The organism is Enterobacter sp. NFIX59, assembly GCF_900113755.1.
GTDB lineage: Bacteria > Pseudomonadota > Gammaproteobacteria > Enterobacterales > Enterobacteriaceae > Enterobacter > Enterobacter pseudoroggenkampii.
The window spans coordinates 1-57,671 of sequence record NZ_FOQN01000005.1; the positions used below are offsets into that span (position 1 = coordinate 1).

Genomic DNA, 57,671 nt, shown 5'->3' on the forward strand with positions numbered 1-57,671 from the left:
CTGTTTGTAGCACTTTAGTTGCGGTGTCATGGGGTGTCGGGGGTCGGAGGTTCAAATCCTCTCGTGCCGACCAAAAACACATTGAAAACCAGCCTTTTATGGCTGGTTTTTTTATTTCGCCTCGTCCGGCGTTTTGCGCAGGTACACCAGCGTAACCAGGCAAATCACCGCTCCGGCATAGAACGTATATTCTGCGCCAAACGTCTCCCAGATGGCTCCTGCCCCCAGGCTGGCGACTAACAATCCCACGCCGCTGACCAGACTAAAAATGCCGTAGGCGGTACCGCGCAGATCCGCAGGCGCGGTTTTCGCAATCATTGCCGCCAGCAGCCCCTGCGTCATCCCCATATGCACTCCCCAAAGCGCAACGCCCAGAAGCATTCCAGCCCAGTGGGTGCTCAGCGCCAGCACAACATCTGCCCCAATCAGCATCACCAGACCCCACTGAAGTAATCGGGTATGGCTCATCCCGTCCGATAACTTGCCAAACGGATAGGCAGAGAGGAAATAGAGCAGATTCATGGCCACCATCACCAGCGGGATCAGCGCCAGCGGCACCCCCGACTGCTGTGCGCGCAGCACAAGAAATGCTTCACTGAAACGTGCGAGCGTGAAGATGGCCCCCAGGCCAATGACCCACCAGCAGCCTTTCCCGAGACGCCTGAGGTTCTCTTTTTTGATGGGGTTCGTGCGTTTATGTTCGACGGGCGTTTTCGGCTCATGCAGGCCGAAGAAAAGCAGCGCCACGGCGAGCACGCCGGGGATCACCGCGATCCAGAAAATGGTACGAAAATCATCGTTCCACAGCAGCATTAAGCCTACGGCCAGCAACGGCCCGAGAAATGCGCCAATGGTGTCCATCGACTGACGCAAACCAAAGGCCGCGCCGCGGAGTTCCGGCGGCGTAACGTCAGCGACCAGCGCATCGCGCGGCGCTCCCCGGATCCCCTTCCCCACCCGGTCGATTAAGCGAGCCCCAAGGATCATGCCGGAGGAAGAGGCAATAGCGAACAGCGGTTTACTCAACGCGCCAAGACCGTAGCCCAGAACAGCCAGCCCTTTACGCTTGCCCAGATAGTCACTGATGGCGCCGGAAAACACCTTGATAAACAGCGCCGTGGCCTCAGCCAGGCCTTCAATCAAACCAATGAAAATCACGCTGGCTCCCAGCGTCGTAACCATAAACAACGGCAGCAGGCTATGAATGATCTCCGAAGAGATATCCATCAGCATACTGACGCCGCCCACAACCCAGACTCCTTTCGGGATCCGGCTGAGCGTTGCAAACCGGGATAACATTGCGCATCTCCTGCTTTATGTCGAACAGTCTTGTTCGAAACAGAATATCCTGGAAATGCGAATAAAAATCATCTGATATAAAAAAAGCCAGCCCGCAGGCTGGCTTCATTATCTGAGGTGAAGGCTTAGTGCTTCTCACGTCCGCCCAGGAAGAAAATGCCCAGCGGGATGGCCAGCAGAACGGTGAACACCAGACTGTAGACGAAGATCATCGCCGATTGCAGGACATACATGCTGGTTGTCCAGGCAGAGAGAGGAATGTTGTACTGTTCGATGACGCCAACAATGGTGGCCCGCCCCACGCATGCGGCAGCAATCATAAACACGACCAGCAGCGCCAGGAGGAACTTGCGGCCTTCAGGCGTTTTCAGTTTTGCTCGAACCATCTCTCTTCCCTTTTACAGATGAATAACATTATAGAGGATCTAAAATAACACAAACGCCTGCCGGACTCCACGCCAGTACAAACATCTACATAAATGGCAAATATGTGGTTTATTACGCTATTGATATTGAAAATGTAAGTAAATAACACCAATCATTCATAATTGATATGTTAACCTGTGCAGGATCGTTTTGACATAAAGGAATGACAATGAAAAACGCACCTAAATTTGCCATCGCACTCATCGCCGCCGCGTGTGTCAGCACCAGTGCTTTCGCCAGCGAAACACCTAAAGAGCAGCCGCTGGAAAAAGTCGCCCCGTATCCGAAAGCGGATAAAGGAATGAAGCGTCAGGTGATTCAGCTGCCGGCACAGCAGGATGAAGCGAATTTCAAAGTGGAGCTGTTAATTGGCAAGACGCTGGAAGTGGACTGCAACCAGCATCGCCTGGGTGGTCAGCTGGAAAGCAAAACGCTGGAAGGCTGGGGTTACGACTACTACGTCTTTGATAAAGTCACCTCGCCGGTCTCCACCATGATGGCCTGCCCGGATGGCAAGAAAGAGAAGAAATTTGTGACGGCGTATCTGGGCGACAATAGCCTGCTGCGCTACAACAGCAAGTTGCCGATCGTGGTCTATGCGCCTGAAAACGTGGAAGTGAAGTATCGCGTATGGAAGGGAGAAGAGACTGTCGGACAAGCGGTAGTACGTTAAAAGTCGGGTGGCGGCTTCGCCTAACCCGACCTACAAAACAACACCGAACATAGGCCGGGTAGGCGTCAGCGCCACCCGGCTTTTTTACCTTACAGCGCGATATCCGCAACCGGTTTGTTTTCCGGCTGAGGCTTCAGCTCCGCTTTTGGCGCAGCATCCGCAGCCTGCGGTTTGATGTACTGCAGCTGCAGTACGCGGCTGGTGTATTCCAGCTCCTGCTCCGTCGCGCTCACGTTGCCGTTCAGCTTCGTGCCATAGGATGGAATAATGGTTTTCAGCTTCGCCTGCCATTCCGGGCTGGCGATTTTATCTTTAAACACTTTTTCCATCAGGTGCAGCATGATTGGCGCAGCGGTAGACGCACCCGGTGACGCACCCAGCAGCGCGGCGATGGTGCCGTCCTTATCGCTCACCACTTCGGTGCCCAGACGCAGCACGCCACCCTCTTTCGGATCGCGCTTGATGATCTGTACGCGCTGACCCGCCTGCCACAGACGCCAGTCTTCTTTCTTCGCCTGCGGATAGTACTCTTTCAGCGCCTCGAAACGATCGTCGTCAGAGAGCATCACCTGGCTAATCAAGTATTTCACCAGGTCGAAGTTATCCAGACCCACGTCCATCATCGGCTTGACGTTAGAGGTGGTGGTTGCGCTGAGCAGGTCCCACAGGGAACCGTTTTTCAGGAACTTCGTGGAGAAGGTCGCGAACGGCCCAAACAGCACCACGCGTTTGCCGTCAAGCATACGGGTATCGATGTGCGGAACAGACATCGGCGGTGCGCCAACAGAGGCCTGACCGTACACTTTTGCCAGATGACGGTTCACCACTTCCGGGTTATCGGACACCAGGAACTGACCGCCCACCGGGAAGCCCGCGTAGTCGTCAGCTTCCGGAATACCGGACTCCTGCAGCAGCTTCAGCGCCGCGCCGCCCGCACCGATAAAGACAAACTTCGCCTTGATGACGTGCTCGGCTTCGTTGTTTTTCAGATCGGCAACGGTCACGCTCCAGCTGTTATCCGCGTTGCGCTTGAAACCACGCACTTCAGTGCTGAGCTGCAGGTTGAAGTTCTCTTTTTTCTTCAGAGACGTCACCAGCTGACGGGTAATTTCACCGTAGTTAACGTCGGTACCAATTTCGGTACGGGTCGCCGCCACTTTCTGATTCGGGTCACGACCTTCCATGACCAGCGGAGCCCACTCTTTAATCTGCGCGTGGTCTTCAGAATATTTCATCCCGCGGAACAGCGTGCTCTGCTGCAGAGCGGCGTAGCGCGCGCGCAGGAAGTTGACGTTCTGCTCACCCCACACAAAGCTCATGTGCGGTACGGTGTTGATGAAGGAGTGCGGGTCGTGCATCACGCCGCTGTTGACCTGATGAGACCAGAACTGGCGAGAAACCTGGAATGCTTCGTTGATCTCTACCGCCTTCTCGATACTAATGGAACCGTCCTTTTTCTGCGGCGTATAGTTCAGTTCCATGAGTGCCGAATGGCCGGTACCGGCGTTGTTCCAGCCGTTCGAACTCTCCTGCGCCACGCCATCAAGGCGCTCGACCATGGTCATTGACCAGTCCGGCTGCAGTTCTTGCAGATAGGTTCCCAGCGTGGCGCTCATGATACCGCCACCAATTAAAAGGACGTCCGTTTCCTGCTCTTTTGGTGCGTCAGCTTTCGCCGCCATGGAGACGGTGTTAAGCCCCACGGCCAGAGAAAAGAGCATGGCAGTCATTTTTTTCATAATTTATGCCTTAGTGTAAAAGTGCTTGATGCGTGGAAATTGCAGGTGAAAAAAGCTGCGGGGGCACGGTAACAACTTTTAAATATTGTTTAAAGGTTACGAAATTATTGTAATTGTGAAATTTAATGATGGATTGTTTGTGAGGAATTATCGATGCGTCTGGTAAAGCGCGGTTTTACTGGCTAGTATGTTGCGTTTTGTGATCGCGCGCACGGAAGCCTGCCCTAACCAGCGAACTGTTATGTCCTTACCCCATTCTGCCGTATCCCCCGAAGACCGCGTAGCCAACGTACTGCGTTCCCCTAAGCAGCTGATGCGTGAAACGCTGGCGGGCGTGATTACCGCCCTGGCGCTGATCCCCGAGGTCATCTCATTTTCGGTGGTGGCGGGCGTTGACCCGAAGGTCAGCCTGATCGCCTCCGTGGTGCTGTGTCTTGCCCTGTCCGTGCTGGGCGGTCGTCCGGCGATGGTCACGGCCGCGGCCGGTTCCGTGGCGCTGGTTATTGGGCCCATGGTGCATCAGCACGGCGTACAGTATATTCTTCCCGCCGTGCTGATGGCAGGCGTAATTCAGATTCTGTTTGGCGTGCTGGGCATGGCAAGGCTGATGCGCTTTATTCCCCAGTCGGTCATGACCGGGTTTGTTAACGCCCTGGGCATTTTGATCTTCTTCGCTCAGGTGCCGCATTTCTGGAGCCGAAGCCCGCTGATTGTGGGCCTGTTCGTGCTGACGCTGCTGATCGTGCTGTGGGTGCCGCGCTATCTCAAAAGCATCCCTTCCCCGCTGATTGCGATTGTTGTGCTTACCGTGTTCACCGTTTCAACCGGTCAAATCCTGCCGACCGTGGGCGATGAAGGCTCCATGAGCGGCGGTTTACCGGGTCTTACCGAACTTCTGGTCCCCCTCAATGTACAGACGCTGAGCATTATCTGGCCGTGCGCGTTGAGCATCGCCTTTGTCGGCCTGCTGGAATCCCTGCTGACGGCAAAGCTGGTGGATGAGCTGACCGCAACGCCGTCGAGCAAGCGCCGTGAGAGCATCGGGCTGGGCGTGGGTAATATTCTGGCCGGATTTTACGGTGGTATTGCGGGCTGCGCGATGATTGGGCAAACCATCGTTAACGTGGAGATGGGAAAAGGCCGAAGCCGCATTTCAACCCTTGCAGCGGGCATTGTGCTGCTGATCCTGGTCACGGCACTCAGCGACGTGATGGCCAACATCCCGATGGCGGTGCTGGCGGGCATTATGGCGATCGTCGCCGTCAAAACCTTCAGCTGGCACAGCCTTCAGCCCGCCACGCTGAAAACGGCCCCGATTGCAGAAACGGTCGTCATGCTGGTCACCGTTGCCGCCACGGTATCAACCGGCAATCTGGCGATTGGCGTGCTGGGCGGGATTATCGTTATGGCGCTACTCCCCGCCCGCATTAAGCGTCGGCTTAAAGAAGAAAAATCGTCGCCAGCCCAAGAAAAATAAAGAAACCGCCGGTATCGGTGATGGCGGTGATCATCACGCTCGACCCCACCGCGGGGTCGCGCCCCAGTTTGGTCATCGTCAGCGGGATAATGACCCCCATCATCGATGCCACCAGCAGATTTAGCACCATCGCCAGCATCATCACCCCACCCAGCGCCATATCGTTATACAGCCACCAGGTAATGCCGCCCATAATACCGCCCCATACCAGGCCGTTGATCAGCGCCACGCCCATCTCTCTGAAGATCAGAAAGGCGAAGTTACCGGGCTGAATATTTTCCAGCGCCAGCGCGCGGACGATCATGGTGATGGTCTGGTTTCCGGTGTTGCCGCCGATTCCGGCCACAATCGGCATCAGCGAGGCCAGCGCCACCAGCTGCGAAATGGTGTGTTCAAAACCGTCAATCACCCGGGAGGCGATAAAGGCGGTACACAGGTTAATGGCCAGCCACGCCCAGCGGGTTTTCACCGCCTTGCCGACGGAGGCATGGACGTCATCTTCGGCGCTGATCCCCCCGAGCGCACGCAGATCGTTGTCGGTTTCTTCGTAGACCACATCAACGATCTCATCGATGGTCAGACGCCCCATCAGTTTGCCGACGGAGTCCACAACGGCGGCACTCACCAGGTCATCACGTTCGAAGGTACGCGCCGCTTTCTCCGCATCGTCTTCCGGGGAGAAGACCATCGGCTCGTTTTCCATCACCTCGCTCACCTTCCGCTGGGTGCTGTTGAGCAGGATGGTTTTCAGCTCCAGTTCGCCGAGCAGGGTTTTATCCCGGGAGGTGACAAACAGTTTATCGGTGTTGTCCGGCATTTTTCCCAGGCGACGCAGGTAGCGCTGCACGGTACCCAGCGTCACGTCCGGGCGCACCGTGATAACGCCGAACTCCATGATCGCGCCGACGCTGTTTTTCTCGTAGTGCATCACCTGACGCACGCGCGCGCGTTCATCGGCAGGCAGTGATGCCAGCAGGCGACCGGTCAGGTTGCGCGGCAGGTGCTGAACGAGGTAAATCTGCTCGTCGATATCCAGGGTTTGCAGAGCGTCAAGAATATCCCGGTCGCTCATCTCGTCGATCAGGTCATCCCAGACGTTTTCAGAGGCCTCGAGCAGCACCTGCCCGCGCTCGTGATCCTGCACCAGACGCCACAGGGCGTGACGTTCTTCCGAGGGAAGCGCTTCCAGGGTATCCGCCAGATCCGGTGGGGGTAAATGAGCAACCAGCGCACCTACCTCAGCAATATCGTCGGCCAGGGTGCCGACATCATATTGCTCAGCCAGGGTCAGTTTGCCTAATAGCGTAGAGGTGACCGCTTTATCGGTCGTGAGAAGCCAGATGAGTCGCGCGCGCTCCTGGTCACGCTGTCTGGCGCTGTTTTTCTTTAATACCGACATCAATCATAAATCCATTAAATGAGTTGGGGTTAAGCATAGCGCGGGGATATGTAAATAAGAATAAACAACGGGGCGGGATGGAGAAAAAAGCGGCATTACGGCCACGATCTATCCCCTCTCCTACAGGGAGAGGGTTAGGGTGAGGGCTTCAGGCCGTACGCGCCACCGCGTCACGCGAGGCTGCATCGCGCTCTTCACCGGTCAGCTCGCTGAGCCTGCCGTCGCGCATCTCCAGCAGGCGGTCAGCATGAATGAAGTAGTGATCGTCATGGCTGATGGCGAAAATGGTTTTGCCCATCTCCTGCATCAGCGGCAGCAGCACCTGATAAAACTCGCGGCGGAAGTGCGGGTCCTGATCCGCCGCCCACTCATCCAGCAGAATGATGTCACGCTCTTCCGCCAGCGCCAGCAGCAGCGCCACGCGCTTTTTCTGCCCTTTGGAAAGCTTCAGATTGAGGATCTTCCCGTCCTGTAACTCCAGCTTGTGCGACATCTGCAGCTGCGCCAGCCATTTTTCCACCAGCGCAGGATTGGCCTGCTGCCCTTCCGGACCCAGCAGCCGATCGAACAGCCAGACGTCGGTGAACACCGCCGAGAAAAGCTTGCGGTAATCCTCGGGTTTCTCCGCGCTCAACGCTCTGCCATCCAGCAAAATCTCGCCCGACTGCGGCTGATAAAGCCCGGTAAGCAGCATCGCCAGCGTCGATTTACCGCTGCCGTTGCCGCCGATCAGGAACAGCAGCTCGCCGCGACGGATTGTCAGGTTGACTGGCCCCACGGAGAAGGCGCTGTCCTGATAGCGGAACGTGACGTTACGCAGCTCCAGCGTCTGCCAGTTCGGGAAGGCCTGCGGGCGCGGAAATTCGGCCTTAAACGGCGCGAGATCGAATTTTTTGAGCTTATTAAAGGCCACCTGCGCACTCAGCAAGGTGGGCAACGCGCCGACCGCCGAGAGCAGCGGCGTGCGCAAAAACAGCAGCGTCAGCGAGTAGGTTGCCGCGACGTTGGTGTCCGCCCAGCCCAGGCTGTTCGCCATCCAGAATACCAGGCCAATGGCACCCAGCATCATGATGTTTGACCAGTTCACCGCACTCAGGTGGAAGGTATCGGCGCGAATAATATGATGACGATATTCGCGCGCGTCCGGGATATAGAGATGGTTAAAGATATACTCGGCGCGCTCGCGGTTCAGGGTGAGCTCTTTGCGCCCTTCCAGTACCGTCTGGTAATCGTTATAGAGCTTATCTTCGGTTTCACGCAGCACCGCCATGTGTTTGTAGACGCGCGACACCAGCACAAAGCCGCCCCAGATGGTGATGGCAATCCACAGCGCGGTCACCGCCAGCATTTTGCTGGAGAGCCAGGCGAGATAAGCGGCCGATCCAAAGGTCAGAATGATCCCCTGCACCAGCTCCGGCAGACGAACGAACGCGATGGTAATGGCGCGCACGTCGCTGGTCAGCCCCGCCAGCAGGGAAGCGCTCCCGAGCTGCTCAACGCGCTCTATCTGGGTGTCCAGGATCCGCTTGATAAACTCACTGCGCAAACGGAAAACGAAATGGTGCCCAAGCGCGGTCAGCGCAAGCTGGGAACCGAGCGTAACCGCCATCAACAGGAGCAGCAGACCGAGAAACTCCGGCAATACGGAGAGCGAGGTGTCGACCATTTCAATCAACCGCACGTTAATGAACGCGATCAGGCCAATACCCAGCGCGGCGCTGGCAAGGCTTAACGCCATTACGGCAATGAAGGGCCAGCGATACTGACGCCAGACAAGGAGAAGTAGTTGCATGCAGGCAATCCGGACAATAAAAATCAGCCAGCAGTGTAAACTGCCAGGCGCGTACATCAAGAATAATTCTTATTTTTGTTTACGCATCCCCGCCTGACGGAAGGTCAGGTTATAACGGTACTCGCCCGTGAGGGGGTGGATCCCGGGTTTCAGCGGCTGAATGCCGTGATAATAAAGCCGAGATTCCCTGCCCCACACCACCACATCGCCATGTTCCAGCATGATGCGTTTGAGCGGATCGTTGCGGCGTAATCCCCCGAACTGGAAGACGGCGGGCAGACCTAACGATACAGAGACGATAGGCGCGCGCAGATCGGGCTCATCCTTGTCCTGATGCAGCGAGAGCTTCGCACCGACGGCGTAGCGGTTAATCAGACAGGCATCAGGGCGAAAGTCAGGATAATCCGCCGCCACGGCAGCCTCGTGGCAGAGAGCCTGAAAAACGGCAGGCATCGGGGGCCACGGCTGGCCGGTCGTGGGGTCGTGCGGGGCATACAGATAGCCCCGCTCGTTCGTCGCCCAGCCCAGTTCCCCGCAGTTGGCCATGGCCACCGACATGGTGTAGCCGCCCGGCGTCACCATATGGCGAAACGGCGAAACCGCCGTCACCTCGTCGATACCGGCAAGCAGCGCCGCCGCACGGGAGAGTGCAAAGCGGCGCAGGATCGCTGCCCCCGGCGCAAGCGGCTCCTGCCAGGGTTCAGCATCCGCAAAAAGATCGAGCATTATCCCTCCTGGCGTTTCGCCTCACGTTTCAGTAATAGCGCTTTTCGCGCCGTCCCCCAGCGGTAGCCCGACAGCGCACCGTCATTACGAACCACCCGATGACAGGGGATCACAATCGCCAGCGTGTTTGCCGCACAGGCGCCTGCTACGGCGCGTACCGCACTGGGCTGGCCAATCGCCTGCGCCACCTGCTGGTAACTTGCCGTTTCGCCGCTGGGAATGTTGCGAAGGGCCTGCCAGACGCGCTGCTGGAACGTGGTTCCGCGAATATCCAGCGGCAGTGCAAGCGGTATATCGCGGTTATCAATACTGGCAATCACCTGGTGGATCCGCTGCACAAAGGCGTCGTCCAGCGGCGCGTGCGTAGCTTTTGGAAATTGCGTGGCAAGCTCTGCGGTGACTTCCGCATCGGTGTCACCCAGCAGAATCGCGCAGATCCCCCGCTCGCTTTCGGCGACCAGACAGCGTCCTAACGAACAGTCATCGATGGCATACCGCACGGCCACCTCTCCTTTACGGTACTGCTTCGCCGTCATGCCCAGCGCATCGTTGGCTTTACGATAATAGCTGCTGCTGTCGGGAAACCCCGCCGCCAGCACGGCGTCGGTAATTTTGTCTCCCTGCGCAAGCGCGGCGCGCAGGCGTTGGCCCCGCGCCGCCTGCTGCCAGGCTTTTGGCGTCATGCCGGTCACGGCCTTAAACAGACGGTGGAAATGGAAAGGACTCATGGCAACCTTCTGCGCCAACCCCTCCAGGGTTAGCGCAGGATCCTGCTCCAGAAGACGGCAGGCCTGTTCCACTTTCGCCAGCTTCTGCGCCTGCGGATCGAGTTTGTCCGGCATGCAGCGCTTGCACGGACGAAAGCCTGCCTGTACGGCATGATGGGCATCAGGATAAAAGCGGACATTTTTACGCAGCGCGTGGCGGGCACGGCATGACGGGCGGCAGAAAATACCCGTGGTCTGCACGGCGAAGACAAACTGATCGTCAGCGATCGGATCGCGGGCCAGCACGGCCTGCCAGCGATCCTCATCGGTAATAAAGGTTGAGTTTCTCATTATCGGCTCCTCTTACAAGCATACATAGAGCGTGCCTGAGCGCCACTGATAAAAAACCCGCAACCTTGCTTTTTAATTTTTGTCGCTGACCAGGAAACTGTTGAACTGCGGCGAGCTCCAGGTTTTGAACCCGTCGCCCTCTTTGGTGATCATATAAACCGCCAGCCCTTCCTGACGAACCACCTCTTTGGCTTTTTCCGGGCCGAGAACCATTAATCCGGTATCCCAGGCATCCGCTTCCAGCGCGGTGGGGGCAATGACCGTCACCGAGACCAGGTTATGCGTGATGGGGCGCCCGGTCTGCGGATCGATAACGTGCGAAATACGCTTCCCCTCAAGCTCGTAATAGTTACGATAGCTTCCGGAGGTGCTGATGCCATGTCCGTTGATATCCACTATCGCCTGCACGGCATTTTGCCGATCGGTTGGTTTTTGAATCGCTACGCGCCACGGCTTATCGCTGGCGTTCATACCCCGGCTGACCAACGCGCCGCCCACCGAGACCAGATAACGGGAAATTCCTTCCTGGGCCATCAGCGCAGCAAGATGATCCGCCGCATAGCCTTCCCCGACCGTCGACAGATCGACAAACAGATCGGGGATATCTTTTTGCAGGTACTGCTGACCGTACTGGTTGATCACCGTCAGATGCTGTAGCCCTGTTCGGGCGCGGGCGTCATCAATGGCAGCCTGTTCGGGCGTCTTCACCGGCTGTTTATTCGGACCAAATCCCCAGAGGTTTACCAGCGGTCCGACGGTCACATCCATCGCCCCGTTGGTTTTGTAACCCACGCGCATTGCCTCGGTCACGATATCGGCCATCGCCTCGCTCACTGGCCACAGGGAGGTGCTGGTTGAGAGGTTAAAGCGCATCAGCGCCGAGTCATTTTTATAGGTCGACAGCAGCTGATCGTCGGCGTCCAGCTGCGACTGGATTTTGCCGCGAAGTTCGTCTGTGCGTGTTTTATCGAGGTTCATCACGCTGACGCGCCAGAAGGTCCCCATCGTTTTGCCTTCGAGCACCGTCGCGGCGGGTGCGTCGGTTTTCGCCACGGGTGTGGGATCGTTACACGCGGTCAGGAAAAAAAGCATAGCCAGAAAGCTGGCGCGTAAAAAAGTCATGTCCATTCATTATTATCCTCATGCCAGGGCGGCAAGAGTACACCAAAACGGGTGAGTTGTGAGAATCAGAGAGGCACAAAAAAGGGGCCATCAGGCCCCTTACGTCACACGATGACGCGATTAGAACTGGTAAACCAGGCCCAGCGCGACGATATCGTCAGTACCGATACCCGCCTGACGGGTAAATTCATTTTCATCAACCAGGTTGATTTTGTAATCAACATAGGTGGACATGTTTTTGTTGAAGTAGTAAGTCGCACCCACATCAACATATTTCAGCAGATCCTGATCGCCGTAACCTTCGATGTCTTTGCCTTTAGACTGCAGGTAAGCCACGGATGGACGCAGACCGAAGTCGAACTGGTACTGAGCAACCACTTCGAAGTTCTGCGCTTTGTTAGCGAAGCCGTAAGCGGTAGTCGGGTTGCTGCCGTTAGAAGTACCGAAACGGGTTGCGTTGTAGGTCTGAGAGTACTGCGCTGCCAGATAGATGTTGTTGGCATCGTATTTCAGGCCACCAGAATAGACTTCTGCGTGATCGCCATTACCGTATACGCCAGCTGCATTCTGGTCGGCGGTACGTTTGGAGGAGGACATCGCACCACCCACGCTGAAGCCTTCGCCCAGGTTATAGGTCACGGATGCACCGTAGCCGTCGCCGTTCTGGTTCAGCAGGCTGCGACCGTTAGTGTTTTCACCCTCTACGCTGCCGTTTTTGCCCTGATACTGCAGAGCAAAGTTCAGGCCGTCCACCAGACCAAAGAAGTCCTGGTTACGGTAGGTCGCGACGCCGTTAGCACGTTGCTGCAGGAAGTTGTCAGCGCCGTAGGTATCGCCGCCAAATTCTGGCAGAACGTCAGTCCAGGAAGTTACGTCGTAGATTACGCCGTAGTTACGACCGTAATCGAAAGAACCCGCCTCAGCGAATTTCAGACCCGCGAACGCCACACGCGTCCAGGACTGATTGTCACCTTCAGTGGTGTTGCCCTGAATCTGGTATTCCCACTGGCCGTAACCGGTCAGCTGATCGTTAACCTGAGTTTCGCCTTTGAAGCCAAGACGCATATAGGTCTTGTCGCCGTCGTTACCCTTGTCGTCAGAGAAATAGTGCAGACCATCAACTTTACCGTACAGATCTAATTTGTTGCCATCTTTGTTATAAATTTCGGCCGCATTTGCTGCGCCTGCCACCAGGAGTGCTGGTACCAGGAGGGACAGTACTTTAACTTTCATTTTATTAACCCTCTGTTATATGCCTTATAATTGCCACTGCTTACTGGTTAACCCTCATTAACCAGTCGGCAATTTCATTCTCCGCAAAATCACAGAATAATCCAATGCGAATATGATACGAAAACTTTGAAGATGTTTCATTTATCTATGAACATGTTTCAAAATGTAAATATCAAGGAACTTTTACAAAGCACAAATAGCTTAGAAATTTAGCACTTATAATCAAAAGAAAAATAACACACATAAAAATCAAGTAGTTATAATAAAAATCGTTACAGCACTGAATGACAAAACAAGATCGCGCCTAATCTCTAAAATATCTCTCGCTATCATCATTAACTTTATTTATTACCGTCATTCAGTTTTGAATGTCTGTTTATCCCTAATTGAGCCGAATGCTTCGCATTCGGTTTTTTTTTACCTTTCTTTACGTAACTTCTGATTTTTTGTGCTACCGCACCGAAACTGTAACGACTATTAACTAAATCCTCACCGCTATCCTTCGCTGGCGAAATATTGATGTAAAACTTAATTTCTTGTTAATTCGTGCTATTTGCTGGCTAAGCGCACTTATTATTTGTACGCGCACGGCGTGTTTGTACATGTTTAGTGCGCCACCTGCCGCCGATATTGTCCGTTGAAAAAGTCGACTCTTCCCGGGCAGTGGCGCTGGAAATTCAGTTATTACCCTTTATACTGCCCTATCGCCACAGAGCATGACCATGACGGGTTAAAGATATCAATGAGTCAGACTGAAACTACCGCCCCGAGCAAATTTTCCCTCCTTCCCGGGAGCATCACCCGTTTCTTTCTTCTTCTGATCGTTGTGCTGTTAGTGACCATGGGGGTGATGGTACAAAGCGCGGTTAACGCCTGGCTGAAGGATAAGAGCTATCAGGTCGTCGATATCACCCATGCCGTGCATAAGCGCATCGATACCTGGCGCTACGCCACCTGGCAGATTTACGACAATATCGCGGCCGCCCCGGCCTCCTCGTCCGGAGATGGACTTCAGGAGACACGGCTTAAGCAGGATGTCTACTATCTCGAAAAACCGCAGCGTAAGACCGAGGCGCTTATTTTTGGCTCTCACGACAGCGCGACGCTTGAGATGACGCAGCGTATTTCGACCTATCTGGATACTCTCTGGGGTGCCGAAACGGTGCCATGGTCGATGTACTATCTGAACGGTCAGGACAACAGCATGATCCTGATCTCCACGCTGCCATTAAAAGATCTCTCTTCCGGGTTTAAAGAGACCACCGTGGGCAGCATCGTCGATTCCCGCCGGGCAGAGATGCTGCAGCAGGCGAATGCCCTTGATGAACGTGAGAGCTTCTCTTCCCTGCGTCGTCTGGCCTGGCAAAACGGTCATTATTTTACCCTGCGCACCACGTTCAACCAGCCAGGACACCTGGCGACGGTGGTGGCCTTCGATTTACCGATTAATGATTTAATCCCGCCGGACATGCCGCTCGACAGCTTCCGTCTGGAGCCCGACAGCAGCACCCAGAACATGCGGGCGGCGTCTGACAAAGAGGCCGCAGAGAGCGTATCGATCTCCTTTAACGGCTCGAAAATCGAAATTGCCTCATCATTGAATTCAACCGGTATGCGTCTGGTGTGGCAGGTGCCGTTTGGCACGCTGTTGCTCGATACCCTGCAAAATATCCTGCTGCCTCTGCTGTTAAATATCGGTCTGCTGGCGCTGGCGCTGTTTGGCTACAGCACCTTCCGTTTCCAGTCGGGTCGTCAGAGCGACGCCTCTGCGGTTCCGGCCGGCACCAGCAATGAGCTGCGCGTATTGCGTGCACTGAATGAAGAGATTGTTTCCGTGCTGCCGCTTGGGGTCTTAGTTCACGACCAGGAGGCGAATCGTACGGTGATGAGCAACAAAATTGCCGACCATCTGCTGCCGCATCTTAACCTGCAGAACATCACCACCATGGCGGATCAGCATCAGGGAGTGATTCAGGCCACCATCAACAATGAACTGTACGAAATCCGTCAGTTCCGCAGCCAGGTGGCTCCCCGCACGCAAATCTTCATTATTCGCGACCAGGATCGCGAAGTGCTGGTCAATAAAAAGCTCAAGCAGGCACAAAGACTGTATGAGAAAAACCAGCAGGGGCGCGCCGCATTCATGCAGAACATTGGCGATGCCTTCAAGCAGCCGTTAAAAACGCTGGCGACCCAGGCGGCGGCGTTAAACACCGCTGAAAGCCACCAGCTTGCCTGCCAGGCCGATTCGCTGGTCAGAATGGTTGATGAGATCCAGCTGGCGAACATGCTGGAGAATGATTTCTGGAAGGGAACCCCAACCCTCTTCTCCATTCAGGAACTGATCGATGAAGTGGTGCCGGAAGTGCTGCCCGTCATTAAGCGCAAAGGGTTGCAGCTGCTGATCAATAACAATCTCCCTGCGAATGACGAACGCCACGGCGATCGTGAAGCGCTGCGGCGTATTCTGCTGATGATTATTCAGTACGCTGTGACCACCACGCAGATTGGCAAGATCACCCTCGAAGTTGGCACTGAGGAGTCAGCAGAAGACCGCCTGACGTTCCGCATCCTGGACACCGGGGAAGGCGTCACCACGAGTGAAATTGATAATCTGCACTTCCCGTTCCTGAATGACACGCAAAGCGATCGCTACGGCAAGGCCAATGCCCTGACCTTCTGGCTGTGCGATCAGCTGGCGCGTAAGCTCGGCGGCCATCTGAATATCAAAGCCCGTGAATCCCTCGGCACCCGTTATTCTCTGCACGTGAAAATGGCGGCCAATCCGCAGGAAGAAGATGAAGAACGTCTGCTGGATGATGTCGTGGTGATGGTTGATGTGACCTCGAACGAGATCCGCAATATTGTCGTTCGCCAGTTAGAAAACTGGGGTGCGGCCTGCATCACGCCGGATGAAAGACTTGCAAGTCAAGAATTTGATCTGTTTTTAACTGATAATCCGTCTAATCTTACTGCCTCCGGCTTGCTTTTAAGCGATGATGAGTCAGGCGTGCGGAAAATCGGCCCTGGCCAACTGCGCGTCAACTTTAATATAAGCAATGCGATGCAGGAAGCTGTACTACAACTAATAGAAGAGCAGCTGGCGCAGGAAGAGATAGCGGAATCCCCGTTAGGCGGCAATGAAAATGCCGAGCTTCACGCCAGCGGATACTATTCACTCTTTGTTGATACAGTACCAGATGATGTTAAGCGGTTGTATACTGAGTCCGCTGCGAATGATTTTGCAGCGCTGGCACAGACAGCACACCGGCTTAAAGGGGTGTTTGCCATGCTTAATCTGGTTCCCGGCAAGCAGTTATGTGAAACGCTGGAACATCTAATTCGTGAGAAAGATGCCTCTGGCATTGAAAAATACATCAGCGACATTGACGCCTACGTCAAAAGCTTGCTGTAGCAAGGTAGCCTTATACATGAACAATATGAACGTAATTATTGCCGATGACCATCCGATTGTACTGTTCGGTATTCGCAAATCACTTGAACAGATCGAGTGGGTGAATGTAGTCGGTGAATTTGAAGACTCTACAGCACTGATCAATAACCTCCCAAAGCTTGATGCACACGTGCTCATTACCGATCTCTCCATGCCTGGAGACAAGTACGGTGATGGAATCACGCTCATCAAATATATTAAACGTCACTTCCCGGATATCTCGATCATTGTTCTGACCATGAACAACAACCCGGCGATCCTGAGCGCGGTCCTGGATCTGGACATCGAAGGGATTGTGCTGAAACAGGGCGCACCGACCGATCTGCCAAAAGCGCTTGCTGCGCTACAGAAAGGCAAGAAGTTCACGCCTGAGAGCGTCTCTCGTCTGCTGGAAAAAATCAGCGCGGGTGGCTACGGTGACAAACGCCTGTCGCCGAAAGAGAGTGAAGTTCTGCGCCTGTTCGCCGAAGGTTTCCTGGTGACCGAGATCGCCAAGAAGCTGAACCGCAGCATTAAAACCATCAGCAGCCAGAAGAAATCAGCGATGATGAAACTGGGCGTGGACAACGATATTGCACTGCTGAACTATCTCTCCTCCGTCACGCTGAGCGCAACGGACAAGGATTGATCTCAACGGGTGTGCGGCCTGATGCCCTCACCCCGCCCCTCTCCCACCGGGAGAGGGTGAAAAGCTTAAAAGGCCCTTGCGGGCCTTTTTTATATTCTTGTTTTTCTCACGCGCTCCGCGTAAATCGACAATGTCTGCTTCAGCACGTCCAGCGTCACCGGTTTCGACAGACAGCTGTCCATGCCTGACTCCAGACAGCGCTGCTTCTCTTCCGCCAGCGCGTTCGCCGTTACGCCCACCACTGGCAACGTCAGGCCAAGCTGTCGGATGCGCTGCGTCAGACGGTAGCCGTCCATGTTAGGCATGTTGACGTCGCTCAGCACGATATCAATATGATTCTTACTCAGCACGTTCAGCGCATCCACGCCGTCATTGGCGGTTTTGCACTGGTAGCCCAGCGATCCAAGCTGGTCAGCCAGCAGGCGACGGTTAATCGGATGGTCATCCACCACCAGAATCATCATATCGTCATTCACCGACGCCAGAGACTCCGGTGACGGCAGTCCGCCCGCGCCGTCGCTCTCTTCCAGTTCCACTTTGTAGATGCGTGCCAGCAGGCTCAACAGCTCGTGCGGGGTGGCGACACTGTGTACCCATTCTCCTGGCGCACGCTCAACCGGGATACCGATGTGGCGACGGCAGAAGAGCACTGACCCTCTCCCCTGCCACGGCTGTTCCGGCATCTCGTCGGCGATCAGCACATCGTCCACGTCCGGTGTTTGACCTTCATAGCGGCACACCCTCACGCCGCTGTGGGCAAGCAGCGCCGTCAGATAGTCATTCAGCGAGGCGTTATGCACCGCCAGCCAGCAGCGCTTATCGCTCAGCCCGTCTACCGTGGCTTTTGCCGGATACTGCGCCGAATAGAGCGGAATGCGGATGGTGAACTGGCTGCCCATGCCGGGCTCGGTATCCACGGAGATATCACCGTCCATCATGCTGACGAGCTTCTCACAAATCGCCAGCCCCAGTCCGGTTCCCTGGAAGTTACGCTGCACGCCGGTACCGACCTGGAAGAACGGATCGAACAGACGAACCACCTCCTTCGCCGGGATGCCGACGCCCGTGTCGCGCACGCGAATGCTCAGGTAATCCCCCGCCCGGCAGACGTGCAGCACAATACAGCCGGTATCGGTGAATTTAATGGCGTTGCTGAGCAGGTTAGAGATGACCTGTTGCAGGCGCATCGGATCGCCGTGCAGCGTCAGAGGCACGTCCGGCTCAATAAAGCAGTAGAGCCCCAGCTGTTTACGCACCACCAGCGGGAGATAGTTGGCGCTGATATGGTTCATCACCTCGCGCGGCGAAAACTCGCGCGGCTCGATTTTCAGCTGCTCGGACTCGATTTTAGAGAAGTCGAGAATATCGCTGATGATCTTCAGCAGCAGGCTGGAAGAATTGTTCATCGCCGTCACCAGCCGGTCGACGCCTTTCGGCAGCTCTTTAGTCTGCAGCAGGTCGAGGTTACCGATGATCCCGTACAGCGGCGTACGCAGCTCGTGGCTGACGGTGGCAAGGAACATGGACTTCGACTGGCTGGCCTGCTCTGCCGCCTGCGCCATCTCCTGCAAGGACTCTTCCATCTTCACGCGCGCGGAGACATCCACCAGCACGCAAATCGCCACGTTTTCATTGCGATAGCGGGAATGCACAAAGCTGATCTGCAGGTTGGTGTGCGTACTCGTCAACACGTCGACAAAGTTAACCTGCTGACCGCAGATAATTTGCGTCAGCCTCTGCCGGTCTTCGTGCGTCAGCATGTTCAGGTAGTTATGTGCCAGTTCGTTACTCAGGATATTGGTCCCGTCCTGGGTACGCAGAATACAGATCCCCACCGGCGCCGAGGCAACAATCTTGCGGTTAAACTGCTCGTGTTCCTCCAGTCGCTGGGCGTCGCTCTCGGCAGGAATAAAGATTTTCCGCTCATACATGCGCGCCAGGGTGAACAGCGCCCCACCCGCGATCAGGTTCAGCAGAATGGCATTCATAATAAGAATGCGTATCCGCTCAAGCACCATATCCACCGGCAGCGAATAGACGATACTGAGCGACGAAGGCGGCAGGCTCTTCTTCAGCACCAGCTCGCGGAAACCTGAGGTATAGCCAAACCACGACCGCTCCTGCATCCAGTGCGGTTCGACGTTTAGACGGTTATCAGGCCCGGCAAGCGAGATCAGCTGATGACCGTTTTCATCCAGAATGGTCACGCCCATGGGCAGGCTGCCCGGGGTGAAGAAGTTTTCCATGCGAATGGTCTGCTCAATCCCCAGCAGCGCCTGCAGGCGATTGCCCAGATAAACCGGCGTCAGGGCGTAGAAATAGCCCACGCCCGGACGTGGGCCCTGGCTCACCCAGAAGATGTTATTGCCGCGCTCGTCCTGCGGTGCATTGCGGTATTTGACAATACGTTCATGCAGGCTTTTCAGCGCATCGTCACGCTCAACGGGCACGTCGCGCAGGCCAAAGTCAGCCATGCAGAGATTCTCGCTGCCAATCAGGAAGACACGGTTCAGGTCGTAGGCGGCGGAGAAATTGTCGCGCCAGTAGCGCATAAACCAGGCGAGCGATTCCAGAGAGCCGCGCCAGGTATTGCTCATGGTGGAGCAATCGGAATCCGGGAACAGCGGCTGGAAGTCCGGGACTTCGGTTTTGTCATCACGCCCGCGAAGCGCAAGGATGCCGTTTTCCGCCGTCAGACGATTTTCGGCAATATACTTCAGCTCCTTCATCACGTCAGACGTTCGCTGAATGTAGCGCTGGGCCTGGTCGGAGCTTAAGTTAAACTCCTGGCGGATCTCCGCTTCTTTCTGGTGCAGCGCGTTAACGATGTAAAACACCGAGAACAGGGCCACCAGCAGCCAAAGCAAGAGCGCCAGCGCCCGAAACAGATAGCGAGAGACTTTCAGCGTAGTACGAAAGGAGACGAGGTATTTCAAGGGGGCGAGGCTCCGCCGTCGGGGTCAAAAGAATGTGGTTAAGGTAGCGGTAAACGCGCCAGGTCGCAACGTTGACTTATCTGCTTGTGCAAAAGAAAAGGGCCGGAATCCGGCCCTTTTTTTTTGCATCAGAAGACATTACTCGTCAGCGTCATCCGCTGCGTCATCGTCAGTGTCGACTTCCGGCGCGATATCATCATCGCCTTCCGCAACGCTACCGTCGATGGAATCAAGCTCTTCATCATCCACCGGCTCAGCAACACGCTGCAGACCCACCACGTTCTCATCTTCCGCTGTACGGATGAGGATTACGCCCTGGGTATTACGCCCTACCACGCTGATCTCAGACACGCGGGTACGCACCAGCGTACCGGCATCGGTGATCATCATGATCTGGTCCGCATCGTCCACCTGCACCGCGCCCACAACGGAACCGTTGCGCTCGGTAACTTTGATAGAGATAACGCCCTGCGTGCCGCGAGACTTGGTTGGGTATTCCCCTTCCGCCGTACGTTTACCGTAACCATTCTGCGTTACGGTCAGGATAGCCCCTTCACCGCGCGGAATAATCAGAGAAACCACGCTGTCTTCGCCAGCCAGCTTGATACCACGCACGCCCGTCGCGGTACGACCCATCGCACGGACGGCGTTCTCTTTAAAGCGCACCACTTTACCGGCCGCAGAGAACAGCATCACTTCATCAGAACCGGAGGTCAGATCCACACCGATCAGCTCGTCGCCTTCGTTCAGGTTCACGGCGATAATACCGGCAGAACGCGGACGGCTGAACTCGGTCAGCGCGGTTTTCTTCACGGTACCGCTGGCGGTCGCCATAAAGACGTTCACGCCCTCTTCGTACTCGCGTACCGGCAGGATGGCGGTGATACGTTCGTCCGCTTCCAGCGGCAGCAGGTTAACGATTGGACGACCACGTGCGCCACGGCTCGCTTCCGGCAGCTGATAGACTTTCATCCAGTACAGACGACCGCGGCTGGAGAAGCAGAGGATCGTGTCATGGGTGTTAGCCACCAGCAGGCGGTCAATAAAGTCTTCTTCTTTAATACGTGCCGCAGACTTGCCTTTACCGCCACGACGCTGTGCTTCGTAGTCGGTCAGCGGCTGATACTTCACATAGCCCTGGTGAGACAGGGTAACCACCACGTCTTCGCGGTTGATCAGATCTTCAATGTTGATATCAGAGCTGTTCGCGGTGATTTCGGTCCGGCGCTCGTCGCCGAACTGATCGCGGACCAGCTCCAGCTCTTCACGGATCACTTCCATCAGACGCTCTGCGCTACCCAGGATGTGCAGCAGCTCAGCAATCTGTTCCAGCAGCTCTTTGTATTCGTCGAGCAGTTTTTCATGCTCAAGGCCGGTCAGTTTCTGCAGACGCAGATCCAGAATCGCCTGGGCCTGCTGTTCAGTCAGGTAATACTGACCGTCACGCACGCCGAATTCAGGTTCCAGCCACTCAGGACGCGCTGCGTCATCGCCCGCACGTTCCAGCATCGCGGCGACGTTACCCAGATCCCACGGACGGGAAATCAGGGCAGCTTTCGCTTCCGCCGGGGTTGGCGCACGACGGATCAGTTCGATGATCGGGTCGATGTTGGCCAGCGCAACCGCCAGCGCTTCAAGGATGTGCGCACGGTCGCGCGCTTTGCGCAGTTCGAAGATGGTACGGCGGGTCACCACTTCACGGCGGTGACGCACGAACGCGCTCAGGATCTCTTTCAGGTTCATGATCTTCGGCTGACCATGGTGCAGTGCAACCATGTTGATACCGAAGGAGACCTGAAGCTGAGTCTGGGAGTACAGGTTGTTCAGCACAACCTCACCCACCGCGTCGCGTTTAATCTCAATCACGATGCGCATACCGTCTTTGTCAGACTCGTCACGCAGCGCGCTGATGCCTTCAACGCGTTTTTCTTTTACCAGCTCGGCGATTTTTTCAATCAGACGCGCTTTGTTCACCTGATACGGGATCTCGTGAACAATGATGGTTTCACGGCCGGTTTTAGCGTCCGCTTCCACTTCGGCGCGGGCACGGATGTAAATCTTGCCGCGACCGGTGCGGTACGCTTCTTCTATACCACGACGACCGTTGATGATCGCCGCCGTCGGGAAGTCCGGGCCCGGGATGTGTTCCATCAGCCCTTCAATGCTGATGTCTTCATCGTCGATATAGGCCAGGCAGCCGTTGATCACCTCGGTGATATTGTGCGGCGGAATGTTGGTTGCCATACCGACCGCGATACCGGACGAACCGTTAACCAACAGGTTCGGGATCTTGGTGGGCATCACATCTGGGATGCGCTCGGTGCCGTCGTAGTTATCGACGAAATCAACGGTCTCTTTTTCCAGGTCGGCCATCAGCTCATGAGCGATTTTCGACATACGGATTTCCGTATAACGCATCGCCGCAGCGGAGTCGCCGTCGACTGAACCAAAGTTACCCTGGCCATCTACCAGCATGTAGCGCAAGGAGAATGGCTGCGCCATACGAACGATGGTGTCATAAACGGCGGTATCACCATGCGGGTGATATTTACCGATGACGTCACCGACGACGCGGGCAGATTTTTTATAGGCTTTATTCCAGTCATTGCCCAATACGTTCATGGCGTATAGTACGCGACGGTGTACCGGCTTAAGGCCATCGCGGACGTCCGGCAGCGCACGGCCAACAATGACCGACATCGCATAGTCCAGATAGGAGCTCTTCAGCTCTTCCTCGATGTTAACCGGTGTAATTTCTCTCGCAAGGTCGCTCATCTAACCGCTATCCCTCTACTGTATCCCGGATTCAAAGGTCGCAAATTATAACACAGCCGAGGTGATTGAGGTAAACCTATACGCTTTATTCACGGGGATTGCCTGATATACTCATTCGTCTTGCTAAATAAGGAGTAAAAGCGCCCATGAATGCCGAAAAATCCCCGGTGGTTCACAACGTTGACCACGAAGAGATTGCCAAATTTGAAGCGGTGGCGTCCCGCTGGTGGGATCTCGAAGGTGAGTTCAAACCGCTGCACCGTATTAACCCGCTGCGTCTGGGCTATATCGCGGAGCGTTCCGGCGGTCTGTTCGGTAAGAAAGTGCTCGACGTCGGCTGCGGCGGCGGTATCCTGGCGGAAAGCATGGCGCGCGAAGGGGCGAATGTTACGGGCCTGGATATGGGCTTTGAACCGCTGCAGGTGGCCCGCCTTCATGCGCTGGAGTCTGGTATACAGGTGGAATACGTGCAGGAAACCGTAGAAGAGCACGCGGCAAAACACGCCCATCAGTACGATGTGGTGACCTGCATGGAGATGCTGGAGCACGTTCCCGATCCGCAGTCGGTGGTGCACGCCTGTGCAAAACTGGTAAAACCGGGCGGCCAGGTCTTCTTCTCAACCCTCAACCGCAACGCTAAAGCCTGGCTGATGGCCGTCGTCGGCGCGGAGTATGTGCTGCGCATGGTGCCGAAAGGGACCCACGACGTGAAGAAATTCATTAAGCCTGCAGAGCTGTTAAGCTGGGTTGATCAAACGTGGCTCAAAGAGCAGCACATCATCGGCCTGCACTACAATCCGCTGACCAATAAATTCAAACTCGCACCGGGCGTTGATGTTAACTATATGTTGCACACAACCGCCAAAAACGACTAACGTCATTCGTTATTCTTATAAAGATTGCGCGACATCATGTTGCGCAATTCTGACCTCTCGTTGAAGAAATCAGCACTCGATCAAATTTTGAATTTTTTTTCTTAATTATTGACATGTCTTCCAGGCCTTACGGTACGAGGACTTAGCCTTTTTTACCCTTTCACAACCTCAATTTAACGTCAAAATCAACCCTTGTGCTGAAAAGATTCGATACTAGAATACTCACCATATAGCGTTTTTCTTATCGCAAACCCCCTATATGTAGTATTTATCCACAGAGTTAGTCACAAGACGGATCTGTGGATAAGCGGGGGATATTTTTTATTTCACGGACAGGTAAAACCCACATGAATCAGAGTCTGCTGGTGACAAAGCGCGACGGTACTACCGAGCGTATCAATCTGGACAAAATCCATCGAGTTCTCGACTGGGCAGCAGAAGGACTGAACAACGTATCTATCTCCCAGGTTGAACTGCGTTCCCACATTCAGTTCTACGACGGCATCAAAACGTCTGATATCCACGAAACGATCATTAAAGCAGCGGCTGACCTCATCTCCCGCGAAGCACCGGATTATCAGTACCTCGCTGCACGTCTGGCGATTTTCCACCTACGTAAAAAAGCCTACGGCCAGTTTGAGCCGCCGAAGCTTTACGATCACGTGGTGAAAATGGTTGAGCTGGGCAAATACGACACGCATCTGCTGGAAGACTATACGGAAGAAGAGTTCGAGCAGATGAACGGGTTTATCGATCACTGGCGCGACATGAACTTCTCCTACGCGGCGGTGAAGCAGCTCGAAGGCAAATACCTGGTTCAGAACCGTGTAACCGGTGAGATCTACGAAAGCGCCCAGTTCCTCTACATTCTGGTGGCCGCCTGCCTGTTCTCTAACTACCCGCGTGATACCCGTCTGGATTACGTGAAGCGTTTCTACGATGCGGTATCAACGTTCAAAATTTCTCTGCCGACGCCAATCATGTCTGGCGTGCGCACCCCTACCCGTCAGTTCAGCTCCTGCGTCCTGATCGAGTGTGGTGACAGCCTGGATTCCATCAACGCCACCTCCAGCGCCATCGTGAAATACGTTTCCCAGCGTGCCGGTATCGGCATCAACGCCGGACGCATCCGTGCGCTGGGCAGCCCGATTCGCGGCGGTGAAGCGTTCCACACCGGCTGTATCCCGTTCTATAAGCACTTCCAGACGGCAGTAAAATCCTGCTCTCAGGGCGGCGTGCGCGGCGGTGCTGCGACCCTGTTCTACCCGATGTGGCACCTGGAAGTGGAGAGCCTGCTGGTTCTGAAAAACAACCGTGGTGTCGAAGGCAACCGCGTACGTCACATGGACTACGGCGTGCAGATCAACAAGCTGATGTACACCCGTCTGCTGAAAGGTGAAGACATCACCCTGTTCAGCCCGTCCGACGTTCCAGGCCTGTATGACGCGTTCTTCGCCGATCAGGACGAGTTCGAGCGTCTGTACACCAAATATGAAAAAGACGACAGCATCCGCAAGCAGCGCGTGAAGGCGGTAGACCTGTTCTCCCTGATGATGCAGGAACGTGCCTCTACGGGCCGTATCTACATCCAGAACGTTGACCACTGCAACACCCACAGCCCGTTTGACCCGGTTGTTGCACCAGTGCGCCAGTCTAACCTGTGCCTGGAGATCGCTCTGCCGACCAAACCGCTGGAAGACGTGAACGACGAAAACGGCGAAATCGCGCTGTGTACGCTGTCCGCGTTCAACTTGGGCGCGATTAAAAGCCTGGACGAGCTGGAAGAGCTGGCCGTGCTGGCGGTTCGTGCCCTCGACGCCCTGCTGGACTACCAGGATTACCCAATCCCGGCAGCGAAACGCGGTGCGATGGGCCGCCGTACCCTGGGTATCGGCGTGATCAACTTCGCCTACTGGCTGGCGAAAAACGGCAAGCGTTACTCCGACGGCAGCGCTAACAACCTGACGCACCAGACGTTCGAAGCCATTCAGTACTATCTGATGAAAGCCTCTAACGAGCTGGCGAAAGAGCAAGGCGCGTGCCCGTGGTTCAACGAAACCACCTACGCGAAAGGCATTCTGCCGATCGACACCTACAAAAAAGACCTGGATGCGATCGTCAGCGAGCCGCTGCATCTCGACTGGGAAGGGCTGCGCGAGTCCATCAAGACTCACGGACTGCGTAACTCAACGCTTTCTGCCCTGATGCCGTCCGAGACCTCTTCGCAGATCTCTAACGCCACCAACGGTATCGAACCGCCGCGCGGCCACGTCAGCATCAAAGCGTCGAAAGACGGCGTGCTGCGTCAGGTCGTACCGGACTACGAAACGCTGGGCAACAACTACGAGCTGCTGTGGGAAATGCCAAACAACGACGGCTACCTGCAGCTGGTGGGTATCATGCAGAAGTTTATCGACCAGTCGATCTCTGCCAATACCAACTATGACCCGACGCGCTTCCCGTCAGGCAAGGTTCCGATGCAGCAATTGCTGAAAGACCTGCTCACCGCCTACAAGTTTGGCGTGAAAACGCTGTACTATCACAACACCCGTGACGGTGCGGAAGACGCGCAGGACGACCTGGTTCCGTCAATTCAGGACGATGGCTGCGAAAGCGGCGCATGTAAGATCTAATGTAAATGCCGGGTGGCGCTACGCTTACCCGGCCTACGTTTTTAGGACACACTCATGGCATATACCACCTTTTCACAGACGAAAAACGACCAGCTCAAAGAGCCGATGTTCTTCGGCCAGCCGGTCAACGTGGCACGCTACGATCAGCAAAAATATGACATCTTCGAAAAGCTGATCGAAAAGCAACTCTCCTTCTTCTGGCGCCCGGAAGAAGTGGACGTTTCCCGCGACCGTATTGATTACCAGTCGCTGCCGGATCACGAAAAGCATATCTTCATCAGCAACCTGAAGTACCAGACGCTGCTGGACTCTATTCAGGGCCGTAGCCCGAACGTGGCGCTGCTGCCGCTGATCTCCATTCCAGAGCTGGAAACCTGGGTGGAAACCTGGGCGTTCTCCGAGACGATCCACTCCCGCTCTTACACCCACATCATCCGCAACATCGTGAACGATCCGGCGGTGGTGTTTGACGATATCGTCACCAACGAGCAGATCCAGAAGCGCGCGGAAGGCATTGCCCATTACTACGACGAGCTGATCGAGATGACCAGCTACTGGCATCTGCTGGGCGAAGGCACCCACAATGTGAACGGTAAAACCATCACCGTAAACCTGCGCGCGCTGAAAAAGCAGCTGTACCTGTGCCTGATGAGCGTCAACGCGCTGGAAGCGATCCGCTTCTACGTGAGCTTCGCCTGCTCCTTCGCCTTTGCCGAGCGCAAGCTGATGGAAGGCAACGCCAAAATCATCCGTCTGATTGCCCGCGATGAAGCCCTGCACCTGACCGGTACCCAGCACATGCTGAACCTGCTGCGCAGCGGTACGGACGATCCGGAGATGGCGGAAATCGCCGAAGAGTGCAAGCAGGAGTGCTACGACCTGTTCGTACTGGCGGCTCAGCAGGAGAAAGAGTGGGCAGATTACCTGTTCCGCGACGGCTCCATGATTGGCCTGAACAAAGACATCCTGTGCCAGTACGTTGAGTACATCACCAACATCCGCATGCAGGCTGTCGGTCTCGACCTGCCGTTCCAGACGCGCTCTAACCCAATCCCGTGGATCAACACCTGGCTGGTGTCCGATAACGTGCAGGTTGCGCCGCAGGAAGTGGAAGTGAGCTCTTATCTGGTCGGTCAGATTGATTCTGAAGTCAACACTGACGACCTGAGCAACTTCCAGCTCTGATGCCACGCGTCACGTTAAGTCTTTCCGGCACTGAGGTACTGTGTCGGGAGGAGCACCCTTCTCTGCTGGTGGCGCTTGAGGCGCATCAGGTAGAAGTAGAGTACCAGTGTCGTTCCGGCTACTGCGGCTCCTGCCGCTGCCGTCTGGTCGCAGGCCAGGTAGACTGGCTGACCGAGCCGCTGGCCTTTATCAACGAAGGGGAAATTTTGCCCTGCTGCTGCCGGGCAAAAGGCGATATCGAAATCGAGATGTGATTGCCCTTATTCCCTCTCCCTGTGGGAGAGGGAATAAGGGCATCAGGCCGCAGAGCCTGATTGTCGGGTGTCGGCCTCGCCTTACCCGACCTACAAAACCTACTTCCGGTGAATGAATTCAACCGCTTTATCCGGGAAATCCGTAAACAGTCCGTCCACGTCCGCCTGGTTATACAACACCTCATAAAGCTGATTCACATTCGTGGCATACGGCGGCAGCTGGTCTGCACGCACGGTATACGGATGCACCTGCATCTTGCTGTCGTGCGCCTCTTTCACCATCGCCGTCAGCTTCACGTGGCCCGGCGCTGAGCCCTCCGCCACCAGCATGTGATAATCCGGCCCGATGCCGTCGGCGTACTGCGCAATCTGCTTCATCGCGCCCGGCTTAAACATCCAGTCGTAGTTGTAGTTAACCCACTTCCCGTCCGGCTGTTTCTCCTGAGTTTCATTCCAGTCAGTGTAGGCAATCAGCTGCACCAGGTTGAGGTTCATGCCCATCTTCGGCTCCAGCTCGGTTTTGATGCGCTTCAGCTCGGCGGCATCAAAACACTGCAGGTAGACTTTGTCCTTCTTGCTGGTGTAGCCGTACTGCTTCAGCACCTCCAGCGTCTTTGCGGCAATGTCTTTTCCTTCCTGATGGTGGAACCACGGCGCTTTGATCTCCGGGTAGATACCGATATTTTTACCGGTTGAGTGGTTCAGCCCCTGAACAAACTCAATCTCTTCCTGGAAGGTATGAATGCGGAAGTCAGATTTGCCCATCGGGAAACGTCCCGGATAGACCTGCACTTTCTTGCCGTTTTCAATCTCGAAGCCTTCGGTAAACTTCAGGGAACGGATCTCCGCCAGGGTGAAATCAATGGCGTAGTAGCGGCCATCTTTTCGCGCGCGGTCCGGGAAACGCTCCGCCACGTCCGTCACGCGGTCCAGATAGTGGTCATGCAGGACAACCAGCTGGTCGTCCTTCGTCATCACCAGATCCTGCTCGAGGTAATCCGCGCCCTGCGCATAGGCCATCGCTTTCGCCGGCAGCGTATGCTCCGGCAGATAGCCACTCGCGCCACGGTGGGCAATAACGATTTTATCCGCCGCCAGCGCGGAGCCTGTCATCAGGCCCGCCAGCAGCAGGCCTGTCGCTAACTGAGTTAATTTCATCGTAAAGCTCCTTATTGACGACGTGCCAGCACTTCCGCGTGGTGACGTTTCTCACCGATCATCACAACAATCAGCAGCAGTACCGCCAGCACGCTACCGCCGATCATCACCATAAAGCCGCCGTCCCAGCCGAAGAAATCAACGGTGTAGCCCACAATGGCGCTCGCCGCGACCGAACCGCCGAGGTAACCGAACAGGCCGGTAAAGCCTGCCGCCGTGCCCGCCGCTTTTTTCGGCGCCAGCTCCAGCGCATGCAGGCCGATCAGCATTACCGGACCGTAAATCAGGAAGCCGATGACGATCATGCAGGCCATGTCTACTGATGGATTGCCCGGCGGGTTAAGCCAGTAAACAACCGTCGCGATGGTCACCAGGGTCATAAAGAAGACGCCCGTCGCACCGCGGTTACCCTTAAACACCTTGTCCGACATCCAGCCGCAAAGCAGCGTGCCTGGGATCCCGGCGTATTCATACAGGAAGTACGCCCAGGAGGATTTATCCAGCGCGAAGTGCTTCACCTCTTTCAGGTAGGTTGGCGACCAGTCGAGGATGCCGTAGCGCAGCAGGTAAACGAACACGTTCGCCACCGCGATGTACCACAGCAGCTTGTTCGGCAGGACGTACTTCATGAAGATCTGTTTTGCGGTCAGCTCCTCTTCGTGCTCCTTGCTGTAATCATCCGGATAGTCGTTTTTGTACTCTTCAATCGGCGGCAGGCCGCAGGACTGAGGCGTATCACGCATCAGCGCGAAAGCGAAAATCGCCACCACGATGGCGCCAAAGGCAGGCATATACAGCGCAGCGTGCCAGTCGTTGAACCAGGCCATCCCCAGCAGGAACAGCAGCGGCGGAATACCGCCACCCACGTTATGGGCACAGTTCCACACCGACACGATGCCGCCGCGCTCCTTCTGCGACCACCAGTGCACCATGGTGCGTCCGCACGGCGGCCACCCCATCCCCTGGAACCAGCCGCAGAGGAACAGCAGCACGAACATGATGGCAATGCTGGAGGTTGCCCACGGCACAAAGCCCATGAACAGCATCACCGCGGCCGCCAGGATCAGACCGGCGGGCAGGAACACGCGCGGATTCGAGCGATCCGACACGGAGCCCATGATGAATTTGGAAAAACCGTAGGCGATGGAGATCCCCGACAGCGCGAACCCCAGATCGCCGCGGGAAAAGCCCTGCTCCACCAGATACGGCATGGCGAGCGCGAAGTTTTTACGTACAAGGTAGTACGCCGCGTACCCGAAGAAGATCCCCAGGAAGATTTGCCAACGCAGACGGCGATAGAGCGGATCTATTTCTGCCTCTGGCAGACGCGCCCTGTGGGGCGCAGGTTTGAAGATACTGAGCATAACAGCCTCCGTGGCCTTGAAATGAATGAGCAGGTGGCTCGCACCTGAATTCCAGAGGCGGGTATGTTAAGAAATCACGGTGATTGTTACTGTGAATCAACGCACAGATTGTTACAGAAATATGACAGAATGCGCAAAAAAGCGCATGAAATCACGTTTCACTTTCGAATTCCGCGCGTTTATGTTCGAAATCAAACAAACCACAAAATTAATATGGCTAAATGATAAAAAACGAACATAGAGGGTAAACAATGACCATTCACGATCCTCGCTACAGCGATGTGATAATCATTGGCGGTGGCGCAACCGGCGCCGGGATCGCACGCGATTGCGCCCTTCGCGGCCTGAGCGTCACGCTTCTGGAACGCCATGATATCGCTACGGGCGCAACCGGGCGTAACCACGGCCTGCTGCACAGCGGCGCGCGGTATGCGGTCACCGACGCTGAATCCGCGCGCGAATGTATTGCTGAAAACCAGATCCTCAAGCGTATCGCCCGCCACTGCATTGAGCCGACCGACGGCCTCTTTATTACCCTTCCCGAAGATGATCTCGCCTTTCAGGACACCTTTATTACCGCCTGCAGCGCCGCGGGCATTCAGGCTGAGGCCCTGGATCCGGCGCTGGCGCGGTGGCTGGAACCGTCGGTTAACCCGGCGCTTATCGGCGCGGTGAAGGTCCCTGACGGCACCGTCGATCCGTTCCGCCTGACCGCCGCCAATATGCTGGACGCCCGCGAGCATGGCGCGCACATCCTGACCGGGCATGAAGTGACCGGGCTTATCCGCGAAGGCCATCGTATCTGCGGCGTGCGGATCCTTGATACGCAATATAACGAACACAGCGAGCTGTATGCCGCCGTTGTGGTCAACGCGGCGGGGATCTGGGGGCAGCGGATTGCGGAATACGCGGACCTGTCGGTGCGCATGTTCCCGGCGAAAGGCTCGCTGCTGATCCTAGACCACCGCATCAATAACCACGTGATCAACCGCTGCCGCAAACCGTCTGACGCCGATATCCTCGTGCCGGGAGATACCATTTCGTTAATCGGGACGACCTCAACCCACGTGGACTACAGTGAGATTGACTACAACCGCGTCACTGCTGAAGAGGTGGACATCCTGCTGCGCGAAGGGGAAAAACTGGCGCCGGTGATGGCCCAGACGCGTATTCTTCGCGCCTACGCGGGCGTGCGTCCGCTGGTCGCCAGCGACAACGACCCGAGCGGACGTAACGTCAGCCGGGGCATCGTGCTGCTCGATCACGCCGAACGCGACGGCATGGACGGGTTTATCACCATCACCGGCGGCAAGCTGATGACCTACCGCCTGATGGCCGAGTGGGCGACCGATGCCGTCTGCCGCAAGCTGGGCAATACCGAACGGTGCGTGACGGCAGAACAAGCCCTGCCCGGCTCGCGTCAGTCCACCGAGAAGACGCTGCAAAAAATTATCTCCCTGCCCGCGCCGCTGCGCGGGTCCGCTATTTACCGCCACGGCGACAGAACGCCACAGTGGCTCGGTGAAGGACGACTGAGCCGCAGCCTGGTGTGCGAGTGCGAAGCCGTCACCGCCGGTGAGGTGCAGTACGCAGTGGAGAATCTGACGGTCAACAGCCTGCTCGATCTTCGCCGCCGCACCCGCGTCGGAATGGGCACCTGTCAGGGCGAGCTGTGCGCCTGTCGTGCCGCCGGTCTGCTGCAGCGTTTTCACACCACCACCGCCACCCAGTCGCTCGATCAGCTCAGCGCGTTTTTAAACGAGCGCTGGAAAGGCATTCAGCCTGTCGCCTGGGGCGATGCCCTGCGCGAAAGCGAATTTACCCGCTGGGTCTACCAGGGGCTTTGCGGTCTTGAGAAGGAGCAACGCGATGAAATTTGATACCGTCATCGTCGGCGGCGGGCTGGCAGGCCTGCTCTGCGGCATCAAACTCACGAAGCAGGGGCTGCGCTGCGCCATTATCACCCGGGGCCAGAGCGCCCTGCACTTCTCGTCGGGCTCGCTGGATCTGGTGGACGAAGCGTACCGCGATAAGCTGCCGCCGGAACACCCGTATCACCTGATTGGCGCGCAGCATATTGACCGCTTTGCGCTGGAAACCGAAGCGCTGCTGGCGGACTGCGGCGCACGTCTGCAGGGCAGCGCCCGGCTCAATCACCAGCGCGTTACGCCGCTCGGCACCCTGCGTTCCGCGTGGCTCAGCCCGGAGGAGGTGCCCATTGCCCCCATTCGCGCGGGACGTGTGCGGGTGGTAGGGATTAGCGGCTTTCTGGATTTCCAGCCCCATCTCGCAGCGGCGTCGCTCTGTCGCCAGGGTGTTAACGCGGAAACGGCAGAGATAGAGCTGCCCGAGCTTGATGTCCTGCGCGATAACCCGAGCGAGTTTCGCGCGGTGAATATCGCCCGTTTTCTTGATAACGAGGACAAATGGCCGCTGCTGTATGACGCGCTCAGGCCGCTCGGCGAAACCTGCGATGCCCTGCTGATGCCCGCCTGCTTCGGTTTACGCGACAACCGACTCTGGCGCTGGCTCTCGGATCGTCTGCCCTGCTCGCTCGGCCTGCTGCCCACGCTACCCCCGTCCGTGCCGGGCATTCGCCTGCATACCCAGCTCCAGCGTCAGTTTGTCGCGCAGGGCGGCGTGTGGATGGCGGGTGATGAGGTGAAAAAAATCACCCTGACCGACGGCGCGGTGAGCGAAATCTGGACGCGCAACCACGACGATATTCCGCTTCGCGCCCGCTATACGGTGCTGGCAAGCGGCAGCTTCTTCAGCAACGGACTGCTGAGCAGCCGGGAGGGCATCCGGGAAGCCATTATGGGGCTGGATGTTCGCCAGCGTGCCTCACGCGCGGACTGGTATCAGAGTGATTTCTTCTCGCCGCAGCCCTGGCAACAGTTCGGCGTGATTGTCGATAACCAGCTGCATCCGCAGCTTTCCGGTAAACCCGTCAGGAATCTCTTTGCCATCGGCTCGCTGCTGGGCGGGTACGATCCCATTGCCCAGGGATGCGGTGGCGGGGTCTGCGCCGTCACGGCGCTGTATGTGGCAGAGCAGATTAGCCAGCGCACGGAGGCTGAACAATGAACGACACCCGTTTTGAAAGCTGCATCAAATGCACGGTGTGTACCACCGTCTGCCCGGTCAGCGGCGTTAACCCACGCTATCCCGGACCAAAGCAGGCCGGGCCGGACGGCGAGCGCCTGCGCCTGAAGGACGGCAAGCTGTACGATGAAGCGCTGAAATACTGCATTAACTGCAAACGCTGCGAAGTCGCCTGCCCGTCGGATGTGAAAATCGGCGATATCATTCAGCGCGCCCGGGCGCGCTACAGCACGCAAAAACCGACACTGCGCGATGCGATCCTGAGCCACACCGATCTGATGGGCAGCGTCTCGACGCCCTTTGCCCCCATCGTGAATGCCGCGACCGCTCTCAAACCGGTGCGTCAGCTGCTGGATGCCACGCTGAAGATAGACCATCACCGCAGCCTGCCGAAATATTCTCACGGCACCTTCCGCCGCTGGTACAAATCCGTCGCGGCGCAACAGGCGCAGTACGCCGACCAGGTGGCCTTTTTCCACGGCTGCTATGTGAACTACAACCACCCGCAGCTGGGTAAAGACCTGCTGAAGGTGCTGAACGCCATGGGCACGGGCGTTCAGTTACTGAACAAAGAGAAGTGCTGCGGCGTACCGCTAATTGCCAACGGGTTTACCGATAAAGCGCGCAGGCAGGCTCAAAGCAATGTCACCTCTCTGCGCGAAGCCATTGTCGATAAAGGTATTCCGGTGCTGGCGACCTCGTCCACCTGTACCTTCACCCTTCGCGATGAGTATCCGCATCTGCTGGACGTGGATAACACCGGCCTGCGCGAGCACATCGAGCTGGCGACGCGCTTCCTGTGGCGCAAACTGGATAGCGGGCAGACGCTGCCGCTGGGAAAATTGCCGCTGAAAGTGGTCTATCACACGCCGTGTCACATGGAAAAAATGGGCTGGTCGCTCTATACGCTTGAGCTGCTGCGGCTTATTCCAGGCCTGGAGCTGACGGTGCTGGATTCGCGCTGCTGCGGGATTGCGGGGACCTACGGCTTTAAGCGTGAAAACTACGAAACGTCACAGGCAATTGGCGCCCCGCTGTTCCGTCAGATTGAAGAGAGCGGCGCGGATATCGTGGTAACGGACTGCGAAACCTGCAAGTGGCAGATTGAAATGTCCACCAGCAAGCGCTGTGAACATCCGATTACCCTGCTGGCGAAGGCGCTGGGCTGAACAGTGCCGGGGCGAAAGGCCCCGGCACAGGTTTTACTCGATGAACAGCGACTCGACCACATGGATCCAGCCGTGCTCGCTGGCAACCTCTTTGCCATTCAGCCAGCGGCGCAGCATGTTCAACGCCATCATCGCGCAAACCTCCTGACGCACCGCCAGGCTGTGGCGGGTGATGCTCATTTTAACCCGCAGCGCCCAGGTGCCTTCCGGCGTCGCCAGCGCGAAGTTAAGGTATTCCTCGTCCAGCCCCCCGACAAACAGCGCCAGACCGGCAAAATGCTTCACCCTTCTCTCGGACGCCCAGCGGGCGGTTTGCGCGAGAGTCTCCTGCTGGAACGGCACCACTTCGCTGGCCAGCAGCGGCGCGTTGACGCGCGACAGCTGCAGCGCCAGCAGGCCACCGGTGAACTGCTCGCTTAAGGTCACGCTCAGCTGACGCGCCTGTAGATGCGTCGCAATCTGCGCGGGCAACCCTTCCGTCCCTTCAAAGATCAGGCTTTCGCCCGCCACGCGCTGCACCTCGGGCCACAGGGCCAGCATCGCCTCTTTCTGTTCGGCCGGGCCTGTCAGCTTAAGTTCAATGATCGGCATGGAGGAGCGATAGCCCATGGACACGCCTGGCGGCAGCGGAAGATGATCGAGGCTCTGGGCCAGATCGCTTTCCGAGCGGCCAAAGGTGGTCAGACGCAGGCACAGCGGCGGTTCAGGCAGGGTAAAACGATCGCGAAGGCGCGGCAGGATCTGCTGCTCAACCATCACTTTAAATTCTGAGGGCACACCCGGCGTAAAGAACATCAGGCAGCGGTTCAGCTGCATAGCAAACCCGCACGCGGTACCCACCGGGTTATCGACCAGTTCAGCACTGGCGGGAATTTCAGCCTGTTTGCGGTTGCTTGGGGCCATGACGCGGCCACGTTCGGAGAAAAAGCGCTCCATCTGCGAAAGCCACGCCTCGTGCAGCACCAGCCCTTCGCCTTTTGCGGTCGCGGCGGCCAGGGCGCTGAGATCGTCACCGGTGGGGCCGAGTCCGCCGTTCACAATCAGCACGTCGCAGTGCTCGCTGCGCTCACGCAGAATAGCGACCAGCGACTCAAGATTGTCGCCTACGGTATTGCGGCGCGTTAACGGTAATCCTTGCTCAAAGAAAAGATCGGCCAGCCAGGCAGCATTGGTATCAATAATTTGTCCATGCAGCACTTCGTCGCCGGTGGATAACATCTCCACGTTAATCATTATGTTCTCCCGCTTATATGGTCAAAACACTATAGCGCAAACGCGGGGGGGAGAAGAGAGAAACTGGCGCGACAGAACGCCGCGCCGGAGTGATTAGAAGCCTGCGCTAACGCCCACGTACGGGCCGTCGGCCAGCGCATTGTCACGGTTGCCGTCTTTACCGGCCAGGTTCAGATAGCGATAGCCAGCTTCGATGGTAATCGGACGCATGATGGTCCAGCGCGCACCGGCGTTGGCCTCTTCATAACTTTCGATACCGCTGGAGAGGGAGTCCGGCGAATAGTAGTACTCACCAAACAGGCCGAAGCTGTCGCCAATTTTCCACTGCAGGCCGCCACCCACTGCCGCCGCGTACCCTTCATCACCGTCATTTGGGTTGGTATAGATACCTTTACCGCCAACGGTGGCCAGGAACGGGCCAAGAGGAACGTTGAGACCCAGGCCGAGGCTGGCCGCGTCGCCGTCGTCATCGTTATGCGTCCAGCCGCCGGTCATCGCCAGACCGGATGTCTCGGTACCCATGCCAAAGCCCAGGTGGGTATAATCCTGACCCGCCGAGCCGTTAATGCTGATGGCGTTCGCCGCCGCCGATACAACCATCAGGCCGAAGCCCAGTAATGCCACTTTTTTCATTGTCGTGATCCCGCACAATTATTATAAAGAAGTCCCAAAACCGCGAGATTTTAACCGGAGTCTCCCGGGGATCAAGCACTCTGCGTGCGGCCGGTCAGTAGATTGTAACTATTTGAAACGGCTATTATCCCTTCAGCGATGCGTTCACCCACTGCTGCAGCGCGCGGCGTGAGACTTTGATGCCGCCATTTTTGAGTTCAGTCGGCAACAGCAGCCAGCGGACGGGTTGCTCAAAACGCGCGACCTTATCCCTGACCCAGTCGGGTAAGCAGGTGATATCCGTTCCCGGTTCGCACTCCACCACCGCCACCGGACGTTGCCCGAACTCAGCGTCGTCCAGCGGGACGATAAACACCTGGTTAACCTGCGGGTGCGTGGCGATAACGCGCTCCAGCGATTCCGGCTGGATCCCTTCTCCGCCGCTAAAAAAGAGGTTGTCCATGCGGCCGAGGATCGTCAGACGGCCGTCATGCCATTCGCCGCGATCGCGTGTGGCGAACCAACCCTGCGCGTTGGTCAGCGGAATCATTTCGCCGTCTCGCCAGTAGCCTGAGGCCATGCTTTGCGCCCGGATCCAGACTTCACCGTTAACCACCTGCACCTCTCTGCCCGGCAGCGCACAGCCCACGTCCGGCTCGCCGTCCGCCTCTTTCGCACAAACGGTAGAGGCAAACTCGGTCAGACCGTAGCCGCAGAAGGTGCGTATATCCTGCTCTCGCGCCTGTTCGGTCAATTCAACAGGGATGGCCGCCCCGCCCAGCAGCACCGCTTTCAGTGCGACAGGCTGGTGCGCATTCAGCAAGCGCCAGAGCTGGGTCGGCACCAGTGAGGCGTGGGTGCAGCCGCGCAACGCCTGCTCAAGAGGCTGTTTCTCGCGTACGGTTAACCGCGCGCCGGCCTGCAGCCAGCGCCATAAAATTCCCTGGCCGGAAACGTGAAACAGCGGTAGCGAGAGCAGCCAGTCGTCGTCTTCACCGTAGGGCATCAGCGACAAAACGCCGCGCGCGCTGGCGAGATGCGCCTCGCACGTATGCACCGCTGCCTTAGGCCGCCCGGTGGAGCCGGAGGTCAGCGTCATGGAGGCCAGCCGCGCCGGTTGCCACGCAGCGCAATACGCATCGGCTGTCTCGTGCATGCGCAGGGCAGGAAGAGCGTCGTAGCTTCCGTCCAGCACCAGCGCAAAGCGCAGCGTCATCTGCGGGAGCAGCACGTCCAGCAGCGGACGCGGCAGCTGCGGATTAGCGGGAAGAATACGCGCCCCGCACTGGAGCAGCGCCAGCCACGCCAGCAGGGTTTGCGGATGATTATGGGCCTGCAGCAGCACGCCGCAGCCCTCCTCCACGCCCTGCCGGTGAAAGCCTGCCGCAAGGCTGTCGATGCGTGCGCACAGCTGTTGCCAGCTGAGCACCTCGTCGTTCAGCCTCAGGGCCGGTTTATCGGCAAACAGCGCGCACCAGTGTCGCCACGGCCAGTCGGTAAAACTCATCGCAACGGCTCCAGCGCCGCGACGTCGAGGCACGGCAGCGCGCTGTCCGGCCAAGGGCGGAGAAGCTGAGCCTGCATCAGGTTCAGCGTGTCGAGGCCAGGAACCGTATCCGGCGTTAGCCAGGCGGCCACGCGCGCCAGCTGGGTTAGCCCAAGGCTGGACTCAATTGACGAGCTGATCACCGCCGTCAGCCCTAAGGCGTGCGCCGCCGCGACCTGCTCGCGCACTTTCGCCAGGCTGCCGGTCAGCGTCGGTTTAATCACTACCGCGCTGACGCCGGGCTCGGCAGCAAATTCAAAATCGGCCTCGCGCAGGCTTTCATCCCAGGCGATGGCAATCCCCGTTTCGCGGGCGAACGCGCGCGAATCCTCGCGGGTTTTGCACGGCTCTTCGAGGAAGGCAATGCGGCTGCGGTACGCCGGATTGACGTACTTCGCAAACTGCTGCGCCTTAAGCGGGGTCCAGGCGCGGTTGGCGTCCAGACGCAGATGCAGATCGGGGATCGCCTCCAGCAGCAGGTTGGCGACCATGCCGTCACGCACCGCTTCATACAGCCCGACTTTGATTTTCGCCACCTTCTCGCCCGGCATGGCGGAGAGCAGCGCGAACAGCTCGTCCGGATCGCCCGTGCAGAGCGGCGCCGCGCGGTAATTCCCCGCTTCCGGCAGGCTGCCGTCCAGCTCCGCCAGCGCGCAGCTGATACCAAAAGCCGCGGAAGGCACCTCCGGCAGCGCCGGATCCGCACCCTCGCGCCACGCGTCCGCCCACGCCAGCAAGGCCGTCTGAGCGTCATCCAGCGACTCGAGGCTAAAGCCCGGCAGAGGCGAAATCTCGCCCCAGCCTTCCCGCTCGCCCTGCTGCAGATGCACGAAGAAGCCGTCACGGGTTTTTAACCGCCGTTCACGCAGCACCACGCCCGCGTCCATCGGTATCTGCCAGCGGTAAACCTGCGCGCGACGCATTACGGATTCCGTTTGTATTTGCTGAAGTCTGGCTGGCGTTTTTCGTTAAACGCGTTGCGCCCTTCCTGACCCTCTTCGGTCATGTAGAACAGCATGGTGGCGTTACCCGCCAGCTCCTGCAGACCCGCCTGACCGTCGCAGTCGGCGTTGAGTGCCGCTTTCAGGCAGCGCAGCGCCATCGGGCTGTTTTGCAGCATTTCACGGCACCAGCGCACGGTCTCTTTTTCGAGCTCGGCAAGCGGCACCACGGTGTTCACCAGGCCCATATCCAACGCTTCCTGCGCGTTGTACTGACGGCACAGGAACCAGATTTCGCGGGCTTTTTTCTGACCGACGATGCGCGCCATGTAGGAGGCCCCCCAGCCGCCATCGAAAGATCCCACTTTCGGGCCCGTCTGGCCAAAGATGGCGTTCTCGGCGGCAATGGTCAGGTCGCACATCATGTGCAGCACGTGGCCACCGCCGATAGAGTAGCCCGCCACCATCGCCACCACCGGTTTTGGACAGGTGCGGATCTGACGCTGGAAATCGAGGACGTTCAGGTGATGCGTACCCGCGTCGTCCTGGTATCCGCCGTAGTCACCGCGCACTTTCTGATCGCCACCGGAGCAGAACGCTTTCTCGCCTTCGCCGGTCAGGACAATCACGCCGATGTTGTCGTCGTAGCGCGCATCCGCCAGGGCCTGAATCATCTCTTTCACGGTCAGCGGACGGAAGGCGTTACGCACCTGCGGGCGGTTGATGGTGATTTTGGCAATGCCGTCGGTGGATTTGTGGTAACGAATGTCGGTGTAGCCTTCGGAGCAGTCCTGCCATTCAACCGGAGCGTAAAGCATGTGTTCATCAGGGTAGATCATAGAGTGTCCTTTATTCGAAGACGCAGTATCTGAGCCAGACTTGCCGCAACCGCATCGGGATTTTCCCGGTGGGCGTTGTGTCCGGCGTTGGGAATTGCATGGCGAACGGCGTTCACTTCCGCGGCAAGGGCCGCGAACTTCTCATCACGTTCGCCATAGAGATAATCAAAAGAGAAATCGCGCGCGCTCAGGGCAGTACGCAGGTCGGGCTGCACGGCCAGCGACGTTGCCTCGAGCATCATCGCCAGCATCGCGCCGTTGTTCTGGCTGCGCAGGGTAATCAGCGCGTCGCGCTGGACGTCCGTCAGGGAGGCAAACACGGGCTGTTGGTACCAGTCAGCGAACACCTTATCCAGCGGTTCGTTGCGAAAACGTGCTGCCCAGCGGCGGTCGGATGCCAGCCGCGCCTGTCGCACATCGGCATCCTGCAGGCCCGGATGTCCCCCTTCTACCGTCAGGCCCAACAGCCCCTTTGGCTGCTGGCAGGCATGGAACATCGCAATGCGGCCGCCGAGGGAGTACCCGACGAGCCAGAATTTCAGTATGTTGTAACTAATCAGAGTTCGGGTGAGCAACGCGCTCATCTCGTCAAAGCCCGCGACGCCCAGATTCCGGGATCCACCGTGCCCCGGCAGATCCAGATACAGCCGGGGGTAGTCACGGAGTCGCTCACCAACACCCTGCCACTCGCGGCAATCTCCGGAAAAACCGTGCAAAAAGACCAGCCAGGGATAGCCTGATTTTCCGTCATGCTGCACGCCCGAGAGGATCACAGCTGGCTCACCTGCGCCAGCAGGCTTTGCAGGGTCTGCGCACCGTCAGCATCGTTTACCACCAGCTCAATCAGTGTCGCACCCGGCTGCTTCCAGGCGCTGCTTAACGCCGCGTCCAGCTGTTCCCAGCTTTCCGGGCGATGATATTTCAGGCTGAACATCGCCGCGGCGTGTTCGAACTGCACGTTCTGCGGCATCAGATAGAAGCGCTCGCGCTCGCTCTGCGGCGTAGGCAGCAGGGAGAAAATCTGCCCGCCGTTGTTGTTGACCACAATCAGCACAAACGGGGCTGACGCCTGACGCAGCAGCGCCAGCGCGTTGAGATCGTAGAGCGCGGAGAGATCGCCCACTATCGCCAGCGTTGATTTCGCGCTGGCGCGCTGCACGCCCGCCGCCGTGGAGATCAGCCCGTCGATACCGCTGGCGCCACGGTTGCTGTACACCGGGTAGCCCGCGGGCAGCTTCGAAAAGGCGTCAATCAGCCGCACCACCAGGCTGTTGCCGACAAACAATTGCCCCTGTTCAGGCAGGCACTGGCGAATACGGTGCGCCAGTCCGGCCTCGCTAAACGCTTCACAGTGCGCTTTAGTCAGTTCCCACGCCTGGCGCGAAAGGTCCGGGATGGCCACCGCCCAGGGCTTGCGTTTTTCAGCCGGATGAAGCGTCAGCCAGGCGTCGATATGGCTGACCAGACGACGTCCGCGATGGTGCGCCGGGTCAAGCCGCCCTTCCAGCGCGTCCACCAGCCAGTACTCTTCCGGCGTGCAGGTGGCCTGCCACTGCAGTAACCGTTTGCCGGTTAAACTCGATCCAAGCTGAACCACAATCTGCGCCTGCGCCAGCTCGGTGACCGCTTTGGCATTACCCAGCCAGAGGTCGGCGCACGGCAGCGGCTGACCGGTCTGGGAAAGCACGTCGCCTATCAGCGGCCAGCCCAGGGTTTGCGCCCATTCGGCGACCAGCTTGCCTTCGGCGGCGCTCATGCGCCCGGCAATCACCACGCCGCGCTTCTGCCGCCAGAAGAACCAGTCGCGCTGCTTCGCGCTCTCAAGGTGCGTCTGCTCGCGAAGCCACGGTTTTTCACTCTCCCACCAGTCGCCAAGGGATTGCTGCCAGTCAAGACCCGTATCGTCCAGCTCACCGTACAGCGGCTCGGCAAACGGGCAGTTAATGTGCAACGCCCCGCTGCGCAACGTCTCCAGAGCGTGATCGACGGTGGAGACCAGCCAGCTTGCCGGAATATCCTGGGTGGGACGGGGCAGCGAAATCGTCTGCGAAGGATGCGAAGCAAAGAGCCCCGGCTGACGGATGGCCTGATTGGCGCCGCAGTCGATAAGCTCAGGGGGGCGGTCGGCCGTCAGTAAGATCAGTTTTTCACCGGTTAACCCGGCTTCAATCAGAGCCGGATAGAGGTTCGCCACGGCGGTACCGGAAGTGACGATCACCGCCACGGGTTCTTTGCTGACCTTCGCCAGACCCAGCGCGAGATGCCCGAGACCACGCTCATCAAAGTGGGTGTGGTGAATCAACGCCCGGTTTTCAGCGGCCGCCAGCGTAAGCGGCGTTGAGCGAGAGCCCGGTGCAATACACACGTGCCTGACGCCATGGCGCGTCAGGGCTTCAAGGATCACCGCCGCCCAGCGTCGGTTAAAAGAACTTACTGACATGAGATTGTCCGGTATCAAGAATGCGACACAGTATAAATAATAGAAAAAATTGGAATTTTGATATGAATCGGGATTGCGCGATTCAGTATTAATCCCTTAGGAGCAGAGAGCGCAATCCGGCGGCTTTGTTTTCGATCTCCTGCCACTCCTGTTCCGGGTCAGACCCGCTGACAATGCCGGCACCGGCATAGAGCCGCAGGGAGTCATCCTGGACGCGCGCGGAGCGCAACGCCACGCAAAATTCACTCTGGTCAGGCGATAAATACCCGGCAGAACCGGCGTACCACTCGCGGTTAAAGGGCTCAACCTTCTGAATAAACTCGCGCGCAGGCTGTCGGGGTAATCCGGCTACGGCCGCGGTCGGCTGTAGCATGAGCAGACACTGCTCATCATCGGCCTGTTTGAGCTCGGTCCAGATACAGCGGCGCAAATGCTGCACTTTACGCAGGCGCACCACCTGAGGGGGCAGTACCTCAAGCGTCTGCGTGTAGTGCTGAAGACGCTGACAGATATCTTCCACGACCAGCATATTTTCGCGCTGGTTTTTATCGTCGTTAAGCAACCACTCGCCGAGACGCTGCGCCTGGCTATCATCGGTATGGCTGGCAACGGTGCCCGCCAGCGCTTCCGTGCGCAGCAGCGTGCCGCGCCGCCGCCAGAGACGCTCGGGCGTCGAGCCAAGAAACGCGTTGCTGGCGTTGAATACCATGCAGAAATGGTAGCAGTGTAAATTCAGGGCGCGGCTGGCCGCCATCAGCGCGACAGGGTTAACGCGCTGTGTAACCTGAATATCGGTTGCCCGGGCGAGAACCACTTTTTCAAAATCACCGCGCGCGATGGTCTCTGTCGCCATGCGGATAAGCGTCATCCATTCGGCCTGCTGCGGCTGATGGGTTTCGTGCTCAACCTGAACGGACAGCGGACGGATAGATCTCGCAGGACGGAGCTGCTGTAAAAAATCCAGCGCGGCGCGGGCATCCTCCTCAAGCGAGCGGTCGCTCCACAGCTGCAGGCGCAGCGTGGCGTTGCCGGCGGTGCGTCGCCAGAGCAGCCGCGGTAAAAAGAGGCTGCCCTGCTCCGGATTAAAGGCGTTCAGGCCGCAGATGCGGGTATCACCTGCTGCGTTTTGCTCGCGCAAAAACTGCGAGGCTAACGCCAGAGAAGGAAATTGGGTGACAGCCCCCAGCGCGGCCAGCTCTTCATCGCCGTTACGCTGCTGCCAGTAAAACTGCGGATAACACTGCTGCTCGCCCAGCCAGGCGAGGGGATCGAAGGCGTCGTTTAACGGGAAAGAGACGTCGAAATGACGTATGCCGGGTGCTGCGGGTAACGCTTGCGATAGCTGGGTACGCAGTTGCTCCAGCGCGAGGAAAATCGAATTCACGCGAACCTCTCCCTGTTAAAGCCTTGTATTATACGGGGTACTGACCATAAATAGCAGTACCCACGTATAGGGAGTGGTTAAACGGCTTAACGACGGGCTAACAGCAGCCCCAGCACCAGGCCTACGGCAGCACCTACTCCAATGCCCTGCCACGGTTTTTCATGCACGTAATCATCGGCACGGTACACCGCTTTTTTGGCACGGTAGTAGTAAGTATCTGACGCATGGCTGACGCGGTTTTTCACTTCATGTAGCGCCTGCTCGGCGCGGGCTTTTAGCTCAATATATTTCTGATCGGCAGGGTCGCCCGAGGAACGTAACACCTCTTCCAGCGTTTCGCTCAGTAAGGCCAGGTCGTCGTCGATACGGGTATCCCAGGATTGAAATGACATATTTTTCTCCATGTTAGTACACCAGTCCGCTAACTATAGCCAACGACTCGTCATTACGCCTGCTTCGCTTCTCGCGCCATGCCGACGTGGGGAATACCATCTTCATCGTACACCTCGGTGACGGGCACGAAACCAAAGTGGCCGTAGAAGGACTGCAGGTGCGCCTGCGCACCCAGGTATAACGCCTTGTTCGGCCACTGTTTCTGGCACGCCTCCAGCGTTTTTTCCATCAGCTGATAGCCGAGTTTTTCACCACGCGCTTTGCCGCTGATGATGACGCGGCCAATGACGACAGGCTCAAAATCGTCTTCGCTTTTCAGAATCCTCGCATACGCCACCAGCTCGTTATTCCGCCAGCCGAGGATATGGCGGTTCTCGCCGACGAGATCGTCGCCGTCGATGTCCTGATACGGGCAGGTCTGTTCAACCACGAACACTTCGCAGCGCAGTTTCAGCACAGCGTAAAGTGAATGAACGGTGAGGTCACTATGGTGTAAATCTTGCCACTGGATCATGTCAGTCTCCTTCCTGGGGTTCATCACGTTATACTAAACCCCTCCCCGTTCGGCAAAGGGCTGATTGCGTTATGGAACTGATTTTTCTGGGTACGTCCGCTGGCGTGCCAACCCGCTCACGGAACGTGACGGCGATTCTGCTGGATCTTAAACACCCCACCCGCGGTGGGCTGTGGCTGTTTGACTGTGGTGAAGGGACGCAGCATCAGCTGTTACACACCGCTTATCACCCCGGCAAGCTGGATAAAATTTTTATCACCCATCTGCATGGCGACCATCTGTTTGGCCTTCCCGGCCTGCTGTGCAGCCGCTCGATGGCCGGTAACGCCAACCCGCTGACGATTTACGGGCCTGCGGGTATTCGTGAATTTGTTGAAACCACGCTGCGCCTGAGCGGGTCGTGGACGGATTATCCGCTGGAGGTCGTTGAGATTAGCGAAGGACTGGTTTTCGATGACGGCGATTATAAGGTGAGCGCTCAGCCGCTCAATCACCCTGTCGAGTGCTATGGCTATCGCATTGACGCGCATGACAAACCCGGCGCGCTGGACGCCGCCGCGCTGATGGCCGACGGCGTAAAACCCGGACCGCTGTTCCAGCGCCTGAAGCACGGTGAGACCGTCACGCTGGAGGACGGGCGCGTCATCAACGGCCAGGATTATCTCGCCGCCCCACAGCCCGGCAAAAAGCTGGCGATTTTTGGCGATACGGCCCCGTGCCCGGCGGCGCTCACGCTGGCCCAGGGCGTGGACGTGATGGTGCATGAAGCGACGCTTGAAACGGCGATGGAAGAGAAAGCCAACAGCCGGGGCCATAGCTCCACGCGTCAGGCGGCGCAGCTTGCCCGTGACGCGGGCGTCGGGAGGCTCATCGTCACCCACGTCAGCTCGCGCTACGACGCGCGGGGATGCGCAAGCCTGCTGGCAGAGTGCCGCACGCTGTTTCCGGAATGTGAGCTGGCCGAAGATTTCGCTCAGGTCAGCGTTTAGTCCTTCATTTTTCCCTCAGGATGCCGATAACGATTAAAAGGTCAGCATTTCTCTCGAGGGTAGAATGGATAATTTCCAGAAAGATATTGATGACAGGGCGAATCTGACCCTGTCGAACCGTTTTGAACTGTTGCTGTTCCGTCTTGGCACCTCTCTGAACGAAAATAAATCTGAGCTGTTTGGCATTAACGTCTTTAAGCTGCGTGAAATTGTGCCGATGCCGGAGTTCACGAAACCCGCCGGGATGAAGTCACCGCTGATGGGAATGGTGAATATTCGCGATCAGGTGATCCCGGTGATTGACCTGGCCGCCGTGGCGGGCTGTAAGCCCACCACCGGGCTGAACATTCTGCTGATCACCGAATATGCGCGCAGCGTGCAGGCGTTTGCCGTGGAATCGGTTGAGAACATCATGCGTCTGGACTGGAAGCAGGTGCACGCGGCGGAAACCGCCGTCAGCGGCCGCTACATCACCAGTATCGCGTGTCTTGACGAGAAGACCGATACCAACGATCTGGCGATGGTGCTGGACGTTGAGCAGATCCTGTATGACATCACCCCGGCCAATCACGATCTGCACGCCACGAACCTGAAGACCACCAAATTCCATATCAAGCCAGGCGCTGTCGCCATCGTCGCGGAAGACTCCAAAGTGGCGCGCTCGATGCTGGAGAAAGGTCTGCAGGCAATGGAGATCCCGGCCCAGCTGCATATCACCGGCAAAGAAGCGTGGGAGAAAATTGGCGTACTGGCGGCACAGGCCCAGGCTGAAGGGGTTCCCATCACCGATAAGATCGCGCTGGTGCTGACCGACCTCGAAATGCCAGAAATGGACGGCTTTACGCTGACGCGCAAAATCAAAACCGACCCGGTACTGAAAGATATTCCGGTGGTGATCCACTCTTCCCTTTCCGGCAACGCCAACGAAGACCATATTCGCAAGGTGAAGGCGGACGGGTATGTGGCGAAGTTTGAGCTGAACGAGCTGTCGTCAGTGATTGAGGAAGTGCTGGACCGCTCGATGAAGAAGATTGACGGGCCGTTGATTAGCCGGAAGCAGCTGGCTTAAGCATGGTGCGGGCTGGTGCCCTCACCCCGGCCCTCTCCCACAGGGAGAGGGAGAAAACCATAAAAAAACCCGCCGAGGCGGGTTTTTTGTTTTTACATTAATGGCATTGCTCGCTGCACGATCTCAATCAGCGGTTGCGGATAGATACCGAAGATGAGCACCAGCAGCGCGGAGATAAGCACTACGATACCACCGGCGCTGTACTGCCAGTTGGTTGGGGCATCGCGGTTGAGCTGCTGAGGTGCGCTCAGGTACAGGCTCACGGCCACGCGCAGGTAGTAGTAGAGACCAATCGCGGAGCCAATCACCACGCCCGCAGTCAGCCACCACAGGTGCGCCTGCACACCGACGGCCAGCACGTAGAACTTACCGATAAAGCCGAGCGTCATCGGAATACCTGCCAGAGAGAGCATCATCACCGTCATCACCGCAGACAGGATCGGACGGTGCCAGAACAGACCACGGTAGGAGAACAGTGAATCGGCATCCGGACCACGGTACGGGCTGGACATCAGGCTCACCACGCCGAAGGCGCCGAGGCTGCTGAACAGGTAACCGGCCAGATAGACGCCCACGGCTTCCATCGACATCTCACCGCTCTGCAGCGCAATCAGCGCCACCATCAGGTAGCCCAGATGAGAGATAGACGAGTAGCCCAGCAGACGTTTGATGTTGGTCTGGCTCAGCGCCATCAGGTTACCGAAGATGATGGAGACGAACGCAATAATGCCCAGCACCACGCGAACCGCTTCGCTGTCACCCACCGGTGCGTACAGGAACAGACGCATAACCACCCCGAAGATGGCGATTTTGCTCGCCGTCGCCAGGAAGGTCGACACCGGCGCTGGCGCGCCCTGGTATACGTCTGGCGTCCACAGGTGGAACGGCACCAGAGAGAGTTTAAAGCCAAGGCCAACAATCATCATGCCCAGACCCGCCAGCAGCAGCGGCTCATGCAGCATGCCGTCACCGAGGCTCTTGCCGAGCGCCATAAAGGAGAGGTTACCGGACTGTGCGTACACCAGCGCAATACCAAACAGCAGGAACGAGGACGCCGCCGCAGACAGGATGGTGTACTTGATGCTTGCTTCCAGGGAGCGCTTCTGGCGGAAGGCGTAACCAATCAGACCGAACAGCGGCAGAGAGATCAGCTCAATACCGAGGAACAGCGCGGCCAGGTGGTTCGCATTCGCCAGCAGAATGCCGCCCAGCGCGGCAATCAGAACCAGCAGGTAAAACTCTTCTTTGTTGTCGTTGTAGCCTTCGAGCCATGGGTACGCAAAGGTACAGGTTGCCAGGCTCGCCAGCAGCACCAGACCGGTATACAGCATGGCGTAACCGTCAACGCGCATCAGCGGAGTGACGTCCATCGCCCCACCCTGGCCAACAAACCAGAGAGAGACTAACGCGGCGTTCAGGCCGATGACCGACAGCGTGGCATTCAGGAAGTGATTGCGTCGCCACGCAATGGAGAGCATCACAACCACCACCGTCAATCCGACGATCAGCAGCGGTAGCAGCGCGATCAGTTGTTGTGGAGTTATTGTCATGGCGAATTACGGCCTTGTAGTAGAAACAGAATTAACAAACCACTGCTGGATATTGCCCATCGCGCTGTGCGAGGTATCCAGAATCGGCTGCGGGAAGAAGCCCAGCAGCACCAGCAGTACGACCAGCAGCAGGATGATGAACAGCTCACGCAGCGACATCCCCGGCAGTTCTTGTGCAGCAATTTCGCTCTTCGCTTTACCGAAGTACGCGCGGTGCAGCATCGCCAGCGAGTAGACGGAAGCGAACACCAGACCAAAGGTGGAGATCACGGTAATCACCGGTACCACTTTGAAGCTGCCGAAAAGAATCATAAATTCGCCGACGAAGTTACCGGTACCCGGCATCCCCAGAGTCGCCACCGCGAAGAACATGGAGAGCGCTGGCAGCCACTTAATTTTGCTCCACAGACCGCCCATCATACGCATGTCACGGGTGTGCAGACGTTCATACAGCTGGCCGCACAGGATGAAGAGACCGGCTGCGGACAGACCGTGCGCAATCATCTGGATCACCGCCCCCTGGTACGCCAGCTGGCTGCCGGTGTAGATAGCAATCAGCACGAAGCCCATGTGGGAAACGGAGGTGTAGGCAATCAGACGCTTGATGTCGTACTGCGTGAAGGCCATCCAGGCACCGTAGAAGATACCGATCACACCCAGCCACATGGCAATCGGTGCGAATTCTGCGGAGGCGTTCGGGAACAGCGGCAGAGCGAAACGCAGCAGACCGTAGGCCGCCGTTTTCAGCAAGATGCCCGCCAGGTCAACGGAACCCGCCGTTGGTGCCTGAGAGTGCGCGTCTGGCAGCCAGCCGTGCAGCGGAACCACCGGCATTTTCACCGCGAAGGCGATGAAGAAGCCCAGCATCAGCAGGTATTCCACGCCGTGAGACATTGGGGTCTTCAGCAGGTCTTCGTAGTTGAAGGTCCAGGTACCGGTCGCGTTGTGGTGAACAAACACCAGCGCCAGAATGGCAATCAACATCACCAGACCACTCGCCTGGGTATAGATGAAGAACTTGGTTGCCGCCGTGATACGCGTTTTACCGTCGGACGCCTTGTGGCCCCACAGCGCGATCAGGAAGTACATCGGCACCAGCATCATCTCCCAGAAGAAGAAGAACAGGAACATGTCGATGGCAAGGAACACGCCGATCACGCCGCCCAGGATCCACATCAGGTTCAGGTGGAAGAAGCCCTGGTATTTTTCGATTTCACGCCAGGAGCAGAGTACCGCCAAAACACCGAGCAGACCGGTCAGCACCACCATCAGCAGCGACAGACCGTCAATCGCCAGGTGGATCGTAATGCCGAAACGTGGGATCCACGGCAGGATGAACTCAGACTGCCACTGCGGAATGCCCGCAGACTGGGTCAGTGAGTAACCGCCCTGCAACCACAGTTGCAGGCCAAGCGCGAGCGTCAATCCCATGGTGATCAGCGCAATCCAGCGCGGCATCTTCACGCCAAAGCGTTCAGTCTGCCAGCACAGGAAGCCGCCGATGAAGGGAATTAATATTAGCCAGGGTAGTAACATGGCGATTTACATTCCTTTTTAAGGCCCCCAGCAGGGGCCTGATTTTCAACGAATTCGAATAAAATTCACTTAACGATCAACGCAACACCATCAGCAGCGCCAGCACGACAACCGCACCGATGCTCATGGACGCCACATACCAGCGCAGGTAACCGTTCTCGCTGTACAGCAGGCCTTTACCTGCAAAGCGGGAGAGGATCGCCGGGATATTCATCAGGCTGTTCAGTGGGTCGCGCTTCACCAGCCACGCAATGCCCAGGAACGGCTTAACGAAGATCATGTCGTACAGCCAGTCGAAGCCCCACGCGTTGTACCACCAGGTGCCCAGCAGGCGGCCTGGCGCACTGTTGGCCACGGCAGTCACCAGCGTACGTTTGCCCAGCCACAGCCATGCAGCGATCAGGATGCCCGCGATAGCGACCACACCGGAGGTGATTTCAAGCGTCAGAACGCGACCGTGCTCAAGCTCGGTGGTGTCTGGCAGTACGCCCTGCAGCGGCGGTACAATCATCGCGCCAACGAAGGTGGACAGTACCAGCAGCACAATCAGCGGCAGGTGATGGGTAATCCCCTTCCCTGCGTGAGCGTGAATTTGTTCTTTACCGTGGAATACGATGAAAATCATACGGAAGGTATACAGGGAGGTCATGAACGCACCGACCAGACCCGCAACCATCAGATTGATATGACCATTCGCCATGGCACCCGCAAGGATTTCGTCCTTACTGAAGAAGCCCGCGGTGATCAGCGGCAGTGCCGCCAGCGCCGCGCCGCCCACCAGGAAGCAGACATAGACCAGCGGGATAGACTTACGCAGTCCGCCCATTTTGAAGATGTTCTGCTCGTGATGGCAGGCCAGAATCACCGAACCGGATGAGAGGAACAGCAGCGCTTTAAAGAACGCGTGCGTCATCAGGTGGAAAATGGCCGCGTCCCACGCCTGAACGCCCAGCGCCAGGAACATGTAACCAATCTGGCTCATGGTGGAGTACGCGAGAACGCGCTTGATGTCGGTCTGCACCAGCGCGGCAAAGCCTGCCAGCACCAGCGTGACCGCACCGACGATACCCACCAGATGCAGAATTTCCGGGGTCATCAGGAACAGGCCATGGGTACGCGCAATCAGGTAGACACCGGCGGTAACCATGGTCGCAGCGTGGATCAGCGCGGAGACAGGGGTTGGACCCGCCATCGCGTCGGCCAGCCATGTCTGCAATGGCAGCTGCGCGGATTTACCCACAGCACCACCCAGCAGCATCAGCGTTGCCCACCACAGCATGTTATTGCCTGCGGCGAAGTGCGCTGGCGCCAGTTCCACCATTTCGCGGAAGTTCAGCGTGCCCAGTTCGTTGTAAAGAATGAACAGCGCGAAAGCGAGGAAGACGTCACCCACGCGGGTCACGATGAACGCTTTCATGGCCGCTGCGCCATTCTTCGGATCGGTATAGTAGAAACCGATCAGCAGGTAAGAACACAGACCCACGCCTTCCCAGCCCAGATACATCAGCAGCAGGTTATCGGCCAGGACCAGAACCACCATGCTGGCGATAAACAGGTTGGTGTAGGCGAAGAAGCGGGAGTACCCCTCTTCACCGCGCATATACCAGGAGGCGAACATGTGGATCAGGAAGCCAACGCCGGTAACCACGGAAAGCATGGTCAGCGAGAGGCCGTCCAGCACCAGGTTGAAACCGATGTTGAAATCACCGACCGACATCCACGTCCACAGCGGCACGCTGAAAGGCTGACGCCCGTTGTTAAAGAAGTCGATACCCGCATACGCTGTCACCAGCGCGGCCAGGCCAACAGAGCCCATGCCGACGGTTGCAGACAGATTCTCAGACCAGCGGCCGCGAGAAAACGCCAGCAGCACGAAGCCAATCAGCGGAAAAATAATGGTTAAGGCAAGCATGTTCATCCACGCAACTCACTTACTGAATCGATGTTCAGATTCTGGCGGCGACGATGGAGCTGTAGCAACAGCGCCAGGCCAATACTCGCTTCGGCAGCCGCGAGGCTGATGGCGAGAATGTACATCACCTGACCATCGGTCTGGCCCCAGTAGCTTCCGGCGACCACGAAGGCCAGCGCGGAGGCGTTAATCATGATTTCCAGCCCGATCAGCATAAACAGCAGATTGCGGCGGATAACCAGACCGGTCAGACCCAGAACGAATAAAATCGCAGCGAGGATCAGTCCATGTGTTAAGGGGATCATGCGCGCTCCTCCGTTTTTCTTTTCGCGCGGTCATCAGTGCGGTTGCTCAGCACCTCGCCAGCACGCTCTTCGCGGCCAACGTGGAAAGCCACAACCAGACCTGCCAGCAGCAGCATTGAGGCCAGTTCCACTGCCAGAACGTATGGGCCAAAGAGCGTGATACCGACCTCTTTCGCGCCAATCGGCGTGCCGTCGATGCCCTGATCGTTAACACCCAGAATGGCATAAACGATCACCACCAGCATGATGGCCGACAGAATTGCCGGGCCAATCCACACCTGCGGTTTTAACCACTGACGTTCCTGCTCAATTTCAGAGCCGCCCAGGTTCAGCATCATCACCACGAACACGAACAGCACCATAATGGCCCCGGCGTAGACGATGATTTCCAGCGCACCGGCGAAGTGCGCGCCCAGTGCAAAGAACACCCCGGAAATGGCCAGCAGCGAGATGATTAAGTACAGCAGCGCATGCACCGGATTGGTGTGCGTGATCACTCGCAGCGTAGCCAGGATGGCGATAAGGCCACAGATATAAAAAGCGAATTCCATTGCCCTCTCCTTACGGTAACAGGCTCTTGACGTCGATAGGCTTAGCTTCGTTCTCTGCTTCGCCCTTATCTTTGCCGTCGATTGCCATACCCGCCATCCGGTAGAAGTTATATTCCGGGTATTTGCCCGGACCGGAAATCAGCAGATCCTCTTTCTCGTACACCAGGTCCTGACGCTTGTACTCACCCAGCTCGAAGTCTGGAGTCAGCTGAATCGCCGTGGTTGGGCACGCTTCTTCACACAGACCGCAGAAGATGCAGCGTGAGAAGTTGATGCGGAAGAACTCAGGGTACCAGCGGCCGTCTACCGTCTCGGCTTTCTGCAGAGAGATACAGCCTACCGGACACGCTACCGCACACAGGTTACAGGCAACGCAGCGCTCGGAACCGTCCGGGTCGCGCGTCAGCACGATACGGCCACGGTAGCGCGGCGGCAGATATACCGGCTCTTCCGGGTACATCCGGGTTTCGCGTTTGGCAAACGCGTGCAGGCCGATCATCCAGATACTGCGTACCTGGGTACCGAAGCCTACCAGTAATTCTTTTAAGGTCATGGTCTATTGCCCCTTATGGCTGCTGCCAGAGAATGACAGCGGCCGTTACCAACAAGTTGACGAGCGTCAGCGGCAGGCACACTTTCCAGCCGAAGGACATTACCTGGTCATAACGCGGACGCGGTAACGCTGCGCGAATCAAAATGAACATCATCATGAAGAACGCGGTTTTCAGCGCGAACCAGATGAACGGCGGTAAGAACGGGCCATGCCAGCCACCGAAGAACAGCGTTACCATCAACGCGGAAATGGTGACGATACCGATGTACTCGCCCACGAAGAACAGACCGAATTTCATACCGGAATATTCGATGTGGTAACCGTCGGCCAGTTCCTGTTCGGCTTCTGGCTGGTCAAACGGGTGACGGTGACACACTGCCACGCCCGCGATGGCAAAGGTAATAAACCCAAAGAACTGCGGAATAACGTTCCAGATGTCGGCCTGGTTGTTGACGATGTCGGTCATGTTGAATGAACCGGCCTGCGCCACCACGCCCATCAGGGAGAGACCCAGGAACACTTCGTAGCTCAGGGTCTGCGCGGAAGCACGCATCGCACCCAGCAGCGAGTATTTGTTGTTACTGGACCAGCCTGCGAACAGGACCGCGTAAACCGCGAGGCCTGCCATCATCAGGAAGAACAGAATGCCGATGTTCAGGTCAGCGACCACCCAGGTCGGGCTGACCGGCACGATAGCAAACGCCAGCAGCAGCGAGGTGAAGGCGATCATCGGTGCCAGAGTAAAGATCACGCGATCCGAGAAGCGCGGGATCCAGTCCTCTTTAAAGAACATCTTGATCATGTCCGCGACCAGCTGGAGTGAACCACCCCAGCCCACGCGGTTCGGTCCGTAACGGTTCTGGAACAGACCGAGCAGACGACGTTCACCAAAGCTCATGAACGCGCCGCAGGTGACCACCACCAGCAGAATCACAACCGCTTTCAGAATGCTCAGCAGGATGTCGATAAGATCCGGCGTTAACCAACTCATGCTTTTGCCTCCTGCAGATTATCAAGACGCGCACCCGCCAGAACTGGCGCGATGCCAGGCATACCCATCGGCAGACCGACCTGCCCTGCTGTCAGGCTTTCAGAAATAATCAGCGGCAGGCTGATGGTCTGGCCGTCATAGCTAAAGGCGATGTTCGCACCCGCGTTAACGCCAAGCTTCGCGGCATCCGCCGGGTTAAGCTTGATGTACGGCTGCGGCATACGGGTCTGGAAGACCGGTGAACGCTGGGACAGCTCGTCGCTACCGAACAGGTGGTAGTACGGCGCAATACGCCAGCTACCGTCCTGCGCCTGGAAGCTCGCCGGTACGGTGGTGAAGAAGTCCAGACCGGTTTCGGAAGCTTCAATCAGACGCACGCCCGGATCGCCGTGGCGCAGGGAGCCGCCCACTTCAGCCTGGAACTTGTTCCATGCCTGCGGGGAGTTCCAGCCCGGTGCCCATGCGAACGGGATTTGCGAACGCGGTGCAGACGGCTGGTTGTTCCCTTCCATGGAGAAGGCAAACATGGTGTCTTTATCCTGCGGCTGGCGCGGTTCGTGCACGCTGATATTGGCGCGCATTGCGGTACGGCCGCTGTAACGGTGCGGTTCACGCGCCAGTTTCTGGCCGCGAATGCGGAAGCTTGCTTCAGGCGCGGCATCTTTAATGCCTGCCAGCTGAGGCAGTTTTTCCACCACCGCGTCGATAACGTGGTCGAGCTGCGTCCAGTCCACTTCACGGCTCTGCACGGTGCTGTGCAGGGAGTGCAGCCAGCGCCAGCTTTCCAGCATCACGGTGTTGCTGTCGTAGTAAGCCGGGTCATAAACCTGGAAGAAACGCTGCGCGCGGCCTTCGTTGTTGATAACGGTACCGTCGCTTTCTGCGAAGCTTGCCGCAGAGAGCACCAGGTGCGCTTTGTCCATGATCGCGGTGCGCTGATGGTCAATCACCATCACCAGCGGCGCTTTGGAGAGCGCGGCGTCAACGCGAGCGGCAGAAGCATGACGATGCAGGTCGTTTTCCAGCACCACCACGGCGTCAGCGGCACCGGATTCCAGTTCGCTTAACGCAGCTTCCAGCGAGCCGCCGCCGATCATGCCCAGACCAATGCTGTTCACCGCACGGGCAATCATGGTCACGCCGACGTCAGCACCGCGGCCTTTCAGGGCTTTGGCCACGTTGGCTGCCGCCTGAATGATCTCAGCGCTGCCGGCGTTGGTCCCGGAAATAATCAGCGGTTTCTTCGCACCGGCCAGGGCCTGAACAATCACGTCAACCTTGTTCTGCAGGTCGCGATCCAGTTCTACCGCCGGTGAGTTGTTGTCCAGCGCGTGGGCAATGGCAAAGCCAAGGCGCGCCTGATCTTCAACCGGTGCGCAGTAGGTCCACGCCGCGATGTCGTCCAGACGGGTGTTGTCGACGTTGGTCACAAACAGAGGATGCTTCGCGCGCTGACCGATGTTCAGGATCGCCGCAATCTGCCAGTCAGCCACTTTCTGCGCCGCTGCCATTTCACGTGCTTTACCCTTCACCGCCTGACGAACCGCCAGAGCCGCGCGGGCGCCGGTCTGGGTCAGGTCTTCACCCAGCACCAGGACCGCATCATAGGATTCGATTTCGCGCAGCGCAGGGGTATGGATACCGCCTTCACGCAGCACTTTCAGTACCAGCTGCAGACGTTCCTGCTCGCCCTGAGCGATACCGGTATAGAAGTTTTCCGCCCCAACCAGCTCGCGCAGCGCGAAGTTGCTTTCGATGCTGGCGCGCGGGGAGCCGATACCGATCACTTTCTTCGACTGGCGCAGAATATCTGCCGCGCCCTGCATCGCCTGTTCAGCGTTCAGGGTAATGAAGTCGTCGCCACGGCGCTGAACCGGCTGACGCGGACGGTCTTTGAGGTTCACATAGCCATAGCCGAAACGACCGCGGTCGCAGAGGAAGTAGTGGTTAACGGTACCGTTGTAACGGTTTTCGATACGGCGCAGTTCGCCGTAGCGCTCACCCGGGCTGGTGTTACAGCCGAGGGAACACTGCTGGCAGATGCTTGGCGCAAACTGCATGTCCCATTTACGGTTGTAACGCTCGGAGTGAGTTTTATCCGTAAAGACGCCGGTCGGGCAGATTTCTACCAGGTTACCGGAGAATTCGCTCTCCAGCACGCCGTCTTCCGGACGACCGAAGTAGACGTTGTCATGCGCGCCATACACGCCCAGATCCTGACCGTCTGCATAGTCTTTGTAGTAACGCACGCAGCGGTAGCAGGCGATGCAGCGGTTCATTTCGTGAGAGATGAACGGCCCCAGGTCCTGGTTACGGTGGGTACGCTTGGTAAAGCGATAGCGACGGAAGCTGTGACCGGTCATCACGGTCATATCCTGAAGGTGGCAGTTACCGCCCTCTTCACAAACCGGACAGTCGTGCGGGTGGTTGGTCATCAACCACTCCACCACGCTTTCGCGGAACTGTTTGGCTTCTTCGTCATCAATCGAAATAAAGGTGCCTTCGGTGGCTGGCGTCATACAGGACATCACCAGGCGACCACGCGTGTCTTCCGCGTTTTGATATTGCTTCACCGCACACTGGCGGCAAGCACCGACGCTGCCCAGCGCCGGATGCCAGCAAAAGTACGGAATATCGAGGCCAAGAGACAGACAAGCTTCCAGCAGGTTGTCCGCCCCGTTGACTTCGTATTCTTTGCCGTCTACATGAATCGTAGCCATTAGCATGCTTCCAGTTGGCTCGGTCGAAACCGAGCGTTAATCAAAATTCTTGTCGTTACCAGCGCGCTTTAAGCAGGTTCGGCTGAATCCCATTGATCGCATGGGTATTGCTGAACGGCTGCTTGATGCCTGCTTCGAACTCGTCGCGGAAATATTTGATCGCGCTCTGCAGAGGTTCGACGGCACCCGGTGCGTGGGCACAGAAGGTTTTACCCGGGCCTAAGAATCGACACAGTTGCTCAAGCGTCTCGATATCCCCAGGCTGGCCTTCGCCACGTTCGATTGCACGCAGGATCTTCACGCTCCACGGCAGACCATCACGGCACGGTGTACACCAGCCGCAGGACTCGCGGGCGAAGAACTCTTCCAGGTTACGCACCAGCGAGACCATGCCGATCTCGTGGTCGACGGCCATCGCCAGCGCCGTACCCAGACGGCTGCCTGCTTTACCAATGCTTTCGAATTCCATCGGCAGGTCAAGGTGGGCTTCGGTCAGGAAGTCAGTCCCTGCCCCACCCGGCTGCCAGGCTTTGAATTTCAGGCCATCGCGCATGCCGCCCGCGTAGTCTTCAAGAATTTCACGTGCGGTAGTACCGAACGGCAGTTCCCAGACGCCAGGATTTTTAACGCGACCGGAGAAGCCCATCAGCTTGGTACCGGCATCTTTGCTTGAGGAGATGCCCTGATACCACTCCACGCCGTTGGCGAGGATAGCCGGAACGTTACACAGGGTTTCGACGTTGTTTACGCAGGTCGGTTTACCCCATACGCCGGAGCTTGCCGGGAACGGTGGCTTGGAACGCGGGTTCGCGCGGCGGCCTTCCAGGGAGTTAATCAGCGCCGTTTCTTCACCGCAGATATAACGCCCGGCACCGGTGTGCACGAACAGTTCGAAGTCAAAGCCGGTGCCCAGGATGTTTTTACCGAGCAGGCCCGCTTCGGTGGCTTCGGCAATCGCGCGACGCAGGTTTTCCGCCGCTTCGATGTACTCACCGCGCAAGAAGATGTAGCCACGGTACGCTTTCAGCGCAAACGCGGAGATCAGCATGCCTTCCACCAGCAGGTGCGGCAGTTGTTCCATCAGCAGGCGGTCTTTATAGGTGCCCGGCTCCA

General features: G+C 57.5%; 45 protein-coding genes (1 of these 45 running past the window's edge). 13 read left to right on the forward strand and 32 right to left on the reverse strand.

Annotated features, from left to right (window positions below):
• Positions 1 to 111: 111 nt before the first annotated feature.
• Both BM007_RS16635 and BM007_RS16640 read right to left on the reverse strand, forming a co-directional pair.
• Entirely contained in the window at positions 112 to 1,299 is a 1,188-nt protein-coding gene (locus BM007_RS16635) for an MFS transporter (protein WP_090419906.1), read from the reverse strand.
• A gap of 125 nt (positions 1,300 to 1,424) precedes the next feature.
• Positions 1,425 to 1,685: a DUF2534 family protein gene (locus tag BM007_RS16640; RefSeq protein WP_008500962.1), complete on the reverse strand. Its 261-nt coding sequence runs from the start codon at positions 1,683 to 1,685 to the stop codon at positions 1,425 to 1,427.
• A gap of 209 nt (positions 1,686 to 1,894) precedes the next feature.
• Between BM007_RS16640 and eco the strand changes: the two genes are divergently transcribed.
• Positions 1,895 to 2,398 carry a serine protease inhibitor ecotin gene (gene eco, locus BM007_RS16645; RefSeq protein WP_090419909.1) on the forward strand — a complete coding sequence of 168 codons (504 nt, stop codon included), beginning with the start codon at positions 1,895 to 1,897 and terminating at the stop codon, positions 2,396 to 2,398.
• Between the two features lie 89 nt (positions 2,399 to 2,487).
• Here the strand turns inward: eco and mqo are convergent, their stop codons facing one another.
• Complete coding sequence (gene mqo / locus BM007_RS16650; protein ID WP_024908193.1) at positions 2,488 to 4,137, reverse strand: malate dehydrogenase (quinone); 1,650 nt, start codon at positions 4,135 to 4,137, stop codon at positions 2,488 to 2,490.
• A 187-nt stretch (positions 4,138 to 4,324) separates the two neighbouring features.
• Between mqo and BM007_RS16655 the strand changes: the two genes are divergently transcribed.
• On the forward strand, positions 4,325 to 5,614 hold the full coding sequence (locus tag BM007_RS16655; RefSeq protein ID WP_090419912.1) for a SulP family inorganic anion transporter: 1,290 nt from the start codon (positions 4,325 to 4,327) through the stop codon (positions 5,612 to 5,614).
• On the opposite strand, the gene mgtE is transcribed toward BM007_RS16655, so the two are convergent.
• The 6 genes from mgtE to BM007_RS16685 form a co-directional block, all read right to left on the reverse strand.
• A complete protein-coding gene (gene mgtE, locus BM007_RS16660) occupies positions 5,577 to 7,013 on the reverse strand; it encodes a magnesium transporter (protein WP_090419915.1) in 1,437 nt (478 codons plus the stop codon). The genes BM007_RS16655 and mgtE overlap by 38 nt on opposite strands.
• Positions 7,014 to 7,161: 148 nt before the next feature.
• The gene (locus BM007_RS16665; RefSeq protein WP_090420248.1) at positions 7,162 to 8,805 is read right to left on the reverse strand and encodes a multidrug ABC transporter permease/ATP-binding protein; all 1,644 of its coding nucleotides are present in this window, start codon (positions 8,803 to 8,805) and stop codon (positions 7,162 to 7,164) included.
• A gap of 69 nt (positions 8,806 to 8,874) precedes the next feature.
• A complete protein-coding gene (gene alkB, locus BM007_RS16670; RefSeq protein ID WP_090419919.1) occupies positions 8,875 to 9,531 on the reverse strand; it encodes a DNA oxidative demethylase AlkB in 657 nt (218 codons plus the stop codon).
• On the reverse strand, positions 9,531 to 10,589 hold the full coding sequence (gene ada / locus BM007_RS16675) for a bifunctional DNA-binding transcriptional regulator/O6-methylguanine-DNA methyltransferase Ada (RefSeq protein WP_090419922.1): 1,059 nt from the start codon (positions 10,587 to 10,589) through the stop codon (positions 9,531 to 9,533). The genes alkB and ada overlap by 1 nt, the downstream gene beginning before the upstream one ends.
• Positions 10,590 to 10,661: 72 nt before the next feature.
• Positions 10,662 to 11,717, reverse strand: coding sequence for an FAD:protein FMN transferase ApbE (gene apbE / locus BM007_RS16680; RefSeq protein ID WP_032646590.1), 1,056 nt, complete (start codon positions 11,715 to 11,717; stop codon positions 10,662 to 10,664).
• A 114-nt stretch (positions 11,718 to 11,831) separates the two neighbouring features.
• On the reverse strand, positions 11,832 to 12,944 hold the full coding sequence (locus tag BM007_RS16685) for a porin OmpC (protein ID WP_024908199.1): 1,113 nt from the start codon (positions 12,942 to 12,944) through the stop codon (positions 11,832 to 11,834).
• Between the two features lie 742 nt (positions 12,945 to 13,686).
• Between BM007_RS16685 and rcsD the strand changes: the two genes are divergently transcribed.
• Complete coding sequence (gene rcsD, locus BM007_RS16690) at positions 13,687 to 16,359, forward strand: phosphotransferase RcsD (RefSeq protein WP_090419925.1); 2,673 nt, start codon at positions 13,687 to 13,689, stop codon at positions 16,357 to 16,359.
• Positions 16,360 to 16,375: 16 nt separating this feature from the next.
• Positions 16,376 to 17,026 carry a response regulator transcription factor RcsB gene (rcsB, locus tag BM007_RS16695; RefSeq protein WP_003859405.1) on the forward strand — a complete coding sequence of 217 codons (651 nt, stop codon included), beginning with the start codon at positions 16,376 to 16,378 and terminating at the stop codon, positions 17,024 to 17,026.
• A gap of 89 nt (positions 17,027 to 17,115) precedes the next feature.
• Here the strand turns inward: rcsB and rcsC are convergent, their stop codons facing one another.
• Positions 17,116 to 19,962: a two-component system sensor histidine kinase RcsC gene (gene rcsC / locus BM007_RS16700; protein ID WP_090419928.1), complete on the reverse strand. Its 2,847-nt coding sequence runs from the start codon at positions 19,960 to 19,962 to the stop codon at positions 17,116 to 17,118.
• Positions 19,963 to 20,100: 138 nt separating this feature from the next.
• Positions 20,101 to 22,737 carry a DNA topoisomerase (ATP-hydrolyzing) subunit A gene (gyrA, locus tag BM007_RS16705; RefSeq protein WP_024908202.1) on the reverse strand — a complete coding sequence of 879 codons (2,637 nt, stop codon included), beginning with the start codon at positions 22,735 to 22,737 and terminating at the stop codon, positions 20,101 to 20,103.
• Positions 22,738 to 22,883: 146 nt separating this feature from the next.
• On the opposite strand from gyrA, the gene ubiG reads away from it, so the two are divergent.
• From ubiG to yfaE, 4 genes are all read left to right on the forward strand, one after another.
• Positions 22,884 to 23,612: a bifunctional 2-polyprenyl-6-hydroxyphenol methylase/3-demethylubiquinol 3-O-methyltransferase UbiG gene (gene ubiG / locus BM007_RS16710; protein WP_024908203.1), complete on the forward strand. Its 729-nt coding sequence runs from the start codon at positions 22,884 to 22,886 to the stop codon at positions 23,610 to 23,612.
• A 347-nt stretch (positions 23,613 to 23,959) separates the two neighbouring features.
• Positions 23,960 to 26,245, forward strand: coding sequence for a class 1a ribonucleoside-diphosphate reductase subunit alpha (gene nrdA / locus BM007_RS16715; RefSeq protein ID WP_032646595.1), 2,286 nt, complete (start codon positions 23,960 to 23,962; stop codon positions 26,243 to 26,245).
• A gap of 54 nt (positions 26,246 to 26,299) precedes the next feature.
• On the forward strand, positions 26,300 to 27,430 hold the full coding sequence (nrdB, locus tag BM007_RS16720; RefSeq protein ID WP_023312514.1) for a class Ia ribonucleoside-diphosphate reductase subunit beta: 1,131 nt from the start codon (positions 26,300 to 26,302) through the stop codon (positions 27,428 to 27,430).
• On the forward strand, positions 27,430 to 27,684 hold the full coding sequence (gene yfaE, locus BM007_RS16725) for a class I ribonucleotide reductase maintenance protein YfaE (RefSeq protein ID WP_023325749.1): 255 nt from the start codon (positions 27,430 to 27,432) through the stop codon (positions 27,682 to 27,684). The genes nrdB and yfaE overlap by 1 nt, the downstream gene beginning before the upstream one ends.
• A 99-nt stretch (positions 27,685 to 27,783) precedes the next feature.
• Here the strand turns inward: yfaE and glpQ are convergent, their stop codons facing one another.
• The gene (gene glpQ, locus BM007_RS16730) at positions 27,784 to 28,842 is read right to left on the reverse strand and encodes a glycerophosphodiester phosphodiesterase (protein ID WP_090419931.1); all 1,059 of its coding nucleotides are present in this window, start codon (positions 28,840 to 28,842) and stop codon (positions 27,784 to 27,786) included.
• 11 nt (positions 28,843 to 28,853) lie between these two features.
• The gene (glpT, locus tag BM007_RS16735; protein ID WP_024908206.1) at positions 28,854 to 30,206 is read right to left on the reverse strand and encodes a glycerol-3-phosphate transporter; all 1,353 of its coding nucleotides are present in this window, start codon (positions 30,204 to 30,206) and stop codon (positions 28,854 to 28,856) included.
• A gap of 251 nt (positions 30,207 to 30,457) precedes the next feature.
• On the opposite strand from glpT, the gene glpA reads away from it, so the two are divergent.
• The 3 genes from glpA to glpC are packed head-to-tail and all read left to right on the forward strand — an operon-like array spanning position 30,458 to position 34,480.
• On the forward strand, positions 30,458 to 32,086 hold the full coding sequence (glpA, locus tag BM007_RS16740) for an anaerobic glycerol-3-phosphate dehydrogenase subunit A (protein WP_048992454.1): 1,629 nt from the start codon (positions 30,458 to 30,460) through the stop codon (positions 32,084 to 32,086).
• Positions 32,076 to 33,293 carry a glycerol-3-phosphate dehydrogenase subunit GlpB gene (gene glpB / locus BM007_RS16745; protein WP_024908208.1) on the forward strand — a complete coding sequence of 406 codons (1,218 nt, stop codon included), beginning with the start codon at positions 32,076 to 32,078 and terminating at the stop codon, positions 33,291 to 33,293. Before glpA ends, glpB begins: the two co-directional genes overlap by 11 nt.
• A complete protein-coding gene (gene glpC / locus BM007_RS16750) occupies positions 33,290 to 34,480 on the forward strand; it encodes an anaerobic glycerol-3-phosphate dehydrogenase subunit GlpC (RefSeq protein ID WP_061714727.1) in 1,191 nt (396 codons plus the stop codon). The genes glpB and glpC overlap by 4 nt, the downstream gene beginning before the upstream one ends.
• 33 nt (positions 34,481 to 34,513) lie before the next feature.
• Here glpC and BM007_RS16755 read toward each other — a convergent pair whose 3' ends face one another.
• The 10 genes from BM007_RS16755 to BM007_RS16800 all read right to left on the reverse strand — a co-directional run bounded on the left by BM007_RS16755 (position 34,514) and on the right by BM007_RS16800 (position 44,382).
• The gene (locus BM007_RS16755) at positions 34,514 to 35,713 is read right to left on the reverse strand and encodes a nicotinamide mononucleotide deamidase-related protein YfaY (protein WP_024908210.1); all 1,200 of its coding nucleotides are present in this window, start codon (positions 35,711 to 35,713) and stop codon (positions 34,514 to 34,516) included.
• 93 nt (positions 35,714 to 35,806) lie between these two features.
• Positions 35,807 to 36,346 carry a YfaZ family outer membrane protein gene (locus BM007_RS16760; RefSeq protein WP_024908211.1) on the reverse strand — a complete coding sequence of 180 codons (540 nt, stop codon included), beginning with the start codon at positions 36,344 to 36,346 and terminating at the stop codon, positions 35,807 to 35,809.
• Positions 36,347 to 36,470: 124 nt separating this feature from the next.
• Positions 36,471 to 37,832: an o-succinylbenzoate--CoA ligase gene (gene menE, locus BM007_RS16765; RefSeq protein WP_090419934.1), complete on the reverse strand. Its 1,362-nt coding sequence runs from the start codon at positions 37,830 to 37,832 to the stop codon at positions 36,471 to 36,473.
• Positions 37,829 to 38,794 (reverse strand): o-succinylbenzoate synthase, encoded by a 966-nt coding sequence (gene menC / locus BM007_RS16770; RefSeq protein ID WP_090419937.1) that lies wholly within the window; start codon positions 38,792 to 38,794, stop codon positions 37,829 to 37,831. Before menC ends, menE begins: the two co-directional genes overlap by 4 nt.
• On the reverse strand, positions 38,794 to 39,651 hold the full coding sequence (gene menB, locus BM007_RS16775; RefSeq protein ID WP_039023994.1) for a 1,4-dihydroxy-2-naphthoyl-CoA synthase: 858 nt from the start codon (positions 39,649 to 39,651) through the stop codon (positions 38,794 to 38,796). The genes menC and menB overlap by 1 nt, the downstream gene beginning before the upstream one ends.
• A complete protein-coding gene (gene menH / locus BM007_RS16780; RefSeq protein WP_090419940.1) occupies positions 39,648 to 40,424 on the reverse strand; it encodes a 2-succinyl-6-hydroxy-2,4-cyclohexadiene-1-carboxylate synthase in 777 nt (258 codons plus the stop codon). Before menH ends, menB begins: the two co-directional genes overlap by 4 nt.
• The gene (menD, locus tag BM007_RS16785; RefSeq protein WP_090419943.1) at positions 40,421 to 42,091 is read right to left on the reverse strand and encodes a 2-succinyl-5-enolpyruvyl-6-hydroxy-3-cyclohexene-1-carboxylic-acid synthase; all 1,671 of its coding nucleotides are present in this window, start codon (positions 42,089 to 42,091) and stop codon (positions 40,421 to 40,423) included. The genes menH and menD overlap by 4 nt, the downstream gene beginning before the upstream one ends.
• Before the next feature lie 88 nt (positions 42,092 to 42,179).
• Complete coding sequence (gene menF, locus BM007_RS16790; protein ID WP_090419946.1) at positions 42,180 to 43,475, reverse strand: isochorismate synthase MenF; 1,296 nt, start codon at positions 43,473 to 43,475, stop codon at positions 42,180 to 42,182.
• An 86-nt stretch (positions 43,476 to 43,561) separates the two neighbouring features.
• On the reverse strand, positions 43,562 to 43,867 hold the full coding sequence (gene elaB / locus BM007_RS16795; RefSeq protein WP_008500219.1) for a stress response protein ElaB: 306 nt from the start codon (positions 43,865 to 43,867) through the stop codon (positions 43,562 to 43,564).
• A 53-nt stretch (positions 43,868 to 43,920) separates the two neighbouring features.
• Positions 43,921 to 44,382, reverse strand: a complete 462-nt coding sequence (locus BM007_RS16800) for a GNAT family N-acetyltransferase (RefSeq protein ID WP_090419949.1) — start codon at positions 44,380 to 44,382, stop codon at positions 43,921 to 43,923.
• 71 nt (positions 44,383 to 44,453) lie between these two features.
• Here BM007_RS16800 and rbn point away from each other — a divergent pair, with 71 nt between their 5' ends.
• On the forward strand, positions 44,454 to 45,371 hold the full coding sequence (gene rbn / locus BM007_RS16805) for a ribonuclease BN (RefSeq protein WP_090419952.1): 918 nt from the start codon (positions 44,454 to 44,456) through the stop codon (positions 45,369 to 45,371).
• A gap of 64 nt (positions 45,372 to 45,435) precedes the next feature.
• The gene (locus tag BM007_RS16810; protein WP_024908219.1) at positions 45,436 to 46,440 is read left to right on the forward strand and encodes a chemotaxis protein; all 1,005 of its coding nucleotides are present in this window, start codon (positions 45,436 to 45,438) and stop codon (positions 46,438 to 46,440) included.
• 92 nt (positions 46,441 to 46,532) lie between these two features.
• Here BM007_RS16810 and nuoN read toward each other — a convergent pair whose 3' ends face one another.
• From nuoN to nuoF, 9 genes are all read right to left on the reverse strand, one after another.
• Complete coding sequence (nuoN, locus tag BM007_RS16815; protein WP_061714719.1) at positions 46,533 to 47,990, reverse strand: NADH-quinone oxidoreductase subunit NuoN; 1,458 nt, start codon at positions 47,988 to 47,990, stop codon at positions 46,533 to 46,535.
• A gap of 6 nt (positions 47,991 to 47,996) precedes the next feature.
• Positions 47,997 to 49,526: an NADH-quinone oxidoreductase subunit M gene (nuoM, locus tag BM007_RS16820; protein ID WP_008500214.1), complete on the reverse strand. Its 1,530-nt coding sequence runs from the start codon at positions 49,524 to 49,526 to the stop codon at positions 47,997 to 47,999.
• Positions 49,527 to 49,602: 76 nt separating this feature from the next.
• Positions 49,603 to 51,444: an NADH-quinone oxidoreductase subunit L gene (gene nuoL / locus BM007_RS16825; protein ID WP_024908969.1), complete on the reverse strand. Its 1,842-nt coding sequence runs from the start codon at positions 51,442 to 51,444 to the stop codon at positions 49,603 to 49,605.
• The gene (gene nuoK, locus BM007_RS16830) at positions 51,441 to 51,743 is read right to left on the reverse strand and encodes an NADH-quinone oxidoreductase subunit NuoK (RefSeq protein WP_003861496.1); all 303 of its coding nucleotides are present in this window, start codon (positions 51,741 to 51,743) and stop codon (positions 51,441 to 51,443) included. The genes nuoL and nuoK overlap by 4 nt, the downstream gene beginning before the upstream one ends.
• On the reverse strand, positions 51,740 to 52,294 hold the full coding sequence (gene nuoJ, locus BM007_RS16835) for an NADH-quinone oxidoreductase subunit J (protein ID WP_008500212.1): 555 nt from the start codon (positions 52,292 to 52,294) through the stop codon (positions 51,740 to 51,742). The genes nuoK and nuoJ overlap by 4 nt, the downstream gene beginning before the upstream one ends.
• 10 nt (positions 52,295 to 52,304) lie before the next feature.
• Complete coding sequence (nuoI, locus tag BM007_RS16840) at positions 52,305 to 52,847, reverse strand: NADH-quinone oxidoreductase subunit NuoI (protein ID WP_003861491.1); 543 nt, start codon at positions 52,845 to 52,847, stop codon at positions 52,305 to 52,307.
• Positions 52,848 to 52,860: 13 nt separating this feature from the next.
• Positions 52,861 to 53,838 carry an NADH-quinone oxidoreductase subunit NuoH gene (nuoH, locus tag BM007_RS16845; RefSeq protein ID WP_047346615.1) on the reverse strand — a complete coding sequence of 326 codons (978 nt, stop codon included), beginning with the start codon at positions 53,836 to 53,838 and terminating at the stop codon, positions 52,861 to 52,863.
• Positions 53,835 to 56,558 (reverse strand): NADH-quinone oxidoreductase subunit NuoG, encoded by a 2,724-nt coding sequence (gene nuoG / locus BM007_RS16850; RefSeq protein ID WP_025913145.1) that lies wholly within the window; start codon positions 56,556 to 56,558, stop codon positions 53,835 to 53,837. The genes nuoH and nuoG overlap by 4 nt, the downstream gene beginning before the upstream one ends.
• A 55-nt stretch (positions 56,559 to 56,613) precedes the next feature.
• A protein-coding gene (gene nuoF, locus BM007_RS16855; protein ID WP_008500209.1) for an NADH-quinone oxidoreductase subunit NuoF crosses the window boundary here: on the reverse strand, positions 56,614 to 57,671 show its 3' portion. It continues 280 nt past the right edge of the window; 1,058 of the gene's 1,338 nt are visible here — the last part of the coding sequence; the start codon falls outside the window, past its right edge; its stop codon occupies positions 56,614 to 56,616.

Bases quoted from the DNA above. Each gene is read 5' to 3' on its own strand.
- yfaE (WP_023325749.1), top strand. From the start codon at position 27,430: ATGCCACGCGTCACGTTAAGTCTTTCCGGCACTGAGGTACTGTGTCGG.
- menC (WP_090419937.1), bottom strand. From the start codon at position 38,794: ATGCGTCGCGCGCAGGTTTACCGCTGGCAGATACCGATGGACGCGGGC.
- BM007_RS16635 (WP_090419906.1), bottom strand. From the start codon at position 1,299: ATGTTATCCCGGTTTGCAACGCTCAGCCGGATCCCGAAAGGAGTCTGG.
- nrdA (WP_032646595.1), top strand. From the start codon at position 23,960: ATGAATCAGAGTCTGCTGGTGACAAAGCGCGACGGTACTACCGAGCGT.
- glpQ (WP_090419931.1), bottom strand. From the start codon at position 28,842: ATGAAATTAACTCAGTTAGCGACAGGCCTGCTGCTGGCGGGCCTGATG.
- apbE (WP_032646590.1), bottom strand. From the start codon at position 11,717: ATGGACATGACTTTTTTACGCGCCAGCTTTCTGGCTATGCTTTTTTTC.
- rcsD (WP_090419925.1), top strand. From the start codon at position 13,687: ATGAGTCAGACTGAAACTACCGCCCCGAGCAAATTTTCCCTCCTTCCC.
- nrdB (WP_023312514.1), top strand. From the start codon at position 26,300: ATGGCATATACCACCTTTTCACAGACGAAAAACGACCAGCTCAAAGAG.
- mgtE (WP_090419915.1), bottom strand. From the start codon at position 7,013: ATGTCGGTATTAAAGAAAAACAGCGCCAGACAGCGTGACCAGGAGCGC.
- nuoI (WP_003861491.1), bottom strand. From the start codon at position 52,847: ATGACCTTAAAAGAATTACTGGTAGGCTTCGGTACCCAGGTACGCAGT.
- BM007_RS16760 (WP_024908211.1), bottom strand. From the start codon at position 36,346: ATGAAAAAAGTGGCATTACTGGGCTTCGGCCTGATGGTTGTATCGGCG.
- rbn (WP_090419952.1), top strand. From the start codon at position 44,454: ATGGAACTGATTTTTCTGGGTACGTCCGCTGGCGTGCCAACCCGCTCA.
- nuoL (WP_024908969.1), bottom strand. From the start codon at position 51,444: ATGAACATGCTTGCCTTAACCATTATTTTTCCGCTGATTGGCTTCGTG.
- nuoG (WP_025913145.1), bottom strand. From the start codon at position 56,558: ATGGCTACGATTCATGTAGACGGCAAAGAATACGAAGTCAACGGGGCG.
- nuoM (WP_008500214.1), bottom strand. From the start codon at position 49,526: ATGTTACTACCCTGGCTAATATTAATTCCCTTCATCGGCGGCTTCCTG.
- glpC (WP_061714727.1), top strand. From the start codon at position 33,290: ATGAACGACACCCGTTTTGAAAGCTGCATCAAATGCACGGTGTGTACC.
- BM007_RS16810 (WP_024908219.1), top strand. From the start codon at position 45,436: ATGGATAATTTCCAGAAAGATATTGATGACAGGGCGAATCTGACCCTG.
- BM007_RS16665 (WP_090420248.1), bottom strand. From the start codon at position 8,805: ATGCAACTACTTCTCCTTGTCTGGCGTCAGTATCGCTGGCCCTTCATT.
- nuoH (WP_047346615.1), bottom strand. From the start codon at position 53,838: ATGAGTTGGTTAACGCCGGATCTTATCGACATCCTGCTGAGCATTCTG.
- menB (WP_039023994.1), bottom strand. From the start codon at position 39,651: ATGATCTACCCTGATGAACACATGCTTTACGCTCCGGTTGAATGGCAG.
- glpA (WP_048992454.1), top strand. From the start codon at position 30,458: ATGACCATTCACGATCCTCGCTACAGCGATGTGATAATCATTGGCGGT.
- BM007_RS16755 (WP_024908210.1), bottom strand. From the start codon at position 35,713: ATGATTAACGTGGAGATGTTATCCACCGGCGACGAAGTGCTGCATGGA.
- menE (WP_090419934.1), bottom strand. From the start codon at position 37,832: ATGAGTTTTACCGACTGGCCGTGGCGACACTGGTGCGCGCTGTTTGCC.
- BM007_RS16800 (WP_090419949.1), bottom strand. From the start codon at position 44,382: ATGATCCAGTGGCAAGATTTACACCATAGTGACCTCACCGTTCATTCA.
- menD (WP_090419943.1), bottom strand. From the start codon at position 42,091: ATGTCAGTAAGTTCTTTTAACCGACGCTGGGCGGCGGTGATCCTTGAA.
- mqo (WP_024908193.1), bottom strand. From the start codon at position 4,137: ATGAAAAAAATGACTGCCATGCTCTTTTCTCTGGCCGTGGGGCTTAAC.
- eco (WP_090419909.1), top strand. From the start codon at position 1,895: ATGAAAAACGCACCTAAATTTGCCATCGCACTCATCGCCGCCGCGTGT.
- glpT (WP_024908206.1), bottom strand. From the start codon at position 30,206: ATGCTCAGTATCTTCAAACCTGCGCCCCACAGGGCGCGTCTGCCAGAG.
- nuoJ (WP_008500212.1), bottom strand. From the start codon at position 52,294: ATGGAATTCGCTTTTTATATCTGTGGCCTTATCGCCATCCTGGCTACG.
- glpB (WP_024908208.1), top strand. From the start codon at position 32,076: ATGAAATTTGATACCGTCATCGTCGGCGGCGGGCTGGCAGGCCTGCTC.
- BM007_RS16640 (WP_008500962.1), bottom strand. From the start codon at position 1,685: ATGGTTCGAGCAAAACTGAAAACGCCTGAAGGCCGCAAGTTCCTCCTG.
- BM007_RS16685 (WP_024908199.1), bottom strand. From the start codon at position 12,944: ATGAAAGTTAAAGTACTGTCCCTCCTGGTACCAGCACTCCTGGTGGCA.
- elaB (WP_008500219.1), bottom strand. From the start codon at position 43,867: ATGTCATTTCAATCCTGGGATACCCGTATCGACGACGACCTGGCCTTA.
- gyrA (WP_024908202.1), bottom strand. From the start codon at position 22,737: ATGAGCGACCTTGCGAGAGAAATTACACCGGTTAACATCGAGGAAGAG.
- nuoK (WP_003861496.1), bottom strand. From the start codon at position 51,743: ATGATCCCCTTAACACATGGACTGATCCTCGCTGCGATTTTATTCGTT.
- ada (WP_090419922.1), bottom strand. From the start codon at position 10,589: ATGAGAAACTCAACCTTTATTACCGATGAGGATCGCTGGCAGGCCGTG.
- rcsB (WP_003859405.1), top strand. From the start codon at position 16,376: ATGAACAATATGAACGTAATTATTGCCGATGACCATCCGATTGTACTG.
- BM007_RS16655 (WP_090419912.1), top strand. From the start codon at position 4,325: ATGTTGCGTTTTGTGATCGCGCGCACGGAAGCCTGCCCTAACCAGCGA.
- alkB (WP_090419919.1), bottom strand. From the start codon at position 9,531: ATGCTCGATCTTTTTGCGGATGCTGAACCCTGGCAGGAGCCGCTTGCG.
- nuoN (WP_061714719.1), bottom strand. From the start codon at position 47,990: ATGACAATAACTCCACAACAACTGATCGCGCTGCTACCGCTGCTGATC.
- ubiG (WP_024908203.1), top strand. From the start codon at position 22,884: ATGAATGCCGAAAAATCCCCGGTGGTTCACAACGTTGACCACGAAGAG.